Source organism: Reyranella sp. (genome assembly GCF_017305915.1).
Classification (GTDB): Bacteria; Pseudomonadota; Alphaproteobacteria; order Reyranellales; family Reyranellaceae; genus Reyranella.
The window spans coordinates 112212-167907 of record NZ_JAFKJN010000020.1 but is presented as its reverse complement, the minus strand read 5'-3'; the positions used below and the strand labels follow the sequence as shown (position 1 = coordinate 167907).

57 protein-coding genes and 1 pseudogene (2 of these 58 only partly in view) are annotated in these 55696 nt (G+C 67.3%); 13 read left to right on the top strand and 45 right to left on the bottom strand.

The window, feature by feature from the left end; genetic code table 11:
* The 5 genes and pseudogenes from J0J01_RS20775 to J0J01_RS20755 all read right to left on the bottom strand — a co-directional run.
* Window positions 1–1442, bottom strand: the 5' portion of a protein-coding gene (locus J0J01_RS20775) for a response regulator (RefSeq protein ID WP_296384117.1). 1555 nt of this gene lie to the left of the window's left edge; the window shows 1442 of its 2997 coding nt (coding positions 1–1442); the start codon lies at window positions 1440–1442; its stop codon lies off the left edge, out of view.
* Window positions 1439–1810 carry a cache domain-containing protein gene (locus tag J0J01_RS20770; RefSeq protein WP_296384115.1) on the bottom strand — a complete coding sequence of 124 codons (372 nt, stop codon included), beginning with the start codon at window positions 1808–1810 and terminating at the stop codon, window positions 1439–1441. The genes J0J01_RS20775 and J0J01_RS20770 overlap by 4 nt, the downstream gene beginning before the upstream one ends.
* Before the next feature lie 126 nt (window positions 1811–1936).
* Window positions 1937–2479 carry a hypothetical protein gene (locus J0J01_RS20765; protein ID WP_296384113.1) on the bottom strand — a complete coding sequence of 181 codons (543 nt, stop codon included), beginning with the start codon at window positions 2477–2479 and terminating at the stop codon, window positions 1937–1939.
* Window positions 2480–2654: 175 nt separating this feature from the next.
* Window positions 2655–2762, bottom strand: a pseudogene (locus J0J01_RS20760) (IS5/IS1182 family transposase); the annotation flags it as partial.
* Between the two features lie 154 nt (window positions 2763–2916).
* Complete coding sequence (locus J0J01_RS20755; RefSeq protein WP_296384111.1) at window positions 2917–3633, bottom strand: glutathione S-transferase N-terminal domain-containing protein; 717 nt, start codon at window positions 3631–3633, stop codon at window positions 2917–2919.
* Between the two features lie 94 nt (window positions 3634–3727).
* Between J0J01_RS20755 and J0J01_RS20750 the strand changes: the two genes are divergently transcribed.
* Entirely contained in the window at window positions 3728–4246 is a 519-nt protein-coding gene (locus tag J0J01_RS20750; protein ID WP_296384109.1) for a DUF1993 domain-containing protein, read from the top strand.
* Between the two features lie 57 nt (window positions 4247–4303).
* Here the strand turns inward: J0J01_RS20750 and J0J01_RS20745 are convergent, their stop codons facing one another.
* Window positions 4304–4765 (bottom strand): PH domain-containing protein, encoded by a 462-nt coding sequence (locus J0J01_RS20745; RefSeq protein WP_296384106.1) that lies wholly within the window; start codon window positions 4763–4765, stop codon window positions 4304–4306.
* Window positions 4766–4834: 69 nt separating this feature from the next.
* Between J0J01_RS20745 and J0J01_RS20740 the strand changes: the two genes are divergently transcribed.
* Both J0J01_RS20740 and J0J01_RS20735 read left to right on the top strand, forming a co-directional pair.
* On the top strand, window positions 4835–5650 hold the full coding sequence (locus tag J0J01_RS20740; RefSeq protein ID WP_296384104.1) for a polysaccharide deacetylase family protein: 816 nt from the start codon (window positions 4835–4837) through the stop codon (window positions 5648–5650).
* A 41-nt stretch (window positions 5651–5691) separates the two neighbouring features.
* Entirely contained in the window at window positions 5692–6948 is a 1257-nt protein-coding gene (locus J0J01_RS20735; RefSeq protein WP_296384103.1) for an amino acid ABC transporter substrate-binding protein, read from the top strand.
* Window positions 6949–6980: 32 nt separating this feature from the next.
* Here the strand turns inward: J0J01_RS20735 and J0J01_RS20730 are convergent, their stop codons facing one another.
* The 21 genes from J0J01_RS20730 to J0J01_RS20630 form a co-directional block, all read right to left on the bottom strand.
* On the bottom strand, window positions 6981–7712 hold the full coding sequence (locus J0J01_RS20730; protein ID WP_296384100.1) for an ABC transporter ATP-binding protein: 732 nt from the start codon (window positions 7710–7712) through the stop codon (window positions 6981–6983).
* A complete protein-coding gene (locus J0J01_RS20725; RefSeq protein ID WP_296384098.1) occupies window positions 7702–8436 on the bottom strand; it encodes an ABC transporter ATP-binding protein in 735 nt (244 codons plus the stop codon). Before J0J01_RS20725 ends, J0J01_RS20730 begins: the two co-directional genes overlap by 11 nt.
* Window positions 8433–9410, bottom strand: a complete 978-nt coding sequence (locus J0J01_RS20720) for a branched-chain amino acid ABC transporter permease (RefSeq protein ID WP_296384096.1) — start codon at window positions 9408–9410, stop codon at window positions 8433–8435. The genes J0J01_RS20725 and J0J01_RS20720 overlap by 4 nt, the downstream gene beginning before the upstream one ends.
* Complete coding sequence (locus tag J0J01_RS20715) at window positions 9400–10275, bottom strand: branched-chain amino acid ABC transporter permease (RefSeq protein ID WP_296384093.1); 876 nt, start codon at window positions 10273–10275, stop codon at window positions 9400–9402. Before J0J01_RS20715 ends, J0J01_RS20720 begins: the two co-directional genes overlap by 11 nt.
* 89 nt (window positions 10276–10364) lie before the next feature.
* A complete protein-coding gene (gene lon, locus J0J01_RS20710) occupies window positions 10365–12731 on the bottom strand; it encodes an endopeptidase La (protein WP_296384091.1) in 2367 nt (788 codons plus the stop codon).
* Window positions 12728–13153 carry an Hsp20/alpha crystallin family protein gene (locus J0J01_RS20705; protein ID WP_296384127.1) on the bottom strand — a complete coding sequence of 142 codons (426 nt, stop codon included), beginning with the start codon at window positions 13151–13153 and terminating at the stop codon, window positions 12728–12730. The genes lon and J0J01_RS20705 overlap by 4 nt, the downstream gene beginning before the upstream one ends.
* 54 nt (window positions 13154–13207) lie before the next feature.
* Window positions 13208–14494, bottom strand: a complete 1287-nt coding sequence (locus tag J0J01_RS20700; RefSeq protein ID WP_296384090.1) for a serine hydrolase domain-containing protein — start codon at window positions 14492–14494, stop codon at window positions 13208–13210.
* A 392-nt stretch (window positions 14495–14886) separates the two neighbouring features.
* On the bottom strand, window positions 14887–15636 hold the full coding sequence (gene cobF, locus J0J01_RS20695) for a precorrin-6A synthase (deacetylating) (RefSeq protein WP_296384089.1): 750 nt from the start codon (window positions 15634–15636) through the stop codon (window positions 14887–14889).
* 60 nt (window positions 15637–15696) lie between these two features.
* On the bottom strand, window positions 15697–16749 hold the full coding sequence (locus tag J0J01_RS20690; RefSeq protein WP_296384087.1) for an ABC transporter ATP-binding protein: 1053 nt from the start codon (window positions 16747–16749) through the stop codon (window positions 15697–15699).
* Complete coding sequence (locus J0J01_RS20685) at window positions 16746–18938, bottom strand: iron ABC transporter permease (protein ID WP_365737743.1); 2193 nt, start codon at window positions 18936–18938, stop codon at window positions 16746–16748. The genes J0J01_RS20690 and J0J01_RS20685 overlap by 4 nt, the downstream gene beginning before the upstream one ends.
* 2 nt (window positions 18939–18940) lie before the next feature.
* Window positions 18941–19966, bottom strand: a complete 1026-nt coding sequence (locus tag J0J01_RS20680; RefSeq protein WP_296384085.1) for an ABC transporter substrate-binding protein — start codon at window positions 19964–19966, stop codon at window positions 18941–18943.
* A gap of 11 nt (window positions 19967–19977) precedes the next feature.
* Window positions 19978–20169 carry a hypothetical protein gene (locus tag J0J01_RS20675; protein ID WP_296384083.1) on the bottom strand — a complete coding sequence of 64 codons (192 nt, stop codon included), beginning with the start codon at window positions 20167–20169 and terminating at the stop codon, window positions 19978–19980.
* 14 nt (window positions 20170–20183) lie between these two features.
* The gene (locus J0J01_RS20670; RefSeq protein WP_296384081.1) at window positions 20184–21236 is read right to left on the bottom strand and encodes an ABC transporter ATP-binding protein; all 1053 of its coding nucleotides are present in this window, start codon (window positions 21234–21236) and stop codon (window positions 20184–20186) included.
* A 2-nt stretch (window positions 21237–21238) separates the two neighbouring features.
* On the bottom strand, window positions 21239–22942 hold the full coding sequence (locus J0J01_RS20665) for an iron ABC transporter permease (protein ID WP_296384079.1): 1704 nt from the start codon (window positions 22940–22942) through the stop codon (window positions 21239–21241).
* A complete protein-coding gene (locus J0J01_RS20660; protein WP_296384077.1) occupies window positions 22942–23955 on the bottom strand; it encodes an ABC transporter substrate-binding protein in 1014 nt (337 codons plus the stop codon). The genes J0J01_RS20665 and J0J01_RS20660 overlap by 1 nt, the downstream gene beginning before the upstream one ends.
* Before the next feature lie 106 nt (window positions 23956–24061).
* Window positions 24062–25099, bottom strand: coding sequence for a HupE/UreJ family protein (locus J0J01_RS20655; RefSeq protein WP_296384075.1), 1038 nt, complete (start codon window positions 25097–25099; stop codon window positions 24062–24064).
* The gene (locus tag J0J01_RS20650) at window positions 25096–25590 is read right to left on the bottom strand and encodes a hypothetical protein (RefSeq protein WP_296384074.1); all 495 of its coding nucleotides are present in this window, start codon (window positions 25588–25590) and stop codon (window positions 25096–25098) included. Before J0J01_RS20650 ends, J0J01_RS20655 begins: the two co-directional genes overlap by 4 nt.
* Complete coding sequence (locus J0J01_RS20645) at window positions 25587–27059, bottom strand: Gldg family protein (RefSeq protein ID WP_296384072.1); 1473 nt, start codon at window positions 27057–27059, stop codon at window positions 25587–25589. Before J0J01_RS20645 ends, J0J01_RS20650 begins: the two co-directional genes overlap by 4 nt.
* A complete protein-coding gene (locus tag J0J01_RS20640; protein WP_296384069.1) occupies window positions 27056–27757 on the bottom strand; it encodes an ABC transporter permease subunit in 702 nt (233 codons plus the stop codon). The genes J0J01_RS20645 and J0J01_RS20640 overlap by 4 nt, the downstream gene beginning before the upstream one ends.
* On the bottom strand, window positions 27754–28425 hold the full coding sequence (locus J0J01_RS20635) for an ABC transporter ATP-binding protein (protein ID WP_296384067.1): 672 nt from the start codon (window positions 28423–28425) through the stop codon (window positions 27754–27756). The genes J0J01_RS20640 and J0J01_RS20635 overlap by 4 nt, the downstream gene beginning before the upstream one ends.
* 56 nt (window positions 28426–28481) lie before the next feature.
* The gene (locus J0J01_RS20630) at window positions 28482–29354 is read right to left on the bottom strand and encodes an N-acyl homoserine lactonase family protein (RefSeq protein ID WP_296384066.1); all 873 of its coding nucleotides are present in this window, start codon (window positions 29352–29354) and stop codon (window positions 28482–28484) included.
* Window positions 29355–29729: 375 nt separating this feature from the next.
* Here J0J01_RS20630 and J0J01_RS20625 point away from each other — a divergent pair, with 375 nt between their 5' ends.
* Both J0J01_RS20625 and J0J01_RS20620 read left to right on the top strand, forming a co-directional pair.
* A complete protein-coding gene (locus J0J01_RS20625) occupies window positions 29730–30122 on the top strand; it encodes an SRPBCC family protein (RefSeq protein ID WP_296384064.1) in 393 nt (130 codons plus the stop codon).
* Window positions 30123–30190: 68 nt separating this feature from the next.
* Window positions 30191–30940 (top strand): VOC family protein, encoded by a 750-nt coding sequence (locus J0J01_RS20620; RefSeq protein ID WP_296384062.1) that lies wholly within the window; start codon window positions 30191–30193, stop codon window positions 30938–30940.
* Between the two features lie 25 nt (window positions 30941–30965).
* Here J0J01_RS20620 and J0J01_RS20615 read toward each other — a convergent pair whose 3' ends face one another.
* The 9 genes from J0J01_RS20615 to J0J01_RS20575 form a co-directional block, all read right to left on the bottom strand.
* A complete protein-coding gene (locus J0J01_RS20615) occupies window positions 30966–31736 on the bottom strand; it encodes a glycerophosphodiester phosphodiesterase family protein (protein WP_296384061.1) in 771 nt (256 codons plus the stop codon).
* The gene (locus J0J01_RS20610) at window positions 31736–32578 is read right to left on the bottom strand and encodes an ABC transporter permease (protein WP_296384058.1); all 843 of its coding nucleotides are present in this window, start codon (window positions 32576–32578) and stop codon (window positions 31736–31738) included. The genes J0J01_RS20615 and J0J01_RS20610 overlap by 1 nt, the downstream gene beginning before the upstream one ends.
* Window positions 32568–33500, bottom strand: a complete 933-nt coding sequence (locus J0J01_RS20605) for an ABC transporter permease (protein ID WP_296384056.1) — start codon at window positions 33498–33500, stop codon at window positions 32568–32570. The genes J0J01_RS20610 and J0J01_RS20605 overlap by 11 nt, the downstream gene beginning before the upstream one ends.
* Window positions 33500–34474 carry an oligopeptide/dipeptide ABC transporter ATP-binding protein gene (locus J0J01_RS20600; protein ID WP_296384054.1) on the bottom strand — a complete coding sequence of 325 codons (975 nt, stop codon included), beginning with the start codon at window positions 34472–34474 and terminating at the stop codon, window positions 33500–33502. Before J0J01_RS20600 ends, J0J01_RS20605 begins: the two co-directional genes overlap by 1 nt.
* Window positions 34471–35427: an ABC transporter ATP-binding protein gene (locus J0J01_RS20595; RefSeq protein WP_296384125.1), complete on the bottom strand. Its 957-nt coding sequence runs from the start codon at window positions 35425–35427 to the stop codon at window positions 34471–34473. Before J0J01_RS20595 ends, J0J01_RS20600 begins: the two co-directional genes overlap by 4 nt.
* Entirely contained in the window at window positions 35424–37064 is a 1641-nt protein-coding gene (locus J0J01_RS20590; RefSeq protein ID WP_296384052.1) for an ABC transporter substrate-binding protein, read from the bottom strand. The genes J0J01_RS20595 and J0J01_RS20590 overlap by 4 nt, the downstream gene beginning before the upstream one ends.
* A 61-nt stretch (window positions 37065–37125) precedes the next feature.
* Complete coding sequence (locus tag J0J01_RS20585; protein ID WP_296384050.1) at window positions 37126–37893, bottom strand: N-acyl homoserine lactonase family protein; 768 nt, start codon at window positions 37891–37893, stop codon at window positions 37126–37128.
* 301 nt (window positions 37894–38194) lie between these two features.
* Window positions 38195–39643 carry an Asp-tRNA(Asn)/Glu-tRNA(Gln) amidotransferase subunit GatB gene (gene gatB / locus J0J01_RS20580; RefSeq protein WP_296384035.1) on the bottom strand — a complete coding sequence of 483 codons (1449 nt, stop codon included), beginning with the start codon at window positions 39641–39643 and terminating at the stop codon, window positions 38195–38197.
* 17 nt (window positions 39644–39660) lie between these two features.
* Window positions 39661–40572 carry a 5'-methylthioadenosine/S-adenosylhomocysteine nucleosidase gene (locus tag J0J01_RS20575; RefSeq protein WP_296384034.1) on the bottom strand — a complete coding sequence of 304 codons (912 nt, stop codon included), beginning with the start codon at window positions 40570–40572 and terminating at the stop codon, window positions 39661–39663.
* Window positions 40573–40748: 176 nt separating this feature from the next.
* Here J0J01_RS20575 and J0J01_RS20570 point away from each other — a divergent pair, with 176 nt between their 5' ends.
* From J0J01_RS20570 to J0J01_RS20560, 3 genes are all read left to right on the top strand, one after another.
* Window positions 40749–41729 (top strand): tripartite tricarboxylate transporter substrate-binding protein, encoded by a 981-nt coding sequence (locus J0J01_RS20570; RefSeq protein ID WP_296384031.1) that lies wholly within the window; start codon window positions 40749–40751, stop codon window positions 41727–41729.
* A 123-nt stretch (window positions 41730–41852) separates the two neighbouring features.
* Entirely contained in the window at window positions 41853–42275 is a 423-nt protein-coding gene (locus J0J01_RS20565; RefSeq protein ID WP_296384029.1) for a DUF4168 domain-containing protein, read from the top strand.
* A gap of 61 nt (window positions 42276–42336) precedes the next feature.
* The gene (locus J0J01_RS20560; RefSeq protein WP_296384027.1) at window positions 42337–43332 is read left to right on the top strand and encodes a tripartite tricarboxylate transporter substrate-binding protein; all 996 of its coding nucleotides are present in this window, start codon (window positions 42337–42339) and stop codon (window positions 43330–43332) included.
* On the opposite strand, the gene J0J01_RS20555 is transcribed toward J0J01_RS20560, so the two are convergent.
* Window positions 43319–43900 (bottom strand): TetR family transcriptional regulator, encoded by a 582-nt coding sequence (locus J0J01_RS20555; protein ID WP_296384025.1) that lies wholly within the window; start codon window positions 43898–43900, stop codon window positions 43319–43321. The genes J0J01_RS20560 and J0J01_RS20555 overlap by 14 nt on opposite strands.
* A gap of 65 nt (window positions 43901–43965) precedes the next feature.
* On the opposite strand from J0J01_RS20555, the gene J0J01_RS20550 reads away from it, so the two are divergent.
* Window positions 43966–45189, top strand: coding sequence for a cytochrome P450 (locus J0J01_RS20550; protein ID WP_296384023.1), 1224 nt, complete (start codon window positions 43966–43968; stop codon window positions 45187–45189).
* 86 nt (window positions 45190–45275) lie between these two features.
* Entirely contained in the window at window positions 45276–45572 is a 297-nt protein-coding gene (locus J0J01_RS20545) for a hypothetical protein (RefSeq protein ID WP_296384022.1), read from the top strand.
* On the opposite strand, the gene J0J01_RS20540 is transcribed toward J0J01_RS20545, so the two are convergent.
* Window positions 45569–46075 carry a pyridoxamine 5'-phosphate oxidase family protein gene (locus tag J0J01_RS20540; protein ID WP_296384021.1) on the bottom strand — a complete coding sequence of 169 codons (507 nt, stop codon included), beginning with the start codon at window positions 46073–46075 and terminating at the stop codon, window positions 45569–45571. The two genes, J0J01_RS20545 and J0J01_RS20540, sit on opposite strands and share 4 nt — an antisense overlap.
* A gap of 76 nt (window positions 46076–46151) precedes the next feature.
* On the opposite strand from J0J01_RS20540, the gene J0J01_RS20535 reads away from it, so the two are divergent.
* Both J0J01_RS20535 and J0J01_RS20530 read left to right on the top strand, forming a co-directional pair.
* A complete protein-coding gene (locus J0J01_RS20535) occupies window positions 46152–46727 on the top strand; it encodes a TetR/AcrR family transcriptional regulator (RefSeq protein ID WP_296384019.1) in 576 nt (191 codons plus the stop codon).
* Between the two features lie 25 nt (window positions 46728–46752).
* Window positions 46753–47793, top strand: a complete 1041-nt coding sequence (locus J0J01_RS20530) for an LLM class flavin-dependent oxidoreductase (RefSeq protein ID WP_296384017.1) — start codon at window positions 46753–46755, stop codon at window positions 47791–47793.
* A 9-nt stretch (window positions 47794–47802) separates the two neighbouring features.
* Here the strand turns inward: J0J01_RS20530 and J0J01_RS20525 are convergent, their stop codons facing one another.
* Complete coding sequence (locus J0J01_RS20525) at window positions 47803–49524, bottom strand: amidohydrolase family protein (protein ID WP_296384015.1); 1722 nt, start codon at window positions 49522–49524, stop codon at window positions 47803–47805.
* Between the two features lie 27 nt (window positions 49525–49551).
* Window positions 49552–50064 (bottom strand): hypothetical protein, encoded by a 513-nt coding sequence (locus tag J0J01_RS20520; RefSeq protein WP_296384013.1) that lies wholly within the window; start codon window positions 50062–50064, stop codon window positions 49552–49554.
* Between the two features lie 41 nt (window positions 50065–50105).
* Between J0J01_RS20520 and J0J01_RS20515 the strand changes: the two genes are divergently transcribed.
* Window positions 50106–51077: a ferritin-like domain-containing protein gene (locus J0J01_RS20515; protein WP_296384011.1), complete on the top strand. Its 972-nt coding sequence runs from the start codon at window positions 50106–50108 to the stop codon at window positions 51075–51077.
* 330 nt (window positions 51078–51407) lie between these two features.
* Here the strand turns inward: J0J01_RS20515 and J0J01_RS20510 are convergent, their stop codons facing one another.
* From J0J01_RS20510 to J0J01_RS20490, 5 genes are all read right to left on the bottom strand, one after another.
* Window positions 51408–52019, bottom strand: a complete 612-nt coding sequence (locus tag J0J01_RS20510; protein WP_296384010.1) for a LysE family translocator — start codon at window positions 52017–52019, stop codon at window positions 51408–51410.
* A 353-nt stretch (window positions 52020–52372) separates the two neighbouring features.
* Window positions 52373–53845 (bottom strand): Asp-tRNA(Asn)/Glu-tRNA(Gln) amidotransferase subunit GatA, encoded by a 1473-nt coding sequence (gene gatA, locus J0J01_RS20505; RefSeq protein WP_296384008.1) that lies wholly within the window; start codon window positions 53843–53845, stop codon window positions 52373–52375.
* A 3-nt stretch (window positions 53846–53848) separates the two neighbouring features.
* Window positions 53849–54166, bottom strand: a complete 318-nt coding sequence (gene gatC, locus J0J01_RS20500) for an Asp-tRNA(Asn)/Glu-tRNA(Gln) amidotransferase subunit GatC (RefSeq protein WP_296384006.1) — start codon at window positions 54164–54166, stop codon at window positions 53849–53851.
* Window positions 54167–54297: 131 nt separating this feature from the next.
* Window positions 54298–54720 (bottom strand): GNAT family N-acetyltransferase, encoded by a 423-nt coding sequence (locus tag J0J01_RS20495; RefSeq protein ID WP_296384004.1) that lies wholly within the window; start codon window positions 54718–54720, stop codon window positions 54298–54300.
* Window positions 54721–55696 carry the 3' portion of an LLM class flavin-dependent oxidoreductase gene (locus J0J01_RS20490; RefSeq protein WP_296384002.1) on the bottom strand. Its footprint extends 341 nt past the window's final position, so the window shows 976 of its 1317 coding nt (coding positions 342–1317); its start codon lies beyond the right edge, outside the window; the stop codon is at window positions 54721–54723.

Sequence of the window (55696 nt, the reverse complement as noted above, 5' to 3'; positions counted from 1 at the left end):
TTCTCCTCGATCTCGCTGAACAGGCGGGCGTTCTGGATGGCGAGTACCGATTGAGCGGCGAAAGTCTGCAGCAGCGCAATGGTATTCTTCGGAAATTCTCCGGGCGCTTGCCGCCGCACCACGAGGGCGCCCACGACGCGGTCGGCGGCGAGCAGCGGCACGATGAGGCGCGCGAGAAAACCGGCCTGCAGCATGATATCGCGAACCACCGACGGCGGATCGGCACGCAGGTCAGTCGTTTGCAGCGGCTGACCCTGCTCTATGGCGAGCGCGATCGCCTTGGAGATTTCGGCGTGCTGACCCTTGATCGCACCGATCAACAAGTCGTTCATGCCGTAGGTGGTATGCAGCTGATGTTCACCCGCGTCCTCGCTGAACACATAGACGGCGCCCGCTTCAGTTGCCGAAAGCTGGGTCGCCTTGTTGACAATCGTACTTAGCACCGCTTCCAGATCGAGCGTCGAATTGACGATCCGGCCGACCTCGGCGAGCGCCCGCATTTCCTCGACGGATCGCGTGAGCTCGGCGGTCAGCGTCTGCTCCATCGCCTGCTTGTCGATGATGTTCTTTCGGAATACCTCGATCGCGCCGACCATGCGGCCGATTTCGTCGCGGCGATCACGCTGGCCGATTGCAACATCGACTTCGCCGCTGGAGAGACGCTGCATCACGTCGGTGACCGCCTCGATCGGCTTGACGATCGACCGGCCCACCACGAAGGCGACCAATGTGCTTATCAACAAGGCGGCGACCGCAACCAGAATAATGACGTTCTTGGTCCGCGCCGCCTCGAAATAGAGCTGATTGCTCAAATCATTTACGGCGGCCGTGACTGCCAGAGAGAGCTTTTGCAAATCTGCGTTGACGGCCTCGAAGCTGTCGTCTGTTTGGCCAAGCATCATCGTCGCCATCGGGGCGGCCAAGGCAGAGCCGTTCTGGCCGACATCGATCGTATCCTTGGCGTGGCTTTTGCAAATTGCCCACTTGGGCAAAAGCTGCTGCATGGTCGTGCGTTCTTCGCTCGACAAATCCGGCCTCTCGGCGAGAGCCGAAATGCGGGCGGACAAGGACTCGAGGTCGCTGTTGATTTCGCCGAATAGCGGCTTGAGCAGCTTGTCGCTGACGCCATTGCTTTCCCACGACACATAACGGAATATTTTCAGGTGCGTCGCGAAGACTTCGTTGCTCACTTGCGAGAAGGCCCGCTGCTTCGGTGTGAGCTCGTTGGTGAGGACGCGCAATTCTGCCGCCGACCGGGTCGACGTCAAATAAGCGTTTGCGCCCAAGCCCAGCAGACAGAGCAGCAGCAAGACCGACGCCGCCGACGCCTTGACATGAATAGACAGGCTATTGAAGAAGTCGATGATGGAGCGGACGCTGAAATAGGCCTTCGAGCGCCTGACGCGCCCGGCCGCGGTGACAGGGCCTTTCACATCGGTCATTGCTTGGAAAGATAGACTCCGACGCCGACGAAATAGTCGTCGCCCAGCTTTTCAATGTAGGCGGATTTATCTTGGATCTTGGTGGTCAGCGGATTCGGCCACTTGTAGTCGACCCAGCCGGCGCCCGGACCCTTGGCGATGTCGATCATTTCCTTGAAGAAATATTTGCCGTCCTGATCCTTCATCGCCATGAGGTTCTTGCCGATCAGCGCCGGGATGGCGCCGTGCGCGACGCAGATTCCCGATAGATCATAGATGAAGGGATAAAGGTCGCGGTCGTGGAATTGCTTGGTCGAAAGGTCCGAGACAGCCTTGAAGGTAGCGTCAGCGCCATCTTTCTTGAACATGTCTTGGACGCGTTTGACCATTGCGACCGCCTCCTCCTTGCTGCCGTACTCGGATGCCTCAGCGCACAACGAGGGCATCAAGAGCGATACAAAAATCAGAAGAGCGAATAATCGCATGGCATCCCCCGCGGAGTTTTGAATATCGGTCTAGCTCGGCTCCACGGTCGCGCGCGACCCGTTCACCGAGCGCCTGAACATCATATTCCAGAGTCGCCCCCCGTCCAAGAGGCGACCGATTTCGCGAAGAGCAAAGAACGGCAGCAGAGAAATGGACATGATCGCCCAAACGATGACCACGCCCTGCCAGGTACCACCCCCGATGTGAGGCAGGCTGTCGGCTATCGTCTTGCCGGCGAATGCGCCGAGCAGCACCTCCTCTAGCGCATGGAAGGCGATGAACACCGCGGCGAGCAGCCCCGACTTGTAGGAGACAGGAACGATCAGCGGCAGATGGTCAAAGGCTCGCCCGAGCTTCAGGTCCTCGGCGATCAACATGACTTTCGCCAGGACCGCCGCGTTGATCAAGGCAAAGCCTTGCGCCGTGAAGCCAATGTGCCGTTGCCCCAGGACGACGGTTTCGTTCAGTACAAACAGGCCGAACACCACCCAGAGGTAGACGAACATCACCGCGAAGCGGCGAAACTCTTCGATCCCTCTTTCCGCAAGCTTGTGCAGGCGATCGTCGTTCATACGGGCCACCCCGTTGCGCCCGCCATTAGGGAAGGTCTGACCAAGTCACGCAATGACGGCGTCGCCCGGTCGTTGCCGTCGTAGTCGGCTGATTTTGCTTCGGAGACGTCACCCATTGCCGCTGAAGGCCCTGTAGTTGTGGTGGCGTGGCGGCGTTCTCGCTGTCTCGCCGCTTTTTCGGGAGCCCGCGGTAGCGGACCTTCACATAGCCGAACTGGCGCTTGATCACCCGGAAGGCGTGCTCGCCTCGGGCCCGCACCTGCGCCTTGAGACGTTCGATCCTGTCGCGCAGCCGACCCGCCGCCGTATCGCGCAGCGCCCGGCGCTTGCCGCCGTACGCCGCGTCCGAAAAACTCAGCTGCTTCATCGCCACATCTCCACCGGAGATACCAATCTAGCAAAACCGCGGCGCGATCGACGACTTGTTCAGAGAGTCCTTAACGCACCACCTGCGCTGTTTGCCCAAACAGGATCTTGCGCTGCTCGTCAGTGTTGATGCCGGGCGTCTTGCGCAGCTCGGCGCCGATCGCCTTGCCCTTCACCACCGCCGGCCGCTCGCCGACCGACTTCTCGAACCAGCGCTGCAGGTTGGGGAAGTCCTCGAGCTTCTGGTTGAAATTCTTGAAGCCCACCACCCACGGCCAGCTCGCCATGTCGGCGATCGAGAAGTCGCCGGCGATGAACGCGCGGTCGGCCAGCCGCTTGTTGAGCACGCCGAACAGGCGGTTGACCTCGTTGCTGTAGCGCGCCTGGCCGTACGCGAGCTTGTCGACCGGATTGAACTGCGGCGCATAGACGTTGAAGTGGTTGGCCTGCCCCGCCATCGGGCCGAGGCCGCCCATCTGCCAGTTCACCCATTGCAGCGTCTCGTACTTGCCGCGCAGGTCCTTCGGCAGGAACTTGCCGGTCTTCTCGGCGAGGTACTGCAGGATCGCGCCCGATTCGAACACCGACACCGGTGCGCCACCGCCCGGCGGATCGCGGTCGACGATCGCCGGCATGCGGTTGTTGGGGCTGATCTCGAGGAAGTCCGGCTTGAACTGCTCGCCGGTGCCGATATTCACCGCGACGAGGTTGTAGGGCAGCCCGCATTCCTCGAGCATGATGGAGATCTTCCAGCCATTCGGCGTCGGCCAGTAATACAGGTCGATCATGATGAGCTCCCGCAAGAGTGAGACACGTTTGGCGGGACTTTAATCCGAATTCGGCGTACGGCTAGACCCTGGTCAACTTCGAGGGGAAACGACCATGGCCGTCACACTCTATGATTCATCTGTCGGCTGCTTCCTGCAGACGCTCGGCGCCGTCGAGGGCTTCCTCGCCAAAGGCCTTGCCCATTGCAAGGAGAAGAACGTCGATCCCAACGAGATCGTCGAGACGCGGCTGTTCTCCGACATGCTGCCGTTCCGCTTCCAGGTGGTGGCCGTGGCGCATCATTCGGCCGGCGCGCTGGCCGGCGCCAAGGCGGGCGCCTTCGCCCCGCCCGGCCCGTCGACCGCCGACTATGCCGGCCTGCAGAAGATGGTGAGCGACGCCAAGGCCTCGCTCGAGCAGCTCAAGCCCGCCGACGTCAACGCGCTCGAAGGCAAGGACGTGGTGTTCTCGGTGCGCGACCTCAAGCTGCCGTTCAAGGCGGAAGGCTTCCTGATGACCTTCTCGCTGCCCAACTTCCATTTCCATGCGACGACCGCCTACGACATCCTGCGCTCGAAGGGCGTGCCGATCGGCAAGCGGGATTACATGGGCAGGATGAAGCTCGCGAACTAGATGTCATCCTGAGGCGAAGCCGAAGGATCCTTCGCTACGCTCAGGATGACAGTGCCCTCAGCGCGCCGTTATCGCGTTGCGCAGGTTGATCGGCTCCGCGATGCGGCTCAGGCCTTCGATGCCCTGGCCGGTGCCGAGCACGTGGATGGTGCCGTAGCCCAGGATGCGGCCGAGGATGGACTGGTCGACGTTCACCGTCTCGACCTTGTCCATGTTCATCTCGACCGTGTGGTGGCGGATGAAACCGGTCTTGTAGATCACGCGATAGTTGGTGACCGAGAGCTCGGTCATCTGTCGCGTGAACCAGGCGCCGAGAAGCAGCACAACTGCGAGCACCAGCAGCAGCCAGCCGACATAGGTGGCGACGCGCCCGATCCTGGTCGCCTCCTGCTGGCCGTACAACAGGCAGACCCCAGCGATCGCCAACAGCAGGAATGCCTTGAGGTAGTTGATCCAGTGCAGCCGGCCGATCGCCTTGAGGGTCTCGCCGGGCTGCAGGACGGAGTTCACATAGGCCACGGCGCCCCAACGCGAGGCCGGCGAAAAAGGTTGCGCAGGGCGCGTTCTGTCGCGCAGCATGACGTTCGAATGAAAGGCTTTCCCAAGCCCCTCGCGCTCTCCGTCAGCGTCATGCTCGAAGGCTGGACCGACGATTCGGCACCCGGCATCGGCCCGATGGGCAATCCGCTCAAGGCGGGCGTGCTCGATCTGCAGGCGCGCTCGTGGGCCGAGTACGGCCCCAAGGTCGGCGCCTGGCGATTGCTCGACATCCTGCAGCGACTCGAGGTGCGCTCGGTATTCTATGTCAGCGGCCTGCTCGCCGAGCGCTATCCCGAGCTGATGACGGCGATCGTCGCGGGCGGGCACACCGTCGCGGCGCACGGCTGGGGCCAGAACATCATCCCGTCGTATCAGACTGCCGAGGAGGAAGCGCACGACCTCGAGCGCTGCATCAAGGCGATCGCCGCGGCCACCGGCCGGCCGCCGCCGGGCTGGCTCAGCCCACGCTGCACGCCGAGCGCCCGCACGTCGTCGCTGCTGGCGAAAGCCGGTTTCGACTGGCACGCCGACTTCTTCGATTCCGACCTGCCCTCCCTTCACCGGACGCCCGAGGGCGCGATCGTCGCGGTGCCGTTCACCATGGAGGTGAACGACATGCCGCTCTATGTCCGCTACGGCGCCGAGCCCGAGGCCTTCACCCGAGTCCTCGAGCGCATCGTCGCCAACTGGCCGCGGCTCGGCCGGCCGGCGGGCTGTCTCGACATCACCGTCCACGCCCATGTCTTCGGCCGCCCGTTCGGCGCCATCGAGTTCATGAACTGCCTGGAAACGGCGCGGCGCTACGAGGAATGGGCCTGGCTGACCGATCATCGGACCTTGGCGGGGCTCTGCAAGACAAGCTAGGATCGATCCCAACGACATAAATGTTGGGAGGATCCACTCAAATGCGCATCCAACGTCGTACCTTTGCCAAGCTTGCGGCCGGTGCCGCTGCGGGCATCGCCGCTCCGGCGATCGCCCAGAACAAGCCGTTCACCATCGGCTTCAGCATGAACCTGACCGGCCCGCTGGCGCCCAACGGCAAGGCGGCGCTGCTGGCTTCGCAAATCTGGGAAGAGGACATCAACGCCAAGGGCGGCCTGCTCGGCCGGCCGGTGAAGCTGGTCTATTACGACGACCAGTCGAATCCCTCGACCATCCCCGGCCTCTACACCAAGCTGATGGACGTCGACAAAGTCGACATCATCGGCTCGAGCTACGCCACCAACATGATCGCGCCGGCGATGCCGATCGTGATGCAGCACGACCGCACGTTCTTCTCGCTGCTCGGCCTCGCGGTGAACAGCGAGTTCAACTACAAGCGCTACTTCTCGATGACGCCGACCGGCGGCCCGCGGCCGAAGGAGTCGTTCGCCGAGGGCTTCTTCGAGATCGCGGCCGAGCAGAGCCCCAAGCCGATGACGGTGGCGATGTGCGGCGCCGATGCCGAGTTCCCGCGCAACGCCATGGACGGCGCGCGCAACGTCATCAAGCGGCTCGGGCTGAAGCTGGTCTACGACAAGACCTACCCGCCCAACACCGCCGACTACACGCCGGTCGTGCGCGCCATGGCGGCGACCAATCCCGACATCTTCCTGGCCTGCTCCTATCCGGCCGACACGGTCGGCCTGATCCGCGCCAGCCACGAGGTCGGCTTCAAGCCCAAGATCTACGGCGGCGGCATGGTCGGCCTGCAGGCGACCGCCATCAAGACGCAGCTCGGACCGCTCCTGAACGGCATCGTGGTCTACGACTTCTGGCTGCCGTGGGCGGGCTTCGCCTCCGACGAGGGCCGCGAGTTCGTGAAGAAGTACCAGACCAAGTCCGAGGCGGCCGGCGTCGACATCCTCGGCTACTACCTGCCGCCCTTCGCCTACGCCCGCATGCAGGTGATCGAGCAGGCGGTCAAGGCGACCGGCGGCACCAACGACGACAAGCTCGCCGACCATCTGCGCAAGACCACCTACAAGACCGTGGTCGGCGACGTCGCCTTCAACGAGCAGGGCGAATGGGCGACGGCGCAGGTCATGGCCGTGCAGTTCCAGGGCATCCAGGGCAACGGGGTCGACCAGTTCAAGGACCCCAAGAGCGAAGTGATCCTGTGGCCCAAGAAGTACGCCACCGGCAAGATCCAGTACCCGTACGACCCGAAGAAGTCGTAAGCAGCGCGAGGGGCGCGTCGCCGACGCGCCCCCTACGCGCCGAGGTAGAATTCGCGAATCAGGTCGTTGTTGTTGAGCGCCTCGGCGGAATCGCCGGTGAAGGCGATCTTGCCGTGCACGATGACGTAGCCGCGGTCGGCGATGCGGACGGCCTGAGTGAAGTTCTGCTCGGCCATCAGCACGGTGAGATTGAAGCCGTCTTTCAGCTCCTTGATCTTGTCGATGGTGCGCTGGACCAGGAGCGGCGCCAGGCCGACCGACGGCTCGTCGATCAAGAGGATGCGCGGCGCCGACATCAGGGCGCGGGCGAGCGCCAGCATCTGCTGCTCGCCGCCCGACATCGAGCCGGCGAGCTGCTTGGCGCGCTCCTGGAGTCGCGGGAAGGTCTCGAAGCAGAAATCGAGGTTCTTGGCGATCGCCGAGCGCGCGGTCGGCCGGAAGGCGCCGAGCAGCAGGTTCTCGGTCACCGTGAGCTTGGGGAACAGCCGGCGGCCCTCGGGCACGAAGCCGATGCCGAGATCGACGATCTCCTCGGTCGAGCGCCCGACCAGCTCGTAACGCGTGCCGTCGATGATGGCGGTGATGCTGCCGGAGGTCGGCCGCACCATGCCCATGATCGACTTCATCAGGGTCGACTTGCCGTTGCCGTTGGTGCCGAGCAGCGCCACGGTCTCGCCGGCGCCGACCGACAGCGACACGTCGTCGAGCACGCGCACGGCGCCGTAGCCGGCGACGATGTTGGAGACGGAGAGGCTACTCGCCAAGGTACGCCCTCACGACTTCGGGTTCGCGGACCACAGCCTTGGGATCGCCGTCGGCGATCTTGCGGCCGGCGACCAGCACGGCGAGGCGCTGCGAGAACGCCATCACGGCGCGCATGATGTGCTCGATCATGATCACGGTCACGCCCTGCCCGTTCAGCCGGATCAGCAGCGCCAGGATCTCGTCGACCTCGGCGTGGCTGAGGCCCGCCATCGCCTCGTCGGAGATCAGCAGCTTGGGATCGGCCGCCATGGCGCGGGCGAGCTCGAGCTTGCGCATCTCGATCTGGGTGAGATCGCGCGGCATCTGGCGCGCCTTGTCGGCGAGGCCGACCTGGCCGAGCAGCTCGAGGCAGCGCGCGTCGATCGCCGCGCCCGACAGCGTGCGCTCGCCGCGGGCGTTGACCGCATAGAGGATCGGGATGCGCAGGTTCTCGGCCAGGGTCAGGCTGCCGAACGGCCGCGGCAGCTGGAAGCTGCGCGCGAGGCCGAGCCGCGTGCGCTGGTGCGCCGTCAGCCCGTCCATCGCCGCGCCGCCGAAGCTGACGCTGCCCTGCTCGTTGCGCAGGGTGCCGCAGATGCAGTTGACCAGCGTCGACTTGCCCGAGCCGTTGGGCCCGATCAGGCCCAGCCGCTCGCCCGGCTGGACCTCGAGGTCGATGTCCTGCAGCGCCACGAAGCCGCCGAAGCGCTTGCCGACCTTCTCGACATGCAGCAGCGCGGTCATCGCTTCTTCCTCTGGAACAGGCCGACGATGCCCTGCGGCGCCAGGATCACGAAGGCGACCATCAGCACGCCCGCGACCAGCACGTTGACCGCCGAGGAGATGGTGACGCGGATGTATTCCTGCAGGCCGCCGACCAGGATGGCGCCGACGATCGGCCCCAGCCAGCTCGAGGTACCGCCGATCAGCGGCATGGCGATGGCGTTGACGGCGTAGTTGAGGCTGAAGCCCGAGGACGGATCGAGATAGGTGACGTAATAGGGCAGCGGCGCGCCGGCCATGCCCATGAAGCCGCCGCTCAGCGCGGTGGCGATCAGCTTGAGCCCGAGCGTCGGCACGCCCGAGGCCTCGGCCGCCGCCTCGTCGTCGCGGATCGCGGCGAAGCCGTAGCCCAGCGCCGAGCGCTCGATCGCCCGCGCCGTCGCGAGCGCGATCACGCAGAGGCCGAGCATGACCAGGAACAGGTACTGGATGTAGTCGCCGCCGATCAGCGGCGCGATCCGCGGCCGCATCACATAGGCGCCGCGGGCGCCACCGACGAAGTCCCAGTTGGTGATCAGGGTCTGCACCACGACCGCCAGCGCCAGCGTGGCGATCGAGAAGAACACGCCGCGCAGCCTGAGCGTGAGATAGCCGGTGCCCAGCCCGACCAGCGCCGCCATCACGCCGCCGATCAGGATCATCGCCGGCAACGGCATCCAGGGCGTCAGCTTGTGCAGCACGACGGTCGAATAGGCGCCGATGGCGAAGAAGGCGGTGACGCCGAAGTTCACGTAGCCGGTGTAGCCGCCGAGGATGTTCCAGGCCGTGCCGAGCACCATGTACTGCACGACCACGTAGGCGGCGAAGAAGGCGTAGCTGTTGCCGATCGACCGCGTGATCATGAAGACCACGGCCGCCACCGCGACCATCACCAGGATGAAGGCGACGTGGCCCAGGCCGCGCGGCGCCTCGCGCTCGGCGTCTTTAGCGACCAAGGATGCCACTGGGCCTCACCGCGAGGGTCACGAGCAACACGCCGAACGCCACCGCCGGCGCCCACGACGGGCCGAAGAAGGTCGCGGTCAGGTTCTCGACGATGCCGAGCGTCACCGCGGCGATCATCATGCCGGGGAAGCTGCCCAGCCCGCCGAGCACGCAGATCGCGAAGACGCGGCCGATATATTCGCGGCCGATCGACGGCTCGACCGGCTGGATGATGATCAGGGCGGCGCCGCCCAGCGCCGCCGTGGCGAAGCTGAGGCCGAAGGCGATGCGCTTGATCTTGGTCGGGTTGGCGGCCATCAGCCTGAGCGCCTGCTGGTCCTGCGCCACCGCCTGGATGGCGCGACCGATGAAGGTGCGCGACAGGTAGAGCTGCAGGCCGACCACCATGGCCATGCCGAGGAGGAACGGCACCAGCAACCGCCACGGCAACTCGATGATGCCGAGGTTGAGGTTGCCGCTGACGTACCAGGCTTGCACCGAGCGGTAGTCGACGCCAAAGGACAGGATCAAGCCGACCTCGGCGATGAACAGGATGCCGAAGAAGAACGACAGGCCGCGCAGCGACTGGTCGTCCCGCCGCTCGAAGGCGACGTAGTAGACCTGATAGGCCACCATGCCGAGCAGGTAGAAGACCGGCAGGGTGATGACGGTCGCCAGGATCGGATCGATGCCGAACACCGTGTTGCCGATGAAGGCGACGTAGGAGCCGAGCAGGATGACCGCCGGATGGGCGATGTTCACGATGTCGAGCATGCCGAAGGAGATCGCCACGCCGACCGACACCGCCGCATAGAAGCCGCCGAGCAGCAGCCCCGAGATCAGGGCGTTGATCAGCAGATCGGCAGAGGCATCCATGACATCGTCTTCCTCCCGCACGCGCGGCGATTATTCTTTCGCCGTCGCCCATCAGTCTGCCGGGAGGAAGCGATATTGCCTAGCGTTTTCTAGGCAGCCTCGGTTTGCAGCGCGGCAGAGACGGCGTCGTCGACACGCTCGAGCCAGACGAACTCCAGCGACTTGCGGACCTCCTCGGGGATGTCCTCGTAGTCGCGCCGGTTGCGCGCCGGCAGCATCACCCGCTTGATGCCCGCGGCGGCGGCGGCCACGACCTTCTCCTTGATGCCGCCGACCGGCAGCACCAGGCCGCGCAGGCTGATCTCGCCGGTCATCGCGGTGTCGTTGCGGATCACCTTGCCGGTGAGCAGCGAGGTCAGCGCCATGAACATCGCGACGCCGGCGCTCGGCCCGTCCTTGGGCGTGGCGCCCGCCGGCACGTGGACATGGATGTCGCTCTTCTCCAGCACGCCGGCCTCGATCTTGAGCGAGGTCGCCATGCTCTTGACCAGGCTGAAAGCGGCCTGCGCGCTCTCCTTCATCACCTCGCCGAGCTGGCCGGTGAGCTGCAGCCGGCCTGAACCCGGCGTGCGGGTCGCCTCGATGAACAGGATGTCGCCGCCGACCGGCGTCCAGGCAAGGCCCGTCGCCACGCCCGGCACGCTGGAGCGCATCGCCACCTCGTTCTCGAAGCGCACGGGTCCGAGGATCTTCTCGACGTCCTCGACGCCGATGTGGCGCTTGTCGCTCTTGCCCTCGGCGAACTCGACCGCGATCGACCGCAGCACGCGGCCGACCTCGCGCTCGAGGTTGCGCACGCCCGCCTCGCGGGTGTAGCCGTCGATGATCCGCCGCAGGGCCGCATCCTCGATCTCGACCTGCTCGGGCTTGAGGCCGTTGGCCTCTAGCTGGCGGCGCACCAGGTAGCGCTTGGCGATCTCCATCTTCTCGCCGGTCGTGTAGCCGGTGAGCGGGATGATCTCCATGCGGTCGCGCAGCGGCCCCGGGATGGTGTCGAGCATATTAGCCGTGGTGATGAACACCACGCGGCTGAGATCGAACGGCACGTCGAGATAGTTGTCGCGGAACGTGCCGTTCTGCTCCGGATCGAGCACCTCGAGCAGCGCCGCCGACGGATCGCCGTGGATGCCGGCGCCCATCTTGTCGATCTCGTCCAGCATCATGACGCAGTCGCGCGACCCGGCCTTGCGGATCGCCTGGATGATGGTGCCCGGCAGCGCGCCGATATAGGTGCGCCGATGGCCGCGGATCTCGGCCTCGTCGTGCACGCCGCCCAGGCTGACCCGCGAGAACTTGCGGCCCATCGCCTTGGCGATCGACTGGCCGAGCGAGGTCTTGCCGACGCCCGGCGGCCCGACGAAGCACAGGATCGGCGCCTTGCCTTCCGGCGCGAGCTTGCGCACGGCGAGGAACTCGACGATCCGCTGCTTGATCTTGTCGAGGCCGAAATGGTCGGCGTCGAGCACCTTGCGCGCCTCGGCGATGTCGATGTCCTTCGGCGCCGGCGGCGCCCAGGGCAGCTCGAGCAGCGTGTCGAGGTAGGTGCGGATCATGCTGTACTCGCCCGCCGCCTCCGGCGTGCGCTGCAGCCGCCGCAGCTCCTTGCGGGCCGCCTGCTCGACGTCGGCCGGCATCTTGGCTTCGCCGATCGCCTTCTCGAGGTCGGCCAGCTCCTGCTTGTTGGAGCCCTCGCCCTCGCCCAGCTCGCGCTGGATCGCGGCCATCTGCTCGCGCAGCAGCACCTCGCGCTGGCGGGTGTCCAGCGACGCCTTGGTCTTGCTGCCGATCTCGGCCGACAGCTTCAGCACCTCGAGCCGGTGCGCCAGCAGCCGCGACACCTTGTCGAGGCGCTGCAGCAGGTCGACGGTCTCGAGCAGCTCCTGCTTCTCGGCCGGCGTGATGTCGAGATAGGTCGCCGCGAGGTCGGCCAGCATGCTGGGCGAGGTCGTCGCCTCGACGGTCTGGCGGAACTCGGCCGGCACCTGCGGCAGCAGGTCGAAGACCTGCTGCACCTGGGCCTTCAGGACGAGGAAGCGCGCCTCGAGCTCCGAGCTGGTGGCGTTGGGCTCGGCGATGTGCAGGCCGCGCGCGACCAGGAAGGGCTGGCCTTCGATGAAGTCGGTGACGCGGAAGCGCTGCACGCCCTGGAGCACCAGGTGATGGCCGCCCTCGGGGCTGGTCACGTAGCGCAGGATGTTGGCGACGGTGCCGATGCGATAGAGGTCGCCCGGCTTGGGATCGCTGTTCTCCGCGTCGCGCTGCAGGAGCAGGACGATCTGGCGCTGCTCGCGCACGGCCTGCTGCACGGCGGCAACCGAGGACGGCCGGCCGACGGCGAACGGCTGCACCATCTCGGGATACAGCACCATGTTGCGCGTCGGCACGACGATCATGGCGTCGGGCTGCGTCGGCTGGGCCGGGCTCTGCTGGGTGGTGGTGTTGATGTCGGGGCTCATGACGTCCCCTTTCTGCCGATCTTCGGCAGCCTGACGATCAGGCAGCCGTCGGCGACGGCGCTGGCCGGCGGCTCGTAGGTGCCGGCCGGCAGCCGGATCTGGCGCTCGAAGCGGCCCTGCGGCAGCTCGATGCGATGGATGACGGCGGTCCGGAGCTCGCGCGGCAGCACGCGCTCGCCGGCGATCAGCAGGACGCCGTTATGGATGATGAGCTGTACCTGCTCGGGGTCGACGCCCGGCAGGGCAACCAGGACAAGGACGGCGTCCTCGGTCTCCAGGACGTCGGCCGGCGGCTCCCACGACACGACAGCATTGCGGCTGTGGCCGGGAGCGTTGAAGACTTCGCGATGCAGCCGCTCGGCGCGGGCCAGCATCTGCAGCGCCTCCGACCACATCCAGTTACGGGGATCTCCACTCATGATGGCCCCTATATGGGATGTCGTTTCGGATTTGCACGATCCCGTCAGGGACTGGGCTCAGTTACCGATCAGTGCCTGGTAGACGAGGTCGCGCATCAGGTAGCGGTAGGACAGCCGCGACATCGGCGACTGCATCATGAGCACGACGTACAGGTGCTCCCGCGGATCGTGCCAGAAATAGGTGCCCCAGGCACCGCCCCAATAATAGTCGTTGGGCGAGCCGGGCAGCGGGTTGCGGCCCTGCTCGTTGCGCACCGCGAAGCCGAGCCCGAAGCCCTGGCCCATGCGCGCGCTCGGCTCCAGCGCCTCGAATCTGTTCATGTCGTCGCCCATCTTGATGTCGGGCGGCAAGTGATCGGCGGTCATCAGGTCGATGGTCTTGCGCGAGAGGATGCGGGCGCCGTCGAGCTGGCCGCCGTTGGCGAACATCTGCAGGAAGCGGGCGTAGTCGGCGGCGGTCGAGACCATGCCGCCGCCGCCCGACTTCCAGGTCGTCTTCAGCGTGATCTCGGGAATGATGGGCACCTCGTTCTTGGCGCCCTCCTTCTGGGGCTTGGCGCCGCGGTCCTTCTTGTCGGGCGCAGCCTCGAAGCCGGTGTCGCCCATCTTCAAGGGCTTGGTGATGCGCTCCTCGATGAACTTGTCGAGCGTCATGCCCGAGGCGACCTCGACCACGCGCCCGAGCACGTCGGTCGACATCGAATATTCCCAGCGGGTGCCCGGCTGGTAGAGCAACGCGAGCTTGGCGAGCTTCTCGACCATCTGGGCATTGGTCTGGTTGGCGTCCATCACCTTCATGTCGACGTAGGACTGCTTGACCGGGTCGCTGCCGGCCGCGCCGTAGGTCAGGCCCGAGGTGTGGCGCATCAGGTCATGGACGGTCATCGGTCGGAACTGCGGCTCGAGCGCCATCTCGACCGTGCCGTCGGCAGTCTTCTTCGGCACCGAGACCTTGGTCTCGGCGAAGGCCGGGATGTACTTCGACACCGGATCGGCCAGCGTGAGCTTGCCCTCCTCGACCAGGATCATGGCGGCGACCGAGACGATCGGCTTGGTCATCGAGGCGATGCGGAAGATCGTGTCGGTCTTCATCGGCGCCTTGGCTTCCTTGTCGCGGAAGCCGAAGGCGTCGAACATCGCGATCTTGCCGTTGCGCGCGATCAGCACCACCGCGCCCGGGATCTCGTTGTTTTTGATGCCTTCCTCGAACCGGTCGCTGAGCCGCTTCAGACGGCTGGAGACGAAGCCCACCTCCTCCGGCGACTGCGCCTTGGGGATGCCCTGCGCTGCAGCAGGCAGCGCGAGGCTCAACGCCAACAGGGCGCCAATCGTCCGAACCAGCATGTATTTCCTCCCGAACTCGATGGCCGGCATCAAAGCATGCCTTGGCTCCCCGAGTCCCACGAGCATCCGTTCGCTAACGGCGCCAACTCGGCGTCGCCATTTTTCGCCTTTCCCTCCATTTTCCTCCATTTTCTCCATTTCTCGCCGGCCGCGAAAATGGGGGGCTAATGCCTCGTTCCTCGCGCGACGCGCGCACGCGTCTGATTCGCTCGGCGTGTTGTGGCGGTGCTCTCCTCCGGTGCAAGACACGTGTCCTCATGGAGGCCACACTGCACCCGCGCGCGCCAGACTCCTATTATGGGCAATGGCCACTCGCGTTCCCTAAGGAATCAGGGGCAAGAATCAGGGTCCATTGCCCATAATGAGGCGCGCCGCAGAGGCTTATCCACAGCCTATCGGCGGCGCATCAAATAGGTATCCATGATCCAGCCGTGACGCTCTCGCGCCGCAACGCGGACACGATGAATCTCATCCGACACATCTTTCAGATGGCCCGAGAGCAAGATCTCGTCGGGCGTGCCGAGATAGGCGCCCCACCAGATATCGATGTCCTGATCGGCGAAGCGGCGCCAGGTGTCCTCGCCGTCGAGCATCACCACCACGCTGTCGACGCCGGCCGGCCAGCCCTCGCTGAGCCGGCGCCCGGTAGTGATCTCGACCGGCTGCGCCACGGTGTTGAGCGGGATGCGATGCCGCGCCGCCAGCACCTGCACCGCGCTGATGCCGGGAATGACTTCCCAGGCGAGGCCGAGCCGCGCAGCAATCGCCTCGACGTTGCGGATGGTGCTGTCGTAGAGCGAGGGATCGCCCCACGCCAGGATCGCGCCGACCTGACCGTCCGCCAGGTTGTCGGCGATCATGCGCTCGAAGGTCTCCTGCTTGGCGCGATTGAGGTCGTCGACGCAAGACGCGTAGTCGGCCGGCCGACGCTCGCGCGGCGGGCTCGGCGCTTCGACGACCCGGTATGCACGGTCGCCGGCATGGCGCCGGCAGGCCTCGCGACGCAGTTCGACCATGGCATCTTTGGCCGCGCCCTTCTCCAGCATGAAAAAGACGTCGACCGTGGCCAGCGCCTTGGCTGCCTGCAGGGTGATGAAATCGGGGTCGCCCGCGCCGATGCCGATGATGAGCAGCTTCTTCACGGGCCGGTTAAAGCAAAATCCGCGCGATAAGCCAAAGACCTTTAGGCATCCGGCAAGCGATCAGCGACTCTCGACCACGATGACGCCACGCGGCGCCAGCACCAGTGCAACGGCGGCGCCGGGCGCCAGCGGCCGGTCGACCTGCGGGCAGGTCGCGAACAGGGTGCCGGCCTCGGTCTCGATCGAATACTCGATATGCGTGCCGACATAGCTTGCCTTGACGACGGTGCCCGGCAGGGCATTGGCAGGTCCCGGTGCTGCCTCGACCGTGATCGCTTCCGGGCGCACGGCGACCGTCGCCTCGCCGTCGCTGGCGGTCCCATTGTCGATGTCGATCGTGGCCGGGCCGAGCTGCACCCGTAGACGCTGCGGATCGAGCCGGTGCAAGTGCGCTCGGGCGGGATTCGACTCTCCCATGAAACGCGCCAGGAAAGGCGTCGCCGGGCGTTCGTAGAGGTCGCGTGGCGTCCCTTCCTGCTCGATGCGGCCGACGTTCATGACGATGATCCGATCGGATACGGCCATCGCTTCCTGCTGATCGTGGGTGACGTAGACGACGGTAAGGCCGAGCGCCTGCTGCAGCTCGCGAATATCCTCGCGCATCTGCCGGCGCAGCCGCGCATCGAGGTTGCTCAGCGGCTCGTCGAACAGCAGCACCGAAGGCTTCAGCACCAGGGCTCGGGCCACCGCAACCCGCTGCTGCTGGCCGCCGGACAGTTCGGAAGGCTGGCGCCCCTCGTAACCGGCCAGGCCGACCTGGGCCAAGCCCGCGCGGGCTTGCTGAGCGGCCGCCTCTTTCGAATGGCCGGAACGGCGCAGGCCGTAGCAGACATTGTCCAGGACGCTCATGTGAGGGAACAGGGCGTAGGACTGGAACACCATGCTGACGTCACGCTCCGTGGCGCTCAGGCGAGTGACGTCGCGGCCCGCGATCAGGATGCGGCCTTCACTCGGCAGCTCGAGGCCTGCAATCATCCGCAAGGTCGTGGTCTTGCCGCAGCCGGAGGGCCCGAGCAGCGTCACCAGACTGCCGGTCTCGACCGTGAAGCTGATGCCGGACACGGCGGTCGTCGTGCCATAGCGCTTCACGACATCGCGGAATTCGACGCTCATGCTCGGCTCCCCTGGAGTTGGGCAGCGCGCCGACCGAGGCGGCGATCGCCGACCGCGAGCTGGATCAGCAGGATGGCAGCCAGCATCAAGGCGATCAGGGCGGAGCTGTAGGCGATGGCAAGGCCGTAGTCGCCGTTGATGACGCGCAGGATGATATACGTCGTGGCGAGCTCGTACTCGGCCGTGACCAGGAACACCACGGCGCTCACCGTGGTGACGGCCCGCACGAAGCCGTAGACCAGGGCACCGACCATGGCCGGCCGCAGCAGCGGCAGCACGACATGGATCAACGTCTGCGGGGCGCGGCCGCGCAAGGTGGCCGAGGCCTCGTCCAGGCTGCGGTCGATCTGGCTCATCGCCGCGATGCCGGCGCGCACGCCGACCGGCATGTTCCGGAACACGAAGCAGATGACGATGATCAGCGCGGTGCCCGTGATCTCGATCGGCGGGATGTTGAACGCAAAGACATAGGCGACGCCGATCACGGTGCCCGGCACCGCGAAGGACAGCATGGTGGCGAACTCGAGAGCGGCCCGCCCAACGAAGCGCTGGCGCACCAGCAACCAGGCCGCCAGCAGCCCGAGCAACGCGGTGAGCGGCGCCGCGATTGCGGCCAGCGTCACCGTCGTCCAGAACGAGTTCCACGCAGCGCCGGACCAGATCAGCCCGGACGCCGAGCGCTCGATGGCGAAGGCCTTGATGTAGTGGTCGAGCGTCGGCGTGTAGTCGCGGCCCCACACCTTGACCAGCCCGCCCATGAAGGCGAAGCCGTAGAGCAGCACGGTGAAGGTCGCCCACGGCAGTGCCACCGAGAGCGCCCACCGGCGGGCGCCCTTGGGCAATGGCACCGGCAGGCCGGCATCGCCTTTGCCCGAAATCGTCGCGTAGGATCGGCCGCCGACCACGCGGCGCTGCAGGAAGAAGGCACCCAGCGCCAGCACCAGAAGCAGGAGAGCGAGCGCGGCAGCGTGGCCGTAGTCGAGCTGCGCGCCGACCACGGCGAAGTAGATCTCTGTCGAGAGCACGCCGTAGTCGCCGCCCAGCACGATCGGATTGCCGAAGTCGGCGATACTCTCGATGAAGCCGACCAGAAAGGCGTTGGCCAATCCCGGCCGCATCAACGGCAGCGATACCGTCGCGAAGGTCGTCCAGGCATCGGCGCGCAGGGTTTGCGAGGCTTCCTCGAGGGTCGGGCTGACGCCCTCGACGACCCCGATCAGCACCAGGAAGGCGACAGGCGTGAAGGCGAAGAGCTGCGCCAGCAGCACACCCTGGAAGCCGTAGATCCAGCGCGTCGGCGGCACGCCCAAGGACCATTCCAGAAGCTGGTTGACGAGACCCGACCGGCCGAAGATCAGGATCAGCGCCAGGCCGATCACGAACGGCGGCGTGACGATCGGCAGGACGGTCAGCACGCGCAGCGTCTTCTTGAAGCGGAACGAGGTCCGCGTGACGATCAGCGCAAAGGCGAGGCCGAGCGCCGTCGTGCCGGCGCCGCAGGCGACTGCGAGGAACAGCGTGTTCCACGCGACCCCGCAGCGGCCGCTGCCGCTGAGGCAGCGCAGGCTCCAGATTTTCGCGGCCGACAGCCGCTCGATGACCAATGCCGGCTCGAACGCGCCGTCGCCGTTCTGGAAGGCCTGCAGCAGGATGCGCAGGATCGGCCAGGCGGTGAACAGCAGGATCGAGGTCGCTACGGCGGTCACGGCTCCGGCCACGAAGGCGTCGCCGCCGAACGCTCCTCTCAGGGCCAGGCCAATCGAGAGCAGCGACAGGAGAGCGATCAGCGCCACCGCCGCGCCGGCGCCGATGCCGACCTGGCGGCTTTCCATCTCCCCGAACAGCGCGGTGAGCCAGCCGGCGGTCCAGCCGCGCAACCCGATGCCCCAGGCCTGGGCTGCAAACAGCACGACGCCGGCGCCGGCGACGAAGGCAAGGCAGGTGCCGCGCCGCTCTCGCGGGATCGGCAGCAGGCTCAGCCCGAAACAGCCCATCAGCGCCAGCAGAGCCGGCGACAGCCACCACTTGCCCTGGGCCAGCACCTCGGCGAAGCCCGAGCCGTAATCCTCGGATGACCACAGGCCGCCCAGCCAGGCGCCCGAGTCGAGCCCCTCCTGCAGGGCGTACCAGGGCAGCAGCATGGCCGCGAGCAGACCGGCGACCGACCAGGCAAGGGCTGTGCGCGACACGGTCAGGGCTTGGGCAGGCTGCCGACCTCGCTGTCCCAACGGGCGATCAGCCGCTTGCGCTCCGACGACTTGCCGTACCTGGCCTGGTCGTAGTCGATCATCTTCATGTCGGCGAACTTCGGCGCCTCGGCGGGCACCGGCGTGTTCTTGTTCGACGGCACCTGGAACTGCTTGGCCTGTGCCTCGAGCTTCTGCGCCTCGGGCGTCAGGGCCCAGTCGTAGAACTTCTTGGCGTTGGCGAGATTGCGCGCGCCCTTCACGATGCTCATCGAGCCGATCTCGTAGCCCGTCCCCTCGCACGGCGTCGCGGTCTTCACCGGGAAGCCGGCCAGCGCCTCAGTGACCCCGTCATGCACGAAGGAGATGCTGACGCCGGTCTCTCCGCGCGCCACCGCCTTCATCGGCGCCGTGCCCGAGCGGGTATAGGCGTTGATGTTGGCGTGGAGCTTCTTCAAGTAGTCGAACGCCTTGTCCTCGCCCATGAGCTGAACCAGCGTGGCGATCGCCACGTAGGCGGTGCCCGAGGAGTTGGGGTTGGCCATCTGGATCTCGCCCTTGAAGTCGGGCTTCAACAGGTCGGCCCAGCAGGCCGGCGCCTTGACGTTCTTCTTGGCCAGCAATTCGGTGTTGAAGCCGTAACCCAGCGCGCCGGCGTAGATGCCGACCGTCTTGCCGCCGGAATCGCTGTTCTGCTTGACCGCCCAGGGATGCAGCTCGGCGAGCTTCGGCGACTTGTAGACCTCGGTCAGCCCCTCCTCCGCCGCCTGCAGGTGCGGATCGCCGGTGCCGCCGAACCAGACGTCGCCCTTGGGATTCTGCGCCTCGGCCTTGAGCTGGGCGATGGTTTCACCCGATCCCTTCTGGGTCATCGAGACCTTGATTCCCGTCGCCTTCTGGAACTCGTTGGCGGCAAGGGTGCACCACTCGACCTGCACCGAGCAGTAGACATTGAGGACACCCTGGGCGGACGCGGACGTGGACGCCAGCACGCCCATGCCGGCGGTGAGTGCGAGTGCCGTGATCTTCATGTTTCCTCCAGTCATTCCGAAGTGCGGCGAACGACGAACTTGGCAAGGGCGACGTCGAAGCTCGAATCCCGCTCGCGCATCCGCTGCTTCATCTTGTCGATGAAGTCCTCCGACGACACGTTCGTCCGACCGTCTTCGATCACGATGGGATAGGAAGCGATCAGCCTGTCCTGAAGGAATACGTCGACGATTCTCCGGTTCATCCTTGCCGTCTCACTCAACTCAAGATGTGCACGTTCTCGGACGCGATCCGAACCGCCACCCGGCTGCCGGGGGCCAGGAGCCTCGCTATCGGCTCGCCGCCGGCGGTGACCTGCAGAACGGCGCCGCCAAGCGCCACCTGGTAGTCCGTCTTCTCGCCGAGGAAGGTGCGTTGCACGATGCGCCCGGCGCCCTGCGCATCCGGCAGGAGCGCGATCATCTCGGGTCGCACCACCAGCGTCACGCGCTCGCCGGCGGGCTTGCGAGCCGCCAGGGCGAGCCGCACGCCTTCGACCTCGACCTCCCCTGCCGAGACCACGCGCGCAGTGAGGAGGTTGGTGCGGCCGATGAAGCGGGCAACGAACTCGGTGCGTGGGCGGTAGTAGAGATCCTCCGCCGTGCCGTCCTGCACCACCTCGCCGCGCTCCATGACGGCGATGCGGTCGGAGATCGCCATCGCTTCTTCCTGGTCGTGGGTCACATACACGGTCGTGATGCCGATGCGTTTCTGCAGGGCACGAATCTGCTCGCGCATCTCGACCCTGAGCTTGGCGTCGAGGTTGCTGAGCGGCTCGTCGAACAGCAGCACCTTGGGATGGAAGACGACGGCGCGCGCCAGCGCCACGCGCTGCTGCTCGCCGCCGGAAAGCTGGTGCGGCTGCTGGCGCTCGTACTTGGCGAGCCCCACCAGCTCCAGCACCTCGCCGACGGCGCGCACGATCTCGGCTGCCGGCTTGCCCTGCACGCGCAAGCCATAGGCCACGTTCTCGAAGATCGAGAGGTGCGGGAACAGCGCGTAGTTCTGGAACACGAACCCGATGCCGCGCTGGTTGGGCAGCATGTGGGTGACGTCGCGGCCGTCGATCGAGATGGCGCCCTCGTCCGGCTCCTCGAAGCCCGCGATCATGCGGAGCGTCGTCGACTTGCCGCAGCCCGAGGGACCGAGCAGGGTCAGCAGCTCGCCGGTCGCCACCGACAGGCTGACCTGGCGCACGGCATAGACCTCGCCCTTCACCGTGTGGTCGAAGCGCTTGGAGACGCCGTCGAGCCGGATGCTGACCGAGGCCACCCCTACCCTCCCAACAGGCTGCGCGCAGCCGCTCCCGCCATCGGCGTGCGTAGCCGCAGCAGCAGCGCGCTCAGCCCCGAAACGACGGCGAACACCACGACGATCACGAACACCGAGAAGGCCGCCGCCGGCCCTAGCGCCAGCTCGGTCATGTTCTCCAGGATCCGTACCGTGATCAGCGTCCAGCTCAGCGATACCAGGAAGATGGTGGCGCTGATCGCCGTCATCGAGCGGATGAAGACGACGCCCAGCCCGGCGAAGAAGGCGGGCGCGATCAGCGGCAGGGTCACGCGGCGGAAGGTCTGGCCGCTGCCGGCGCCGAGGCTCGCGGAGGCCTCCTCGAGGCTGCGGTCGATTTGCTGCAGCAGCGCGACGGTGGCGCGGATGCCGGTCGGGCTGTAGCGGAAGACGTAGCAGGCGACGATGATCAGAGCGCCGCCGGTCAGCGCCACAGGCGGATCGTTGAACGCGATCAGGTAGGCGATGCCGACGATGGTGCCGGGCAGCGCGTAGTTGATCATCGACACGATCTCCATCGCCTGACGGCCGGGAAAGCGCCGCCGCGCGATCAGGTACCCGACCAGCACGCCGTACAGGCCGCCGAGCGGCATGCCGATCAGGGCGATGATCAGCGTGTCGCGGATCGCCGGCAGCCCTTCGGTGAAGATCACGTGGTAGTGCTGCCAGGTGAAGCTGTTGTTGGCGCCGAACGCCACCACGACCGAGGCGTAGAGCAGCAGGGCATAGAAATAGAGAATGGCGACCGCGACCAGCGCGGTCGCGACCGCCAGCAGCACTGCCGCCCACGGCGCGATCGCGCGGCTGCGCGAGCGCTGGCCGACCTTGCCGGTGACCGTGACGTAGACCCGGCGGCCGACCCAGTAGCGCTGCAGCAGGTAGACCGCGGCGGCCGGCACCAGCAGCATCAACGACAGCACGGCGCCGCCCTTGAAGTCGAACATGCCGGTGATCTGGAGATAGGCCTGGGTCGGCAGCACCGAGAAGCTGTTGCCGGCCAGGATCAGCGGCGTCGCGAAATCGGCCAGCGAGGCGGCGAACAGCAGCAGGAAGGCATTGGCGAAGCCCGGCACGGCGAGCGGCACGGTGACGGTGCGGAAGATCCGCCAGCGCGAGCCGCCGAGGCTGAAAGCCATCTCCTCGAGATTGGAATCGATCGCGGCGATGATCGGCCGCAGAGTGAGGTACGCGATCGGAAAATAGGTCAGCGTCTCGGCCAGCGCCGTGCTCCAGAAGCCGTAGGCGCTGATGTCGTCGAGGCCGAGAAGGTCGTGGCTGATGAAGCCCTTCGGCCCGAACGAGAAGACGATCGCGATCGAGATGGTGAAGGGCGGCGACACCAGCGGCAGCAAGGTCGCCGCATCGAGTGCCGTCAACCAGCGTCGACCGAGCCCGGCGCGCGTCGCCGTCATTGCAAACAGGAAGCCCAGGAGCGTGCCCAGCACGCCCACCGTGCCGGCCAGGATCAGGCTGTTCACGAAGGCCGCGCGGTGATGCGAATCGGCGAGGCTGCCGAGCAGCGGCTCCAGCGTGAAGCGGCCCTCGTCGCTGAAGGCGCGCACCAGCAGCTCGGCCACGGGATAGAGCACGAAGAACGCCAGCAGCAGCCACAGGACGGCCACGGCGCCGAGCAGCGCCGGGTCGCGCAGCAGCCGGCGCGTCTCGGACGCGAGACCGCGCGTGGCCATTATTGCGGGCCGAGCACTTCCTTCACCCAGCGATCGACGATGCGCTTGCGGTTGGCGCCGGCGTACTCGTCGTCGATCGGGAAGATGTTGGCGCCCTTCAGCACCTCGGCGAGCGCCGGGTCGGTCTTCACGTCCGGACTGGCCGGCACGAAGTTGACCTTGTGCTCCGAGAGCTTGGATTGCATCGCCGCGCTGGTGGCGAAGTCGATCAGCTTCTTGCCGCCCTCGGGGTTCTTGGCGCCCTTGATCAGCGCGATCGCCTCGGCCGACGAGCCGATGCCCTCCTTCGGGAAGCTGATGACGACGTCGTAGCCCTTGGCCTTGGTCTCGAGCGCGTCGACGATGAAGAAGATGCCGCCGCCTGCCTGGCCGAGGCCCACCGGCAAGGTGCCGCCGCCGCCGCTCTTGGTATAGAGCTGCACGTTCTGGCGCAGCTTCTTCAGGTAGGCGAAGGTCTTCTCCTCGTCGCGCTTGTTGACCTCGAGCACCGAGAAGATGCGGGTCACCGCCGTGCCCGAGGTGCGGGCGTCGGCCATCTGGAGCTGGTTCTTGTAGGCCGGATCCAGCAAGTCGTCCCACGACGCGGGGGCCTTGAGGCTCTTGCCTTTGAGGAAGGCGGCGTTGGTCATGAAGACCAGCGGGTCATCGGCGATCGCGGTCCATTGGCCGTCGGCATGCTTGAAGCGCGTCGGCAGCTTGTCGAACGACGGCGACTTGTAGGGCTGGAAGATGCCCTCCTTGATGCCGGCGGCGAAGGTCTCGACGGGGCCACCGAACAGCACGTCGATGCGCGGGTTGTTCTTCTCCGCGATCACACGGGCCAGCGCCTCGCCCGAGGAGAAACGGATGAAGTTGACCTTGATGCCGGTCGCCTTCTCGAACTCCTGGAACATCGGCCGGGCATAGTTCTCCGGCCAGATCGAGTAGACGTTCACCGGGTCGGCAGCCTGGGCAGACGCTAGCCCGGCCAGCCAGATCGCAATCGCCAGGAGCGAAAAAGGCCGTCTTTTCATTGGTTTCCCCAGAATGTGACTATTTTGTTACTTGGGACGATATTGGCCCGGCTCGCGGCACACGTCCATGTCGATGGTCACGTCGACGGGGATGACGCGCGCGGCGCTACGCCAGGACGCGCTCGACCAGCCAGACTGCGCCCATGACGGCGACCAGGACCGACAGGACCTGCGGCAGCCACGCGAGACGGCCCGGCCGGGCGAGCCAGACCAGCGGCGGCATGACGACCGCCACGAAGGCGAGCTGACCGAGCTCGACGCCGACATTGAAGCCGACCAGCGCCCGCACCATCGCCTCGCGCGGCAGGCCGAGCTCGGTCAGGCCCGATGCGAAGCCCAGGCCATGGACCAGCCCGAACACCGCCGCGATCAGCCAGCGCCAGCGCGTCTGCGCCGGCGCCAGGAGGTTCTCGAGCGCGACCCAGATGATGGTCGCTGCGATCAGCGGCTCGACGATCCGGCCAGAGACGTCGACGACGCCGAGCGCGGCGAGGCTCAGCGTGATGCTATGGGCGATGGTGAAGCCCGTGACGATGCGCACGATCGGCCAGAAACCCTTCGCCAATGCCAGCAGCGCCAGCAGGAACAGCAGATGATCGGGACCGCTCAGGATGTGCGCGGCGCCCATCACGATGAAATCGACCCAGCCGGTCCGGCCGGCGCCGAGATCGATCGCCGCCTCGCGCCGCTCGGCGTTGAAGACCAGCTCGACCGACGGCCGCTCGACCGGACGCACGCTCATCACGGTCTGGAAGTGGCTGCCGAGCACGTCGCTCCAGTCGTCGCGGATCAGCAGCGCGCCGGCGGCCTTCGGGCATGCCAGCGCCATCTCCATCACCACCTTGCCGTCGCCGGTGCGCGAACCCTGGAAGCGAATGCGGCCCGGCGCGCAGGCCTCGCCGCCCAGCGCGAAGCGCGCGGCCTGCCGCATCGCTGCCGCCATGCGCTCGGCGGCCATCGTGTCGCCGTCGACCGCGGCTTCGAGCAGGCGAACGTTCTCGCCCTCCTGCTCCGCCGCCACGAGCGTCAGGCGGTAGGCCAGCCGGCCGCCGTCGACCTCGACCACGGCGAGGCCGGTGCTGGTGACATGCGCGCTCGCGGGAACCGCCAGCAGCACGAGCAGCGCCGTCAGCAGCCACCTCACCGCACCTGCTCCCACGCCTCGGCGACGTACGTCGCCAACAGCGCGACGCCCGTCTCGCCCTCGACCTTGGCATAGCGCGCCGCGCCCAGCGGATTGCGCCCGCCGAAGACGATGACGAACGCCGCTCCGCTGACCGGCCGCACGGTGACGCGCGGGCTGTCGGGGCCGAGCGCGTATTCCGACGGCGGCACGCGGGCGATCTCTTCCGCCGAGAGCACGCGCATGGGGGCCGAATTGCGCAGCAGGCGCAGGCCGGCCTCGATCCGCTCCCCCGTCTCGGCCGGCGCGTCCCAGCGTTCGCCTTTGCGCACGAAGCGCTTGCGGTCCTCGCCCCTGGCGATCTCGATCTCGCGCGCCTGCTCCGGGCCGAACGGCAACACGCCCGCCGGCTTGAAATCGACAAGGATGTCGGGCCGCTGGCCGTGCAGCGCCAGCCCGACCAGGAAAGCGAAGGCCAGCACTGCCGCCGCCGGCCAGGTCCATCGCGTCATCGCCGCCGCCACAGCCACACGCCGAGGCCGCAGAGCGCCACCGCGCCGGGCAGCAGGATCACCGTGAGGATGAAGATCCAGCGCACCTGGGCGTTGGTCAGCGTCACGGTCGGCAGCACCTCGACCGGCGGCTTGAGGCTCGGCCGCCGCTCCTCGTGCAGCAGCCAGGAGACGCCGGCGAGCACGATGTCGGCATTGGCGAGGTACGGGAAGAACGAGTTGCTGGCGAAGTCGGCGTCGCCGAACACGATCAACCGAAACGGCCGCGCGTCGGCGGCCAGCCTGCCTTCGGCGGCGACGGCGAGCGGATAGGGGCGCCGTGCGGCAACTGCCGCCTCCTCGCGATAGCGCGCGCGGTCGTGCACGACGTAGCTCTGCGGGCTGCTGGCGAACAGCGCGCCGGCCCGCACGCCGTCGCGGGGGACGGGCTCGACCGGCCGCGCCCCCGGATAGAAGGACAGCGCCTGCGAGCGAGTCACCGGATGGTTGGCGTACCTGGTGATCGCGATCATCTGCTCGTCGGTGAAATAATGATCGACCGGGTCGACGACGATGCCGCTGCCGATGCGCGCTCCGGCCTCGACGATCACCTGGGCCAACCGCTCGTCGAGGACGAAGTCGGGCTCGACCAGCAGCATGTAGCTGCCGCCGCCCATCAGGTAGGCGCGCAGCAGGTCGGCCTCGACCGGCAGGTGCGGCGTGCGCGGGTTGGCGTCGATCAGCGCGGCGCAATCCTGCGGCAGCGGCCGGCCGGGCCGCAGCTCGACCTTGCGCGGCTCCAGCCCCAGCTTCTCCAGCGCGCGGCGCAGGCGGCCGAGGCCATGTTGCTCCATCTTCACCAGCGCCATGCCCTCGGCATCGTGGTTGTGGCTGGGACTGCCTTCGAAGTGGGTGTGGAACTCGAAATTGTCGATGTCGTACTCGCCGTGGCCGGTCGCGAAGCACACCACCGGCTGACGCTGGCGCAGCGCACGCAGGATGCCGAGCGCGATCTCGCGGTCGTCGGTCGTCAGCACCTGCAGGCGATGGCTGCGGGTGACGATCACCGCCGTGTTGTAGAGCTGCACGCCGAGCGCCGAGGCGCGCGCCGGATTGCGGTCGACGTCGACCAGCTCGACGGCGAGCCGCGGATTGAGCCGGCCGAGCAGCTCCAGCATGGTCGCCATGCCGCGGCCCGCCGCGTTCTCCTTCTGGAAGAAGTAGACGAGCTGCACCGGCTCGGTGAGGCCGCGCACGATGTCGCTCGCCTCCCGCGACGGCGTGAAGGCCATCTCGTGGGTGAAGTCGAGATGCGCGTCGTGGCGAAAGACCGCAACGTTGGCGGCAAGCGTCGCCGCCAGCGCCGCCCCGATCACGCCGAGCCGCAGCGCCCAGCGCCGCCAACCCGCGCCGTACACCCGAAGCCGCAGGCCGGCGGCAAACAGGACCAGCAGCGCCGCGAGGCAGGCGAGCGACCACAGCGCGCTCATCGCTCGGCCAGGCGCCGCGTGGTCAGGAACAGCGCCAGCAGCGTGCCGCTCACGAAGTAGCCGATGTCGGAGACGAACACCGAGCCGGTGACCATCGGCCGGAAGTGTCCGATCAGCGAGAGGTTGAGCACGACGCTGTCGACCGGCGCCGGCAGCAGGTAGGCGACAGAGTCGGCGAACCACAGCATCAGGCTGGCGCCGAGCGTCAGCGCCGCCGCCACCACCTGGTTCTCGGTCAGGCTCGACATCAGGAGCCCGATCGCAACGATCAGCGCGGCGTGGCAGATCAGCGCCAGATAGCCGCTGCCGATCGGGCCCCAGTCGGGCGTGCCGTAAGTCTCGAGCACCCCGACATAGACGAAGGCGCCGCAGTACATCGCCAGCACCAGGCCGTAGACCGCGAGGAACTTGGCGACGACGATCCAGATCTCGCCGACCGGCGCGGTCAGCAGCAGCTCCAGCGTGTCGTTGCGCCGCTCCTCGGCGAAGGCGCGCATGGTGAGCGCCGGCACCAGCAGGATGGTGAGCACATACATCTGGTGAAGGATGTAGATCAGGTTCGCGACCTTGGTGGCGAACAGGGTCAGGCTGAAGGTGTAGCCCAGCACCAGCAGGAACACCGCCGCCACGGTGTAGCCGATCGGCGAGCCGAAGGTCGCCAGCAGCTCCTTGCGCAGCAGGACCCCCAACATCCTCATGCCAGCGACAGGAACCACTCTTCGAGGTCGGGCGTGTCAGCCATGGCGCGCACGCCACGCAGCCGGCCGTCGAGCAGGATGCCGACGCGGTCGGCGGTGCGCGCGACCTCGCCCAGCACGTGGCTGCTCATCAGCACGGTATGGCGGCCGGCGAGGCCACGGATCAGGGCACGGATCTCGATGATCTGGCGCGGGTCGAGGCCGTTCGCCGGCTCGTCGAGGATCAGCAACTCCGGGTCGTGCACCAGCGCCTGGGCGATCGCGGTGCGCTGGCGGAAGCCGCGCGACAGGGTGCGGGTCGGCCTGTCGGCGACCGGCTCAAGCGCCAGCGCCGCGATCACGCGGTCGACCGCCTCGCGCACGGCCCGCTCGCCCAGGCCGCGCAAGCGCGCCATGAAGGCCAGGAACTCCCTCACCCGCATGTAGCCATAGACCGGCGCCGCCTCGGGGACGTAGCCGATGCGCCGCCGCGCCTCGAGCGACTGCTCGACCGCGTCGCAGCCGCAGATCTCCAGCCGGCCGTCGGTCGGCAGCAGGTAGCCGCTCAGCAAACGGATGAACGTGGTCTTGCCCGAGCCGTTGGGCCCGAGCAGGCCGAACACCTCGCCGCGCTCGATCTCGAGGTCAAGCGAAGCAAGCGCCACAGTGGACCCGTAGCGCTTGCTCAAGCCGCGCGCGATGACTGCCGCGGTCAGGATGCCCCCTTACGTGGTCAGGAGCCCACTCAGTCGTAGAACTCGGGCGCCTTCTTGGCCGCCTTGAACAGCTCCGGATCGTGGCCGATGAACAGCTTGGCGTTGTTCACGTCGCGGATCAGGCGGATCTTGGCATAGCTCTCGTAGGCATCGCGCGGGCTGTGCGTGCCCGGGATCGGCGGGATCAGGTTCTTCTCCAGGCTCTCGGTCAGGTAGACCACGTCGCTGGTCAGGATCGCCATGCCGGTCTTGGGCAGCTTGACGGTCATGAACTGGCTGCCGGGCGTATGGCCGGGCGCGCGATGGATCTTGATCGAGCCGTCCTCGAACAGGTCGAGATCGCCGCTGAGGCGGACCGTCTTCATGTTCTTGGTCTCGGCGAAGTCGCCGGGAATGTAGTAGAGCGAGTAGCCGATCTCCGGCCACCACGCCGCCTTGAACTCATCGTCCTGCGCGATCAGCGTCGAGTTCTTGAACTGCCCGACATTGCCGCCGTGATCGAGATGGAGATGGCCGACGACGAGGTACTTAACGTCGTCCGGCTTCAGCCCGATCTTGGCGAGCTGCGCGGGGATCGCATCGTCCTTGGTCATCTTGAGGCCGAAGCCCTTGGCCAGCGGACCCCACCAGCCGTCGGCGTCGGTGATGGTCTTGTCGTTGTTGCCGCAATCGAACATCACCACACCCTTGGGGTGCTTGATGACGTAGAAGCTCACCGGCGCCCAATCGATGTTGCCGGTGCCGCCGATCTGCAGCGCCGCTTTCGGGAAGCCGCCGAGCGAGCCGGAGGTGAAGACGTAGAGCTTGGGCCCTTCCTGGGCCGCGGCGGGCAGCGCGAATGCCCCGAACAAAGCCGCCACGCACGCGAGACTACGCAGGGGACGCAGGAAGCGGATGTCCATGGACTCTCCTCCTTGCTTCGTTATGCGACAAATGGTCCCGCGGCCCGCGCGCTTCGTCAAGCCTGCCGAGTGCATAGCTGGCGGAGCTACGCCCTTCCAGGTCTGCATACTCCGGCGGCCGCACCAGGGTGAGGCGCTCGAACACCGCCGGCATCGACTCATTGAAGGTGAATCCTTGGGCAGCCGCGCGGTCGCGCGCGGCCGGTCGCTGCTTGGGACCGGCGAGGATCAGGTCGAGCCGCTCATTGCCCATCGCCACGCTGCTGCCGACGCGGCAGACGTGCGCGGTTTGTCCATTGGGCGACGATGTCCGAAAACCGCCAGACCGACGCTGCATATGCCATCTAGATGCCCGTTCAACTCAGGGAGCATTCGATGGCTACTCTTCGCCGGCAGATCGCCTTGAACGCCAATGCTGCGACGGTGTGGTCCGCGCTCAAGGACTTCGGTGCGGTGCATACGCGCGTGGCGCCAGGCTTCCTCACCAAGCTCGAGATGGACAAGGGCGACCGTATCGTCACGTTCTTCAACGGCATGGTCGCACGCGAGCGGCTGGTCACTTCGGACGACGAGGACTGCCGTCTGGTCTATTCGGTCGTCGAAGGGCGAGCGAGCCACTACAACGCGACGGTCCAGGTCTTCCCGGAAGGCGACGGCAGCCGGCTGGTCTGGACGATCGATCTGCTGCCGAACGATCTCGCTCCCGCGCTCGGCGGCATGATGGATCATGCCGCAGGCTTCATGAAGAAGGCCCTCGAAGCGGTCTGAACCGCTCCAAGCGGTCTGACCGCTCCAAGCCGCTTGAGCCTGTAACCGCGGGGCCGTAAGACCCCGCCATGAAAATCCAAGCCCGCGACATCGATCACCTCAGCCTCGCGGTCGGTTCGCCCGACGCGCTGGCAGCCAAGCTGCTGCAGCTCGGATTCACCCTGACGCCCGAGGGCGTCGAGCCGCGCTGTCTCTGTTTCCAGCCGGCCGAGGACGACGTGCCGAACTACATCGAGCTGGTCGAAGGCGAGCCGGCGAGCGAGCTCGCGATCAATGTCACCGAGCTCAAGGGCGAGACCCGTTCGCACAGCTGGGAGACCGACGACGGCTTCGAGGTCGAGGCCGAGACGGTGGTCGGCGAGGCCGACGGTCCCCTGCCCTGGCGGCCGGTGCAGCAGGCCATGCCCGATGCCTTCATGGAGCCGGAATGGATCGTCCATCCCAACGGCGCGCTGGGCATGATGGCGGTGCACGCGGTGTCGGACGATCCTCGGGAAACGGCCAAGGCGCTCGGCGAGGCGTGGGGCGCGATCACCGAGGATCTCTTCGACGGCTGCGTCATGGTGCAGACCGGCGCGGTCGAGCTGATGATCTGGTCGCCCAGCGCCTACCAGGCCGAATACAAGGACGTCGAGGCGATGGCGCCGGAGCACAAGCCGGCGGTCGTCGGCGTCGCCATCGCGATCGAGCGCGCGCGTCCCCTTCAGGCGCTGCTGCGTGCCAACAACGTACCCTTCGCCCTGACCGAGGGCGACCGCGTGATCGTGCCCGCCGAGCAGATCGACGGGCTGATGATCGAGTTCCTGCCGCAGAACTAACCGAAGGCCGGCAGCACCACCTCGATCACGATCCTGAGGCCGACCGAGGACTGGTCCTCGTCAACGGGCGGCGCCGCTGGGCGATCGCGAGGTCCGGCCGGTCGGTCGTGAAGACGTCGACCTGCTGCGCGAGCAGCCGCGCGATCGCCTCGGCGTCGTTGCAGGCCCAGCCGCCGATGCCGAGGCCAGCCGCACGCACGCTGGCCACGATCTCGGCCGTCAGCATGTTCTGGCGGATGCCGAGCATGGGCACGCCCGCACCCCTGGCGGCGGCGATCACGTTGGCGAGGCCGATGTCGATCTGGGTCTGCGGCGTCACCAGCCAGACGTGCTTCATTGGCCGCGCCGCGGCGACCGCCTCGCCCACCGTGCCGAGCTGGAAGCTGGTGATGACGCTGCGGTCGAGCACGCCCGCCTGCTTCAAGGCTTCGGCGATTCGCGCAGCATGCCCGGGATACGGCACGCGATCGGGGCCGCACTTGATCTCGAGGCGCAGCACGATCGGCGTCGGCCGGAAGATCTCGATCACCTCGTCGAGCAGCAGCATGCGCTGGCCGCCGGTGCCCTTGAGCACGAGCTTCGACAAGGCCGCCCAATCCTGCGCCGCGACGGGGCCGCGGCCGTCGGTCGTGCGGTCGAGCGTGTCGTCGTGGATGACCACCAGCTTGCCGTCGCGGGTCGGATGGACGTCGAACTCGACCTGCTCAACATCAAGCCTGGTGGTGTTCTCGAAGGCGATGCGGCTGTTCTCCGGCCACAGGAGCGCGCCGCCGCGGTGGGAAGCTATGTCGGTCATCAGCGCAGCGTAGGGTCGAGCCGGTCGCGCAGCCAGTCCCCGACGATGCTGATCGACAGGGTCGACAGCACGATCACCGCGGCCGGAGTCAGCATGATCCAGGGCGCGCGGGTCAAATACTCGCGGCCGTAGCCCACCATGTTGCCCAGCGAGGTGAGCGGCGGCTGCACGCCGAGGCCGAGGAACGACAGACCCGATTCCAGCAGAATTGTTTCGGGGAACGTGATGGTCATCGACACGATGAGCGTCGAAGCGATGTTGGGCAGGACGTGCAGGCCGTAGACCCGGAGGTTCGAGGCGCCGAGCTGGCGCACCGCGGCGGCATAGCCCTGCTCGTTGGCGGACAAGGTGAGGCCGCGGGCGATGCGGGCGTAGCGCTCCCACGAATTGAGGCCCATCAGCATCACGAACAGCACCAGGCTGTTGCCGAAGAAGGCAAGCACGGCGAGCGCCACGATGAGGAATGGCACGCTCGCCTGGAAATCGATCAGCATCAGGATCAGGGCCTCGACCTTGCCGCGGAAGTGCGCGGCGACAAAGCCCATGGCGGTGCCGAACGCGGCCGCGATCAGGGTGCCGAAGAAAGCGATCAGCAGGCTGAGACGGATCGACATGATGAGGCGCGAGAGCACGTCGCGGCCGAGCTCGTCGCTGCCCAGTGGATGGGCCCACTTGCCGTCCATGAACACCGGCGGTGACAGGCGCGCCCTGAGGTCGAGCGCGGTGAAGGAGTACGGCGCCAGCAGGTCGGCGCCGACCGCCACGATCACCATGGTCGCGATCCAGGCCAGCGCCAGCAGCGTGAGCGGCGGCCAGGCTTCGAAGAAGCGCCTAACGCCCACGCGTGCCTCCCCGGCGCAGCCGCGGATCGAGCCAGCCATAGACGAAGTCGACGATGATGTTGGCGGTCACCATGGTGGTTGCGACCAGCAGCAGGATCGCCTGCACGACGGCCAGGTCGCGGTTGGATACCGCCGAGACCAGCAGCCGGCCGATGCCCGGCCAGGCGAAGACGCTTTCGACCACCACGGCGCCCGCAATCAGCGTGCCGACCATGAAGCCGACGATGGTCGTGGTCGGGATCGCGGCATTGGGTAGCGCATGCTCGACCACGACTTTGCGCCATTGCAGGCCCTTGGCCGAGGCGGCGCGAATATAGGGCTGGCCCAGCACCTCGAGCATCGCCGATCGGGTGAAGCGCGCCAGGATCGCCGCACCGGCGACACCCAGGGTGACGATCGGCAGGATGGCGCTGGTCGGCTTGTCGCTGCCGGCCGAGGGCAGCCAGCCGAGCTGCACCGAGAAGACCAACACCAGGACCAGCGCCAGCACGAAGCTCGGCACGGTGAAGCCAGCGACCGAGATCATCATCGTGAGGCGGTCGGCCAGCGAATTGCGGTGCAGGGCGGCGTAGATGCCGGCCGGGATGCCGATCAAGAGCTTGAGCGCGAAGGCCGGAACGGTGATCGCGAGCGTCGACGGCACGCGCTCAAGCACGAGCTGCATCGCCGGACGCCCGTCCCGCATCGAGTTGCCGAAATCGCCCTGCAAAGCATGGAAGAGATAGGCGAGGAACTGCTCCCACACCGGCCGGTCGAGGCCCCAGGCTTCGCGGAACGCCTTGATCGCCTCGGGCGGCGCGTCGGCCGACAGGATCATCATCGCCGGATCGCCCGACAGATGCAGGACGAAGAACACGAACGCGATGACCAGGAAGATCGTCAGGATGGCGCGCAGCAGGCGGCCGGCGAGATAGCGCAGCATCAGGCGATCTGCTCGGCGTTGTGGCAGGCGGCGCGCCGGCCGTCGGCCAGGATGCGCAGGGCCGGCGCCTCCACCCGGCAGCGCGTCGTAGCGTGGCGGCAGCGCGGATGGAAGGCGCAGCCGGCCGGCCGGTCGACCGGGTTGGGCGGCTCGCCCGGCAGCACGACACGCTGGCGCTTGGCGCGCGCATGCGTCGGGATCGCCGACACGAGAGCCTGCGTGTAGGGATGCGCCGGCGTGGCGAACAGGCGGTCGGGATCGCCCTGCTCGACGATGCGGCCGAGATACATCACCGCCACCTCGTGGCTCACCTGGCGCACCATGCGCAGGTCGTGGCTGATGAAGAGATAGGCCAGCCCGAGCTTCTGCTGCAGCGCCAGCAGCAGGTTCACCACCTGCGCCTGGATCGAGACGTCGAGCGCCGAGATCGGCTCGTCGCACACCAGAAGTTGCGGATCGAGCATCAGGGCGCGCGCCAGCACGATGCGCTGGCGCTGGCCGCCCGACAGCTCGTGCGGGAAGCGGTCGAAATGATGTTGAGCGAGACCGACGGCATCGAGCATCGCCAACGCCTTGTCGAGGCGCTCGGCCGGCTTGCCGATGTCGTGGATGGCGAGCGGCTCCATGACCTGCCGGCCGACGCTCAGCCGCCGGTCGAGCGCGCCCAGCGGATCCTGGTAGACCATCTGCATGCGCCGGCGCAGCGCGCGCCACGACGGCGTACCCGCTGCCGGCAGGCTTTCGCCGCCGATCCGCACCTCACCGCCGGTCACCGGCACGAGGCCCAACACCAGCTTGGCCGTCGTGGTCTTGCCGCAGCCCGATTCGCCGACCAGCCCGAGCGTGCGGCCGGCGGGCAACTCGAACGACACGCCGTCGACGGCATGCAAGGTCGCCTGCCGCCCGAACGGCCAGGCGCCGCGCCGGACCTCGTAGACGCGCGACAGGTTCGAGACTTCGAGCAAGGCGGTCATGCGCGGATGCAGGCCACCCGGTGATCGGCCTCGCGCAACGTCGGCAGCGGCGGCGCCGCTTCGCAGGCGTCGACCCGGCGGTCGCAGCGCGGCGCGAAGCTGCAGCCCTTGGGCAGGTTCCACGGCTCGGGCACGACGCCGGCGATCGGCGTCAACACGCGGCGCGCGCCGTCGAGCTCGGGCAGCGCCGCCAGCAGACCTTTCGTGTACGGATGCGCCGGCGCCTCGAACACCGTGTCGATCGGCGCATCCTCGACGATGCGGCCGGCATACATCACGCACACCCGGTCGGTGTTCTCGGCGACCACGCCGAGATCATGGCTGATCAGCACCAGCGCCATGCCGCTGTCACGCCGGATCTCGCCCAGCAGCTCGAGGATCTGCGCCTGCACGGTGGCGTCGAGCGCTGTCGTCGGCTCGTCGGCGACCAGCAGGTCGGGTTGGCCGGCCAGCGCCATGGCGATCATCACCCGCTGGTTCATGCCGCCCGACAGCTCGTGCGGATAGTCGCCCAGCCGGCGCTGCGCATCGGCGATGTGCACGCGGTCGAGCAGCCGGCGCGCCTCGGCCTCCGCCGCGCCGCCGTCGAGGCCGCGATGCAGCTTCAGCGCCTCGCCGAGCTGGCGGCCGATGCGATGCACCGGGTTGAGGCTGCTCGACGGGTCCTGGAAGATCATGGCGATGTGCCGTCCGCGCACCCGCTCCAGCTCCGCGACCGGCGTACCGACCAGGTCGCGGCCCTCGAGCCGCACCGCACCGCCGACGCGCGCGCGACTGCCGAGCAGGCCGAGCGCCGCCAGCCACGTCACGCTCTTGCCGCAGCCCGATTCGCCCACCAGGCCGAGCGCCTCCCCGCGCCGCACCTCCAGGTCGATGCCGTGGAGGGCGCGCACGATGCGCTTGCCGGTGTCGAAGTCGACCGTCAGGCCGCTCAGGGAGACGAGTGCGGTCAGGTCTTGCGATCCCAGCGGAAGTTGTCGGCGCGGAAGTCCATGGCGAAGGCCGGAGCCGACTGCCACTGGATGTCCTTGCGCTTGGCGGTGAAGGTCGCGTTCTGGTGCAGCACCGTGTAGGCGGGATCCTCGCGCTCGCAGATCTCGAGCATGCGCTTGAACATCGCCCTGCGCTTGGCCATGTCGGTCTCGACCTCCAGGGTCTCGCAAAGCTTGTTCATCTCGGCGTTGGTCCACTCCTTGGCCTGCTGTTGCTGGCCCTGGGGCCCGTGCTGGCCGACCATCGAGCTCATCGGGTCGGAGAACGGCGCGCTGTTGGACCAGTCGCGCATCGCCCGTTTGCCGTCGTTCTCGAAGATCTGCTGCCAATTCTCGCGCATCTCGATCTGGATGTTGAGGCCGGCGGCGCGCCACATCTCGACCTCGATCTGCGCCGTCGCGGTCTGGTTGGTGTAGTAGTTGTTGAGCACGCGGAACGGAATCGGCTCGCCCTTGTAGCCGGCCTCCTTGAGCAGCGCCTGCGTCTTCTTGGGATCGTATTCAGGCACCGTCCAGCCCTCGACGAACATCGGGCCGTAGAACTCCCATTGCAGGCCGGGCGGCACGCGCGTCTTGCCGGCCCACAGGCTGTCGACGATCGCCTGCCGGTCGATCGAATGGGTGATCGCCTGGCGGATGCGCGGATCGGCGAGCCGCGGATGGTTCTTGTCGAACACCAGGATGCGGTGGTTGGTGATCAGCCCGCCCTGGACCTCGAACTTGGCATTCTGCGCCAGCGCGCCGATCTGGTCGGGCGGCACGTCGCAAATGAACTCGTACTGGCCGCTCAGCAGGCCGTTGATGCGGCTCGACACCTCGGGCACCACGACGAAGCGGATGGTCTTGATCGGCGGCTTGCCGCCCCAGTACTCGTCGTGCGCGTCGAGGATCAGGCTCTCGTCGGGCTTCAGCTCGCGCACCTTGTAGGGCCCGGTGGCGATCGGCTTGCGCGCCCAGTCGATCCAGGTCTTGGCCTCCATGAAGCCACGCTTGCTGATGATCGAGCAACCCGAGCTGCCGATGCGCGCCTCCAGCGTGACGTCGGGCACGCGGTTGACGAAGCGAACGGTGTACTTGTCGACCGCCACGACCTGCTCGAGCGACGGGAAGGTGCGCTTGGCGATGCCGACCACCTCGGCCGGCAGCTTCTTGCCCTCGATGCTGTCGCGCGCCAGCACGGTGGTGAACAGGGTCTTGTTGGAGCCCGAATCGTAGTCGTAGCCGAACATGCGTTCGGGGCCGAAGGTGAAGACCACGTCGTCGGCGGTCATCTCCTCGCCGTTGTGGAACTTCACGCCCTTGCGCAGGGCGAATTCGACGGTGCGCTCGTCGATCCGCTTCCAGCTCTCGGCGAGGCCCGGGATCGGCTCGAGCTTGGACTTGAGGTTGCGGTCGATCAGGGTCTCGAAGATCGACTGCTGCACGCGCTCGCCGACATTGGAGCGCTCGCGCACGACCTCGAGCGAAGCGCTGGTCGCCACCTGCTGGACCGCGATGTTGATGGTCGGCCGGGTATCGCTCTGGCCGATCGCGAAGCGCGGCAAGACGAGCCCGCCGACGGTCAGTCCGATGAAACGCCGACGATCAACAGGGCGCATGTTTCCTCCTGTCCCTCTGGCGGGGACTATGAGGAGGCAATGTTACAGCATCTCGTCGGAATCAGAAGGCCGGCACCGGCGCCTGTGGGACGTTCTTCCAAAAGTCAGGGTCATGACCGAAGAACAGGGTCGCCCCGCCCTTTTCCAACGCCTCCAGCCGGTCGAGCGAGGCGAGCATCTGCCCGCGATCGTAGACGAAGCGCGGCAGGCGCCGTTCGCGCAGCGTACGGCAGAAGTAGCAGGAGTCGCCGGTCAGGACGACGTCGCCCTTGTCGGTACGTATCTTGAGCGACTGATGGCCCGGCGTGTGGCCGTAAGTCGGGATGCAGACCACGCTGCCGTCGCCGAACAGGTCGTGCTCGCCCTCGACCTGCTTCACCGGATGGCCATGATCGAAGTCGGCCTTGAAGAAGCCGACCTTGGCCGCAGTCTCGGAGTCGTGGGCCGCCTGCCATTCGGCCTTCTGCACCACTACGGTGGCGTTGGGCAGGAACTGGTTGCCGCCGGCATGGTCGAAATGCAGGTGCGAATTGACGATGACGTCGACCTTGCCGGGATCGCGATCGATCGATTCCAGCTTCGACTTCACGTCGTCCTGCGGCCCGAAATGCTCGAAACCGAAGATGCGCGCCGCCCGCTCGCCGATACGGCCGGCGGCGTCGTTGCGCAATTGCGGATGCATGCCGGTGTCGAACAGTGCCCGGCCCTTCGGGTGCTCGATCAGGTAAGACGGGATCGGCAGGTCGACCTCGCCATCCTCGCCCTCGATCATGTCCTTGAGGCGGCCAACCAGGCGGCCGCAGGTCATGGTGTACAGCTTCACGGTCATGCCCCAGCCTATCACAGGCGCCGGCCGCAACCCCATGGCCGCCGCGTGCGTTCTCGACGGATTGTGACAGCCAGGACCGTCCTCCCATGAGCGCTCCGATCGAAAGCTGCGGCATGAACGGCGATTGCAAGACCGCGGCCAGAGCAACGGCTTCTGGCTGAAACAGCCCTATGAGGAGATCACGGCGACGCGCCGCTGCTACCGGCCCGACACGATGATCCTCGAGACCACCTTCGAGACCGCGAATGGCAAGGCGACCCCGATGAATATGAGCGGGCCTGGAGGCCCGCGGTCCGGAAGGCTAGGCGTCGAGCAGCTTCTTCAAGGTCTCGTTGACGGCCTTCGGGTTGGCCTTGCCGCCGGTCGCCTTCATCACCTGGCCGACGAACCAGCCGAACATGGTGGGCTTGGCCTTGTAGGCCGCGACCTTGTCCGGGTTGGCCTCGATCACCGCCCTGGCCGCCGTCTCGATGGCGCCGGTGTCGGTAACCTGGCGCAGGCCGCGCTCCTCGACCAGCACCGCCGGGTCCTTGCCCGTCTCCTCCATGGCGACGAACAGATCCTTGGCGATGCGGCCCGAGATCGTGCCGTCGGCCTGGAGGTCCAGCAGCTTGCCGAGGTTGGCGGCGCTGATCGGCGAATCGGCGATCGTGGCGCCGCGCCGGTTCAGCATGGCGAAGAAGTCGCCGGTGACGAGCTTCACCGCTTCCTTGGCGTCGCGGCCGTTGGCGACGGTCTCGAAGAATTCCGCCGTCTCCTTCTCGGCCACCAGCACGCCGGCATCGTACGGCGTGAGCTTATAGGCCGACACGAAGCGGTCCTTCTTGGTATCGGGCAGCTCGGGCAGGCTCTTCTTGATGCCGTCGACGAAGTCCTGGGTCAGGATCAGCGGCAGCAGGTCGGGATCGGGGAAGTAGCGGTAGTCGTGCGCGTCTTCCTTGGAGCGCATCGAGCGCGTCTCGCCGCGGCCGGGATCGAACCGCCGCGTCTCCTGATCGATCTTGCCGCCAGCCTCGATGATCTCGACCTGGCGGCGCGCCTCGTACTCGATCGCCTGCTTCACGAAGCGGATCGAGTTCACGTTCTTGATCTCGCAGCGCGTGCCGAGTGGCTCGCCCGGCTTGCGTACCGACACGTTGACGTCGCAGCGCATCGAGCCCTCGTCCATGTTGCCGTCGCAGGTGCCGAGATAGCGCACGATCGAGCGCAGCTTGGTGAGATAGGCCGCCGCCTCGTCGGCCGAGCGCATGTCGGGCTTGCTGACGATCTCCATCAGCGCCACGCCCGAGCGGTTGAGGTCAATGTAGGTCTGCGTCGCATGCTGGTCGTGCAGGCTCTTGCCCGCATCCTGCTCGAGATGCAGGCGCTCGATGCCGACCTTGCGGCTCTTGCCGCCCTCCAGGTCGATCTCGACCTCGCCCTCGCCGACGATCGGGTCCTTGTACTGCGAGATCTGGTAGCCGGCCGGCAGGTCGGGAAAGAAGTAGTTCTTGCGGTCGAACACCGAGCGCAGGTTGATCTTGGCGTTCAGCCCCAGGCCCGTGCGCACCGCCTGCTCGACACAATGCGCATTGATCACCGGCAGCATGCCCGGCATCGCGGCGTCGACCAGCGACACCTGGGTGTTGGGATCGGCGCCGAACGCGGTCGGAGCGCCGGAGAACAGCTTGGCCTCGGAGATCACCTGGGCATGGACTTCCAGCCCCAGCACGACCTCCCAGTCGCCGGTTTCGCCTTTGATCAGGGACATGGCGGGTAGATAGCCCTCTAGCGGGGTGGCGTCCACACCGTCAGGAAACGCCGCACGACGGCCGCCGAATTGTCCGACGCGAGCTGGAAAAAGACCCGCATCTCGTTGGGGCCATGGTCGCCGCCGGCGAGGTCCGACAGGCTGCGGAAGGCGATGAACGGCACCCCATTGGCGTAGGCGACCGTCGCGATGGCGGCAGTCTCCATGTCGAGCACCTGCGCCTTGAAGGTCTCGGAGACGTATTGCCGGAACGCGGCGTTATCGACGAAGGCCTGGCCCGACACGCCGTTGCCGCCGACGACCAGGCGCGGCGCGGCCTGCAGGCAGTCCTGTCCCGACATGCAGCGCTTCAACTCGATCGCGCCGATCTTGCCTGCCGCCGCCAGCATGCCGGCATCCGCCTCGAACCAGAAGCGCTTCTCCAGCCCGCCCTTGGCGCTGCGCACGCCGATCTCGATCGGAAAGATCATGCCGTAATTGGGATACGGCCTCTTGATGAAGGGCGGCGGCTGGAACTTGCCGTCGATCTCGCGCGCGAACACCGCTTCGAGGTACTGGCCCCATTGCTGCGCCACCACGACGTCGCCGACATGCAGGGACGGATCGACGCCGCCCGCGATGCCGCTCACCACGATGCCGGTGATGTCGAAGCGCTCGAGCGCGAGCTGGGTGGTCATGGCGGCATTGACCATGCTGATGCCGCTCAGGAACAGCACCACGGGGCGGCCGCCCAGCGTGCCGGTGACGAACTCCACGCCGTTGGCCTGATGGATCTTCGCCCCCTCGACCGCTGTCTTCAGCACCTTCCACTCGGGCTCGAAGGCGGAGATCACCGCCACGCGCGGCGTGGCATCGAGGCGGTCGGCGGCCCGCGACGGCGCCGTCACCAGGGCGGACACCACACACAGGACGGCAAGGAGGAAGCGCATGATCGGGCTCAAATAGCCGGCGCGGCCGGGCTTGGCAAAAAAATCAAGATCGTGGTCGGCGCCGGCTTGGCGCGCTGCGAGGACAACGCCCCCGACGGCCCCCCTCTCCCTCTCCGCTCTCGAGTGGTATAGGCTTCAGACAAAACTGAAATGTGTGTTGGGAGGAAGTAAGCGTCATGACCCGTCTTCACCGTCGCTCGCTGCTTGCGGGCGCGATCGCGGCCCTTGCCGCGCCGGCCATCGTGCGGGCGCAGAATGTCGGCGAATGGCCCAAGGGCCAGCTCAAGATCGTCGTGCCCTTCCCGCCCGGCGGCTCGACCGACCCGGTGGCGCGCATCATCCAGGCCAAGCTGATGGAGACGACGGGCTGGAACATCATCGTCGACAACAAGCCGGGCGGCACCGGCGCGGTCGGCTCGGCAGTCGCGGCCAAGTCGCCGCCCGACGGCCAGACCTGGATGGTCACCTTCGACAGCCACATCCTCAATCCGGCCTTCGCGCCCAGCCTGCCGTACAAGGACTCCGAGCTGTTCAACGTCATGCAGATCGGCCGCACGCCGCAGGCGATCGGCGCGCACCCCGACCGGCCCTACCAGACCTTCGCGGAGGTCGTGGCCGACGGCAAGAAACGCCCGGGCAAGATCAACATCGGCGTGCTGGGCGCCAGCCAGGCGCTGGTGCTGATGACGCTGATCAAGAAGGAGAACGGCGTCGACCTCAACCTGATTCCCTACAAGGGCGGCGGGCCGGTCAACCAGGACATCCTCGCCGGCGTCACCGACGTCGCCATCCAGAGCCTGACCTCGTTCAGCCCGCACTTTCTCGCCAAGAAGATCCGGCCGATCGGTGTCACCGGCGAGCAGCGCACGCCGGCGCTGCCCGACACGCCGACCTTGATCGAGCAGAGCGTGAAGGGCTTCCCGTCCTACTCGTGGTGGGGCGTCTACTGCCCGGCCGGCGTACCGCGGCCGATCGTCGACAAGATGCACGCCGAGATCACCAAGGCGGTGCGCTCCGAGGACGTCACCAAGAAGTTCATCGAGCAGTTCAACATGGAGATCCTGACCAACTCGCCCGAGGCGTTCGCCGCCTACCAGAAGAGCGAGCAGGAGCGCTGGTTCAAGGTCGTCAAGGAGAACGACATCAAGGGCGACTAAGCCCTCGATCGGGATTTCCTCCGTGGCGGTTCGATTGCGCACCGATCGACCGCCCGGGATGGACCGGCGTCGGTCCTCGGGCGTTAGTCAACGCCCTGCTGCCCCCCATGGAGGAGTTTCGACATGCACCCGACCAGCAGATTCATCGCGTTCGGTTTCACCGCGGCCAGCTTCCTGCTCATTCCCGTCGCGAATGCGCAGACCCAGCCGGCCTCGCCGCCATCGTCGACGACGACACCGGACACCACGATACCGGACACCACGACACCGGGCGCGACCGCGAAGGCCGCGGATCTCTCCGACAAGAAGCTCGACGCGGCCGCCAAGGCGGTGAAACAGGTCTCCGCCGTCAGCGACACCTACAAGAAGAAACTGGCCGCGACGCCGGACAAGGCGGAGAAAGAGCGGCTCCTCGACCAGGCCGACCAGGACGTGACGAAGGCCGTCACCGACCAGGGCCTGTCGGTCGACGAATACATGGCGATCATGAAAGTCGCCGAGAACGACTCGACCGTGCGCAACAAGCTGATCGATCGGCTGAAATAGGTCGGCTGAACAGGCATTCGTGATACGCTCCCAGGAACTGAAGGTGTCCTGGGAGGCTGCAATGAGGGGAGTGTCTCGCCGCACCGTGCTGGCCGGCAGCGCGGCGACGTTGGGCGTTCCCGCCATTGCCCGCGCACAAGCGGCAACCGCCCAGGGGACCGCCGATTGGCCGAAGGGCCCGATCCGCGTGGTCGTGCCCTTCCCGCCCGGCGGCACGACCGATCCGGTGGCGCGCATCCTCGCCGCCAAGGTCGCCGACAACACCGGCTGGAACATGGTGATCGACAACAAGCCGGGCGCCGCCGGCGCAATCGGCGCCGCGATCGCCGCCAAGGCGCCGCCCGACGGCCAGACCTGGATGGTCACTTTCGACAGCCACATCCTGATCCCGGCCTTCACGCCCAACCTGGCGTACAAGGACTCCGAGCTGATGAACGTCATGCTCGTCGGCCGCGCCCCGCTCGCCGCGGCCTGCCCGATGGACCGGCCGTACAAGACCTTCGCCGACGTCGTGGCGGACGCCAAGCAACGGCCGGGCAAGCCCAGCATCGGCCTCCTGTCGGCCAGCGGCGCGCTGCTGCTGGCCGTCTACCTGCAGAAGGCCAACGGCTTCGAGCTCAACCAGATCTACTACAAGGGCGGCGGCCCGACGGTGCAGGACCTGCTGGCCGGCGTGACCGATATGTCGATCACCACGCTCGGCGCGCTGCGGCCTCACTTCCAGGCCGGCAAGCTCAGGCCGCTCGCGACCACGGGCGACAGGCGCGCCGCCAGCCTGCCCGACGTCTCGACGCTCGGCGAGCAGGGGCTCAAGACGTACCCGACCTATTCGTGGTGGGGCGTCTATGCGCCCGCCGGCATGCCGCAGCCGATCGTCGAGCGCATGCACGCCGAGCTGGTAAAGGCGGTGAACGCTCCCGATGTCCGCCAGAAATTCGCCGAGCAGATCGACATGGAGATCCTCGGCAGCACACCGGCCGAGTTCGCTGCCTTCCAGAAGGCCGAGCAGGAACGCTGGTTCAAGGTCATTCAGGACAACAACATCAAGGCCGACTGAGCTTCAGGAGCTGCGTCAGCGCGCGCAGGAAGCTGTCGGCCGGGATCGACGCCGGATCGACCAGCCGGTGCAGCCTGAAACCGTCCTCCAGTGCCAGCAGCATGGCGCTGGTCCAAGCCGGGTTGCCGAATTTCTGCTCCGACAGGATCTCCGCCACCATCTCGCGCCGCGCCCTGAGGCGCTTGGCGAGCTCGGGCCGTCGCTTCTCGGAGCGGGCGGCGAACAGGATCAGCTCGATATGCAACAGCGGCGCGCGACCCAGCGGATCGTGCCGGCCGCGCTCGGCGGTGCGCAGCGCAGCGATGAAATCCTCCGGCTCGCGATGCCTCTCCAGCAGCTCGCGATGATGCCTGAGCGAGCGCTCCACGTGGTCCTCGAGCATGGCGATGATCAGGTCGTCCTTGCTCTCGAAGTTCGAATAGAACGCGCCGCGCGTCATGCCGGCGGCCGCGGCGATCGCCTCGATGCTGGCCGCACCGATACCCTGCGCCTCGAACACCTCGGCGGCCGCCTCGAACAGCTTTTCCCTCGTGTCGTCCCGGGTCGGGCGCGTGCGCACTCTTGACATGGGTGGGATTCTAGCTCAATGCAACTAGATACACTAATGTATCGAGTTGCATGTAGAGGTTTTCCATGCCCGATCACGCCCAGCCGAGCCTCGCCGACCGCTTCTTCCGCGGCGCCATGTCGCCCGAATTCCGCGACGATCCCTATGCCTTCTATGAGCGCTTCCGCGGCAACGCCCCGCTGTTGCAGGTCGCCGACACGATCTGGTTCGCGCTGGGCCATGCCGACGTCACGGCGCTGCTGCGCCATCCCAAGCTGTCGACCGACGAATCGCGTTCCACGGCCGAGAAGGCCAAGAGCGCGCCGAAGGCCAAGTCGCAGAGCATGCTGTTCATGGACCCGCCCGACCACACCCGCCTGCGCGGCCTGGTCGCCCGCGCCTTCACGCCGCGCCGCATCGAGGAGCTGCGCCACGCCACCGAGACCATCGCCACCGAGCTGGTCTACGGCCTCAAGGTTCGCGGGCCCGAAGCCGACCTGATCGAGGGCTTCGCCTATCCATTGCCGGTGCGTGTGATCTGCGCCCTGCTCGGCGTGCCCGCGGTCGACGAGGCGGTCTTCACCGAATGGTCGCGCGCGATCGCCCGCTCGCTCGATCCCAGCGTCCTGCGCTCGGCCGAGCTCGACGCCGCGATCGAGAAAGCGCGCGGCGAGCTGCGCGCCTATCTCGGCGACCTGCTGGCGGCGCGCCGCAAGCTGCCCGGCAACGACCTGCTGTCCGCCCTGGCGGCGGTCGATGTCGACGGCGACCGCATCACGTCGGGCGAGGTGATGGCGCTCGCCGTGTTGCTGCTGGTCGCCGGTCACGAGACCACGGTGAACCTGATCGGCAACGGCATGCTGGCGCTACTGCGCGCGCCCCATCAACTCGAGCGGCTGCGCCGGCAGCCCGAGCTGATCGGGCCGGCGGTCGACGAGCTGCTGCGCTTCGACGGCCCGGTTCAGATCACGCAACGCGTGGTGATCGAGGACATGGAGGCGGCCGGCTGCCCGGTGAAGGCGGGCGACGAGATCCTGCTGATCCTGGGCGCCGCCAACCGCGATCCGGCGGTGTTTGCCGAGCCGCACCGGCTCGACGTCACCCGCGATGCCCGCCGCCACGTCGCCTTCGGCGGCGGCATCCATCACTGCCTCGGCGCGGCGCTGGCCCGCATGGAGGGCGAGATCGCCTTCCAGGCGCTGCTCGATCATTTCGCGCGCATCGAGCTCAATGGCGCGCCGGTGCGACGGCCGACCTTCACCCTGCGCGGTCTGGAGGCGCTGCCTGTCGCGCTGACTGCGGCGTCTTGACTCGGACGAGGCACGCTTCCGCTCCCTACTTCGTATGGCAGAATGAGGCCTCCCTCTCGAAGGCCCGCGTAACAAGGAGCCGAGCGATGCCTGATATGTTCCTTCAGAGCCTCGACGCAGACACCCTGCATCCTGTGACCATCAAGAAGCGCGCGACCGCAGCGGTGATCCACGCCGATCTGAACGAACGCATCGCGCGGCTGGCGGCTCGCGAGCCCAAGTACGACGGCTGTGCCGCCGCGCTTCCCAAGCCGCTGCGTGTCTCGCGCGACGGCGCGCCGAACTGGACGGTCGACGGCTTCACCCAGCTGCAGCCCGGCTGCTTCATCGCGCTGGTCAAGATCGTCGATCAGGTGCGCCTCGAATACGACTTGGTGGGCTAACACTCTCCCTGCGGCATCTCCGGTCGGTCTGATCGGGCAGGCCGCCAGCCGTCTCCGTCGCGCTCGACCACCGTCGTCTTCATGCCGAAAGGCTCGGGCGTGACGCCGCGGATCCACAGCTCCAGCCGCTCGATCGCGACCTCGACGAAGGCCGCGTGAGCGCGGTCGTCGTCGCTCGGGAAGTAGACGTCGTAGCCGCGCTTCCAGCGCCGCCGCACCTCGCTGCGGTCCTCCTGCAGGGTCGCCCGGCCGGTCACCGCGACATAGGCGTCGCTGGCCTGGTTCTCGAAGATCGCCGTGACCGCGCCGTCGCGGCGGATCTCCGCCGCCTTGCGCGAGCGGTCGTCGGTCAGGAAGCGGACGGTCAGTGCGTCCTCCCCCGCCTCGGGCGGGATGCGCCCCATCGGCCGGGCATGGACGCCGTCGGATGCCGTCGTCACCAGCCAGCAATAGGGCACGCTGGCCATCGTCTTCGCCGCGCCGGCAAGCAGCTCGTGCAGCATCGGAAACCTCCATCTTCGATGCCTCCGACTCTGCATATGTTGACCATTGAGTCTAGACTAAATAGTCTACAAATCCATGGGACGCGCGCTGTTCGACAATGCCGATTTCCTGTCCGCGGCGCGGGCGCTCGCGGCCGAGCGCGGCCCGGCGGCGATCACGGTCGATCTGGTGGCCGAGCGCCTGAAGGCGCCGAAGGGCTCGTTCTACTATCGCTTCGCCTCGCGCGACGCGCTGCTGGGCGAGCTGTGGCTGACCACCGTGCTCGCCTACCAGCAGGGCTTCGTGGCTGCGATCGAGGCGGGCGACGGCCTCGCCGCCGCGCTTCACACCCCGGCCTGGGTACGCCGCAACCTCGACGATGCCCGGCTGCTGCTGCTCTACAGCCGCCACGACTTCGTGCCGGGCGACTGGCCGGCGAGCCTGCGAAAGGGCGTGCGCGAGCAGGCACAGCGCTTCGAGAGCTGTCTGAAAGCCTTCGCGCGTCAGGCCTTCGGCCGCAGCGGCGTATCGCAGACGCGGCGCGCCACCTTCGTGCTGGCGGAGGTGCCGATCGCCGCCGTCCGCCAGCATCTCGAGCGCCGCGAGCCGCCGCCGCCGCTGGTCGACGAGCTGATCGCCGAGACCTACCGCGCGATCACAAGCCGGCGCTAAGGTGGGGCACAGGGGGAGCGCGCCGATGATAAAGCCGTGGATCTTCGAGTTCTTCGGGGCACCGATCGAGTTTCACGAGCGGTTCGATGCGCCCCGCTCGGCGGACTATTTCGACGCCTATCTCGACCTGTGGGCGAGTGCCGAGCCGGCCGGCTTCGAGGGCATCTTCTTCAGCGAGCATCACTTCGGCGCCGCCTACTCGCCGGCGCCCAACCTGCTGATCGCCAATGTCGCCGCGCGGACCAGGACACTGCGGCTGGGCACGCTGGGCATGGTCGCGCCCTATCACACGCCGTGGCAACTGATCGAGGAGATCGGCATGCTGGACCATCTCACCGGCGGCCGGCTGGAGATCGGGACCGCAGCCGGCATCCCCAATGAAATGGCGAAGGTCGGCCTCGAGCCTGACGAGGCACGCGCGCGCAACGACGAAGTCCTCGACATCCTCGATGCCGCGCTGAAGAGCCCGGTGATCTCACACCACGGCAGGTTCTGGCAGTTCGACAATCTGCGCCTCACGCCGCGGCCCCTGCAGCAGCCGTCGCCACCGGTCTGGGTCACGGTGGTGAGCGCCTCATCGGCGCGCAAGGCGGCGCGCCGCGGCGCCAAGCTCTGCACCGGCTTCCATCCGTTGAGCAAGATCATCGAGATCTTCGATGCGTTCCGCGACGAGGCGCACAAGGCCGGGCGCAAGGTCGGCCCGGACGATCTCTGCATCCGCCGGCAGGTCACGATGCTCGGCGACGACGGCGAGGCCGCGGCGGTCGTCGACACCCAGCTCCGCAACATGCGCAAGTATCTCGAGGCCGACCCCCGCCTCGACACGCCGGACCGGCCGGCGGTCCTCGACACGCCGACGGCTCACGCCTTCTCGATCGGCGACGACGAAGTGATCGCCGGCACGCCTCAGTCCGTCGCGGAGCAGATCATCGAGCAGAGCCGCGCGGCCGGTGCCGGCCATTTCGCGGCCACCTTCAACCGGGCCCAGCCGCCGGCGAAATTGAAGGCGTGGTACGCCGAATTCGGCAGCCAGGTGATTCCGAAGCTGCGACACGCCAGCGTGTAGGCCTTTCCCCTAGGCCGCCTTCTGTGGCCCCCGCACCAGCCTGCCCGGCAGCGCGCCGGTCGCCTCGCCGTCGCGATAGGTAATGGCGCCGGCGACCACGGTGGCGCGATAGCCCCGCGCCTTCTGCAGCAGGCGCTTGCCGCCGGCCGGCAGGTCCCACTTCATCACCGGCGCCTCGACGCCGAGCTTGTCGAAGTCGATGACGTTGAGATCGGCCTTGTAGCCCGGCGCGATCACGCCGCGGTCGTGCAGGCCGACGGCGCGGGCATTGTCCTGGGTCTGGCGCTTGACCAGCCAGGCGACGTCGAGCCGGCCACGCGCGCGGTCGCGGCCCCAATGCGCCAGCAGGGTCGTCGGGAACGACCCGTCGGAGATCAGGCCGACATGCGCGCCGCCGTCGCCCAGCCCGATCAGCGTGTGCGGGCTCTGCATCATCTCGCTGCAGCAGTCGAGGTTGAACGCGGCGAAGTTGGCGAACGGCGCGAAGATGAAGTTCCTGCCCTCGCCTTCGATCAGGTAGTCGTACACGACCTCGCGGGGATCGCGGTTCTCGCGCCGCGCCCGGGCGCCGAGCGAGCTGTCCTGGTCGGGCTCGTAGTTCGGCGGATCGCCGAGCGGGAACATGCGGTCGTAGTCGGTGAGCCGCGCCGCCATGTCGGAGCGCAGCGGCTCGCGCGCCTCCTCCAGCAGCTTCGCGCGGAACGACGGATCGCGCATGATCGCCAGCCGTTCGGCGACGCCCTTCTTGGCGATCGCCTTGTAGGAGGCGCACATCGAGAACGGGATGCGGCTCGCCTGCAGGCCCTGCAGCACGCCGATCGGCCGCGGCGCCACTTGCGCCTTGACGGCGTGGCCCTTGCCGGCCAGTCCCTCGACCAGGCCGAGCAGCAGCCGCCAGCCCTCGGGCCGCCGGTGCGCCTGCGCCAGCGATACCGAGAACGGCCGGCCGCTGGCGCCGAGCAGCCGGTCGATCATCTCGAACTCGCTCTCGGGGTCGGGCGTGTTGAAGTCCGAGATGAACTCGATCACGCCGCTCCCGGCGTCCTTCATGCCCATCGCGATACCCAGCAGCTCGGCCTCGGAGGCGCGCAGCGACGGCGTCGGATCGCCCTTCACGGTGCGGTGGTTGAGCGTGCGCGAGGTCGAGAAGCCTAGCGCGCCGGCACGCATCGCCTCGGCAGTGAGCGTCCGCATCTGCGCGACCTCTTCGGGCGTCGCCTCCTCCAGCCGCGCCGCGCGCTCACCCATCACGAAGACGCGCAGCGCGCCGTGCGGCAGCTGGGCGCCGAGATCCATGTCGCGCGGCCGGGCATCCAGCGCATCGAGGTACTGGCCGAACGATTCCCACGACCAGTTCAGGCCCTCGTCGAGCGCGGCGCCGGGGATGTCCTCAACGCCTTCCATCAGCTCGATCAGGCGCTGGCGGTCCTCGATCTTCACCGGCGCGAAGCCGACGCCGCAATTGCCCATCACCGCGGTGGTGACGCCGTGCCAGCTCGAGGGCTGCAGCCGCGAATCCCAGGTCGCCTGGCCGTCGTAATGCGTGTGGATATCGACGAAGCCCGGCGTGACCAGCAGGCCCTTGGCGTCGATCTCTTCCTTGCCCTTGCCGGACACCGCGCAAACAGAGACGATCTTGCCGTCCTTGACCGCGACATCGGCCTCGCGCGTGGCCACGCCGGTGCCGTCCGCGATGGTGCCGCCGCGTACGACCAGATCGTAGTCCGCCATGGTTTCACTCCCGGATTTTGAGAGAGCTTACTGCAAAACCCCGCAGCGCGCCTCGATATCGCGGAGCGGAAAGACGACGAACGGCGCGACCGCGAGGACGGTCGCCGGCCAGGCCGACGCCGCGTCGAGATCCGGCACGGCCCGCTCGTAGAGCCGCATCACGGCCGCGAAGACCGGCACGCCGACGATCAGGTAGACCGCGCCCAGCGGCACGAAGAACAGCATCAGGAAGCCCACGACCAGCCAGATGCTGTAGGCGAAGCCGACCCAGACCATGCCCAGCCCGATCAGGACGAAGCTCGCCCATTGCAGCTCTTCGAGATAGGGCGGCGGGCGGCCCGAATTCACCAGGTTGTTGATGCCGATCTGGGCGCCGACGATGGCGTAGCCCAGCATGACGGAATAGGCGACCGGCAGCACCGCGGGCGTCGTGCAGTCGGCCAGCCGGTCGGCCACGAACATGGCGACGACGTAGGCCGACGCGAAGGCGCTGAGCGTGACCGCAGCGCCCAGCCAGAGCAGACTTGCCGAAGCCCTCATGCCCGCCCAGACTATCGGAAGAACGACATGGGAGGAACGCCGTGGCGAACGGGCACCAGGTCGAGACGCGTAACACTGCGCACTTCCGTCATGACTATGCGAGCGACCAGTCCGACCTGCGCCGGCTCTACGAGCAGGCCAAGATCGACCAATGGAACGCCGCCCGCGACATCGACTGGGCGGTGCCGCTCGAGGGCGACGGCGGCCTGATCTCCGACGACCTGGTCGACATCAACGGCACACGCTTCTGGGCCGCGATGTCGGAGGCCGACCGGGTCGAGCTCAACCGCCGCATCACGCGCTGGCGGCTGTCGACCCTGGTGCAGGGCGAGCACGGCGCCATGCTTTTGTGCAGCCAGCTCGTCGAGTGCGTGCAGGGCCAGGACGCCAAGCTCTTCCAGGCGACCCAGGTCGCCGACGAGGCACGGCACAACGAGGTGCTGCAGCGCTACGTCGACCTCCGGCTCGACGGCGAGATCTATCCCGTGGGCAGCAACGTGCGCGAGATCTTCGACACACTGCTCGGCACCTCCTCCTGGTATCTCAAGACGATCGGCCTGCAGCTCGTTGCCGAGACCTTCGCGGTGTCGCTGTTCCGCATGCTCGCGGAGTCCTCGAAGGACGCCGTGCTGCGCCAGGTCTGCCGCCGCATCCTGCAGGACGAGGCGCGCCACATGGGCTTCGCCATGCTCTCGCTGCCCGAGCTCGTGGCGCAGGCGACCGAGGCGGAGCACCGCGAGATGGAGGATTTCGCGGTGTGGGCGCTCGGCCGCACGCTCGCCGGCACCTTCCCGCTGCCGGTCTACCAGGAATTCGGCTTCGGCAAGACCGAGCTCGACGAGATCAAGCAGTTCCGCCGCGAGCGCGCGGCCGGCGGCGACGAGACTGCCTTCCGCAAGTACTTCCGCCGCGACCTGCACGACGGGCTGGTCCGCAACCTGCGCAAGGTCGGCCTGATCACCGAGCGCATCGCGCCGAGCCTCGAATCCTTCGGGCTCAAGCTCGCGGCCTAGAGCGATTTCCGAGCCGATGGAACCGCTCGCGGTTCCATCGGCTCGGAAATGCGCGCGCGGGTGATTCTGGTTTCACGCGGCACATTCCATCCGGCTAGCCAGATGGAATGTGCTTTAGGACGACCAACAAGGCGGCGCTTTTTTCACGCCCTATTCACGCGCGGTGATTCGGCGGCTGGGCTACTCAGGACAACGAGAGATCGGTGTCGTGTTGGGGAATTCGACACCGTGCCCTTGCCGCCGCCGCACGGTCGTCTCTACTTCCCTCCGGCGGCCCAGTCGATTTTCCGGCTGTCGCTGTGGTGGCGGCAAGGGAGTTTTCTCTCCGGGCTAGCGCCGAGACAGCGCCAGCCAGACCCCGCCGCCGATCAGGAATCCGCCGCTCATGCGGCTCAGCAGCCGGACCCGCCGGGCCGACAGCACGCGGCCGGCGCGGCCCGAGGCCAGCGCATAGGCACTGTCGGACACCGCAGCGAACAGCATCGCCGTCAGCCCCATGATCAGGATCTGCAGGCCGTGGCCGCGCGCCGGATCGATGAATTGCGGAAAGAAAGCGCCGAAGAACAGCAGGGTCTTGGGGTTGCTGAGCGCCACCAGCGCGCCTTGCATGACGAAGCCGCCGCGCGGCGTGCGCGCCGGCCGGCCGTCGACCGCCTCGCCCGACGCGCGGATCATCTTCCAGCCGAGCCATACCAGATAGGCCGCACCGGCAAGCCGCAGCCAATCGAACCAGTGGCCCATCGCCTCGATCAGCGACGTCAGGCCGATGCCGACGATGGCGATCATGATCGCGAGCCCGATCTGCGTGCCCAGCACGTTCATCAGCCCGGCGCGCATGCCGTGCCGCAGGCTGTTGGCCAGGATCAGGGTCACCGTCGGCCCCGGCACGATGATGACGATGAGGCAGGCGACCAGATAGGCAGCGTACAGCTCGAGCGACATGGCAATTTCCTCTCCCAACAGGGGGCCGCGGAAACCTCGCAAACCGCGCTAACTCTTCCCGGGCCCGGCAGGGGGTAGCGCAGTAGCGCCAACTGCCGCCAATTCACCGAGCGGGCGCGAGGTCATCGTCGACCTCACACTGCAGCATTCCGCGTCCAACACCTAATATGGGCAATGGCCGCGAAAATCTGCCAGGCGATTCAAGGGGCGCTTGCCGGTCCATTGCCCGGAATGAGCCGGTACCGCGAGCCCTTATCCACAGGCCGTTGCGCCGATTGACCGGCCTAAGCCGTCGAGCCGTTCGGCATCGGCGCGAGATCGCGGCTCGACCGCGAGCTCGACCAGCAACGGCATCAGTACCCTGCGGCGCGGCCCTTGAACGCGGCGGCCTGCTCGAGCGCCGCGGCCGCCTTCAGCATCGTCACCTCGTCGAAGGCGCGGCCGATCAGCTGCAGGCCGAGCGGCAGGCCGTCCTTGTCGACGCCCGCCGGCACCGAGATGCCGGGCAGGCCCGCCATTGAGGCCGGGATGGTGAACATGTCGTTGAGGTACATGGTCACCGGGTCGTCCATCTTCTCGCCGGCGGCGAAGGCTGCGGTCGGCGCGGTCGGCGTCAGCAGCACGTCGCACTTGGCAAAGGCGTCCTTGAAGTCGCGCGCGATCAGCGCCCGCACCTGCTGCGCCTTCTTGTAGTAGGCGTCGTAGTAGCCGGCCGACAGCACGTAGGTGCCGATCATCACGCGCCGGCGCACTTCCTTGCCGAAGCCCGCGGCGCGCGTGCTCTCGTACATCTCCGTGAGGTCCTTGCCCGGCACGCGCAGTCCGTAACGCACGCCGTCGTAGCGCGCGAGGTTCGACGAGCACTCCGCCGGCGCCACGATGTAATAGGCCGGCAGCGCGTACCTGGTGTGCGGCAGCGAGACCTCGACAATGCTGGCGCCCGCCGCCTTCATCATCTCGATACCCTTGTCCCACAGTGCCACGATCTCCGGCGCCGTGCCGTCGACCCGGTACTCCTTCGGGATGCCGACCCTGAGGCCCTTGATGTCGGGGCTGCGCGCGGCCGCAGCGAAGTCCGGCACGGCCAGCGGGGCCGAGGTCGAGTCCTTGGGATCGTGGCCGGCCATGCCCTGCAGCAGGATCGCCGAGTCCTCGACGGTGCGGGCGAACGGGCCCGGCTGGTCGAGCGAGCTCGCGAACGCCACCACGCCCCAGCGCGAGCAGCGGCCGTAGGTCGGCTTCAGCCCGACGATGCCGCAGAACGACGCCGGCTGGCGGATCGAGCCGCCGGTGTCCGTGCCGGTGCTGCCCGGCACCATGTAGGCCGCGACCGCCGCCGCCGAGCCGCCGGACGAGCCGCCCGGCACCAGCTTGCGGTTGTCGCCGCGCCGCTTCCACGGGTTCTCGACGCCGCCGAAATAGCTCGTCATGTTCGACGAGCCCATGGCGAACTCGTCGAGGTTGGTCTTGCCGACCATCACCGCGCCCGCCTTCCACAGGTTGGTGGTGACGGTGCTCTCGTACGGCGGCACGAAGCCTTCGAGGATGTGGGAGGCCGCCGTGGTCTGCACGTCCTCGGTGCAGAACAGGTCCTTGATCGCGAGCGGCACGCCTTCGAGCAGCCCGGCCTCGCCGCGCGCGCGGCGCTCGTCGGACGCCTTGGCCATCGCCCGCGCCTTGTCCGGCGTCTCGGTGATGAAGGCGTTGAGCGCGCGATGCTCGTCGAGCTTCTTCAGGTGCGCGTCGGCAACCTCGACGGCGCTGGCTTCTTTCTTCGCCATCGCCTTCGCCAGATCGGCGAGCGTCAGATCGGTGAGAGCAGCCATCGCCTACTCCACCACCTTCGGCACGGTGAAGAAGCCGCCGGCGTGTCGGTCGGTCGGCTCGATGTACACGGCACCGCCCGGCGCGTTGGCCAGCACCTTCTCGGCGATGCCGCCGTCAGTGACCTTGTCCTCGCGCATCGGCAGGGTGACGTCGGACACGCTGGCGAGCGGGGCCACGTCCTTGGTGTCGACCTCGTTCAGTTGCTCGATCCAGGCAAGAATCCCCGACAGCTCGCCGGCCAGCGGCTCGAGCTCCTCCTCGGGCACCTTCAGACGGGCCAGACGCGCAATGCGCGCCACCGTCTCCTTGTCGAGCGACATCCAACGACTCCAAACAGCGGAATGGGCGGGGTGGTAGCGGGTTTGTCGCCATCTGTCATCCCGAACGAAGTGAGGGATCTTTGGGGTTCCAGAGGTCCCTCGGCTTCCGCCTCGGGATGACGGCTACGCCGTCACAATTCCTTAGTCATGAAGATCCGGCTGGTCCCCGGCGGGTCGCAGGGAATTTCACCGAACACCCGCCAGCCATGCCTTTTATAGAAGTCCGGCGCCTGGAAGCTGATGGTGTAGAGCACCGCCCGCTTGCAGCCGCGCTTGCGGCCCTCCTCCTCCGCCATCGCCAGCAGCCGGCTGCCCAGCCCGCCGCCGCGCACGGTCTTGGGCAAATAGACGAGGTCGAGGAACAGCAGCCCGAGCGAGGAGCGGCCGCTGATGCCGCCGATCGTCTGGCCGGCCGCGCCCTTCACCAGCACCGCCAGCGGCTTGTAATCCCGGATGCCACTCTGCTCGACATTGTAGGCGCCGAGGCCCTGTGAAATGACCGCGACATCGCCCGCCTCGGGCGCGTCGGTCAGGATGACGGTCGGGTCGCTCACTCAATCCTCCTGCCGCAACAGATCGCGCGCGGTGCGGCCGCGATACTCGGTGCGCAGCAGGCCGCGGCGCTGCAATTCCGGCACCACCTGGTCGACGAACTCCTCGATCGCGCCGGGGCAGTAGATCGGCGACAGCATGAAGCCATCGCCTCCCGCCTCCGCGAGGAACGCCTCCATCTGGTCGGCGACCGATTTCACGGTGCCGACGAACTGCGGCAGGCCGACGCTCTGGCCGTGCCGCTGCGCCACCTCGCGCAAGGTCATCGATTCGCCCGAGGCCTTGCGGAAGCGGGTCTTGAGCCGTTGCAGCTCGGGCTCGGTGCGGTCGGCCATCGGCGCCTCGAGGTCGATCTTCGACAGGTCGTAATCCGCGTGCGCAGACAGGATGGTCATGCCGCCTTCGAGCGGCATCAGGGCGTTGTGCTCGTCCTGCTTCTCGCGGGCCTCCGCCTCGCTCGAGCCGACGATCGGCTGCATGCCGAACAGGATGCGGCAGTGCGACGGCGGCCGGCCGAATTCGGCCATCCGCCCCTTGATGGTGTCGAAGTAGCGCTTGGCATCTTGCGGCCTGGGCTGGATGGCGAAGATCGCGTCGGCGTATTTTGCGGCGAAGTCGATGCCCTTGGGCGAGGTGCCGGCCTGCAGGATCACCGGCCCGTCCTGCGGCGAACGCACGACGTTGAGCGGCCCGCGCGACTTGAAGAACGCACCCTCGTGCTCGATCCGCCGCACCTTGGTCGCGTCGGCGAACACCGCGGCGTCGCGGTCCATCACCACCGCGTCCTCGTCCCAGCTCGCCCACAGCTTGCGGCAGACCTCGATGAACTCGTGCGCGCGGTCGTAGCGGACGTCGGCCGGCGGCCGGTCGACGCCGAAATTGGCGTCCTGGTTGTGGTTGATCGAGGTCACGACGTTCCAGCCGGCGCGACCGTCGGTGAGATGGTCGAGCGTCGCCCACAGCCGCGCCGCATAGAAC

Excerpts from the sequence above, each read along its gene's own strand:
- J0J01_RS20740 (WP_296384104.1), top strand. The coding sequence starts at position 4,835 with ATGAAAGGCTTTCCCAAGCCCCTCGCGCTCTCCGTCAGCGTCATGCTC.
- J0J01_RS20620 (WP_296384062.1), top strand. The coding sequence starts at position 30,191 with ATGAAAATCCAAGCCCGCGACATCGATCACCTCAGCCTCGCGGTCGGT.
- J0J01_RS20625 (WP_296384064.1), top strand. The coding sequence starts at position 29,730 with ATGGCTACTCTTCGCCGGCAGATCGCCTTGAACGCCAATGCTGCGACG.
- J0J01_RS20550 (WP_296384023.1), top strand. The coding sequence starts at position 43,966 with ATGCCCGATCACGCCCAGCCGAGCCTCGCCGACCGCTTCTTCCGCGGC.
- J0J01_RS20750 (WP_296384109.1), top strand. The coding sequence starts at position 3,728 with ATGGCCGTCACACTCTATGATTCATCTGTCGGCTGCTTCCTGCAGACG.
- J0J01_RS20725 (WP_296384098.1), bottom strand. The coding sequence starts at position 8,436 with ATGACCGCGCTGCTGCATGTCGAGAAGGTCGGCAAGCGCTTCGGCGGC.
- J0J01_RS20540 (WP_296384021.1), bottom strand. The coding sequence starts at position 46,075 with ATGCTGCACGAGCTGCTTGCCGGCGCGGCGAAGACGATGGCCAGCGTG.
- J0J01_RS20640 (WP_296384069.1), bottom strand. The coding sequence starts at position 27,757 with ATGAGGATGTTGGGGGTCCTGCTGCGCAAGGAGCTGCTGGCGACCTTC.
- J0J01_RS20535 (WP_296384019.1), top strand. The coding sequence starts at position 46,152 with ATGGGACGCGCGCTGTTCGACAATGCCGATTTCCTGTCCGCGGCGCGG.
- J0J01_RS20650 (WP_296384074.1), bottom strand. The coding sequence starts at position 25,590 with ATGACGCGATGGACCTGGCCGGCGGCGGCAGTGCTGGCCTTCGCTTTC.
- J0J01_RS20660 (WP_296384077.1), bottom strand. The coding sequence starts at position 23,955 with ATGAAAAGACGGCCTTTTTCGCTCCTGGCGATTGCGATCTGGCTGGCC.
- gatC (WP_296384006.1), bottom strand. The coding sequence starts at position 54,166 with ATGTCGCTCGACAAGGAGACGGTGGCGCGCATTGCGCGTCTGGCCCGT.
- J0J01_RS20675 (WP_296384083.1), bottom strand. The coding sequence starts at position 20,169 with ATGAACCGGAGAATCGTCGACGTATTCCTTCAGGACAGGCTGATCGCT.
- J0J01_RS20570 (WP_296384031.1), top strand. The coding sequence starts at position 40,749 with ATGACCCGTCTTCACCGTCGCTCGCTGCTTGCGGGCGCGATCGCGGCC.
- J0J01_RS20770 (WP_296384115.1), bottom strand. The coding sequence starts at position 1,810 with ATGGTCAAACGCGTCCAAGACATGTTCAAGAAAGATGGCGCTGACGCT.
- J0J01_RS20520 (WP_296384013.1), bottom strand. The coding sequence starts at position 50,064 with ATGAGGGCTTCGGCAAGTCTGCTCTGGCTGGGCGCTGCGGTCACGCTC.
- J0J01_RS20665 (WP_296384079.1), bottom strand. The coding sequence starts at position 22,942 with ATGGCCACGCGCGGTCTCGCGTCCGAGACGCGCCGGCTGCTGCGCGAC.
- J0J01_RS20735 (WP_296384103.1), top strand. The coding sequence starts at position 5,692 with ATGCGCATCCAACGTCGTACCTTTGCCAAGCTTGCGGCCGGTGCCGCT.
- J0J01_RS20765 (WP_296384113.1), bottom strand. The coding sequence starts at position 2,479 with ATGAACGACGATCGCCTGCACAAGCTTGCGGAAAGAGGGATCGAAGAG.
- J0J01_RS20645 (WP_296384072.1), bottom strand. The coding sequence starts at position 27,059 with ATGAGCGCGCTGTGGTCGCTCGCCTGCCTCGCGGCGCTGCTGGTCCTG.
- J0J01_RS20615 (WP_296384061.1), bottom strand. The coding sequence starts at position 31,736 with ATGACCGACATAGCTTCCCACCGCGGCGGCGCGCTCCTGTGGCCGGAG.
- J0J01_RS20630 (WP_296384066.1), bottom strand. The coding sequence starts at position 29,354 with ATGGACATCCGCTTCCTGCGTCCCCTGCGTAGTCTCGCGTGCGTGGCG.
- J0J01_RS20575 (WP_296384034.1), bottom strand. The coding sequence starts at position 40,572 with ATGCGCTTCCTCCTTGCCGTCCTGTGTGTGGTGTCCGCCCTGGTGACG.
- J0J01_RS20715 (WP_296384093.1), bottom strand. The coding sequence starts at position 10,275 with ATGGATGCCTCTGCCGATCTGCTGATCAACGCCCTGATCTCGGGGCTG.
- J0J01_RS20530 (WP_296384017.1), top strand. The coding sequence starts at position 46,753 with ATGATAAAGCCGTGGATCTTCGAGTTCTTCGGGGCACCGATCGAGTTT.
- J0J01_RS20690 (WP_296384087.1), bottom strand. The coding sequence starts at position 16,749 with ATGAGCGTCGAATTCCGCGATGTCGTGAAGCGCTATGGCACGACGACC.
- J0J01_RS20605 (WP_296384056.1), bottom strand. The coding sequence starts at position 33,500 with ATGCTGCGCTATCTCGCCGGCCGCCTGCTGCGCGCCATCCTGACGATC.
- J0J01_RS20755 (WP_296384111.1), bottom strand. The coding sequence starts at position 3,633 with ATGATCGACCTGTATTACTGGCCGACGCCGAATGGCTGGAAGATCTCC.
- J0J01_RS20545 (WP_296384022.1), top strand. The coding sequence starts at position 45,276 with ATGCCTGATATGTTCCTTCAGAGCCTCGACGCAGACACCCTGCATCCT.
- J0J01_RS20680 (WP_296384085.1), bottom strand. The coding sequence starts at position 19,966 with ATGAAGATCACGGCACTCGCACTCACCGCCGGCATGGGCGTGCTGGCG.
- J0J01_RS20555 (WP_296384025.1), bottom strand. The coding sequence starts at position 43,900 with ATGTCAAGAGTGCGCACGCGCCCGACCCGGGACGACACGAGGGAAAAG.
- J0J01_RS20565 (WP_296384029.1), top strand. The coding sequence starts at position 41,853 with ATGCACCCGACCAGCAGATTCATCGCGTTCGGTTTCACCGCGGCCAGC.
- J0J01_RS20600 (WP_296384054.1), bottom strand. The coding sequence starts at position 34,474 with ATGACCGCCTTGCTCGAAGTCTCGAACCTGTCGCGCGTCTACGAGGTC.
- J0J01_RS20700 (WP_296384090.1), bottom strand. The coding sequence starts at position 14,494 with ATGCTGGTTCGGACGATTGGCGCCCTGTTGGCGTTGAGCCTCGCGCTG.
- J0J01_RS20560 (WP_296384027.1), top strand. The coding sequence starts at position 42,337 with ATGAGGGGAGTGTCTCGCCGCACCGTGCTGGCCGGCAGCGCGGCGACG.
- lon (WP_296384091.1), bottom strand. The coding sequence starts at position 12,731 with ATGAGCCCCGACATCAACACCACCACCCAGCAGAGCCCGGCCCAGCCG.
- J0J01_RS20525 (WP_296384015.1), bottom strand. The coding sequence starts at position 49,524 with ATGGCGGACTACGATCTGGTCGTACGCGGCGGCACCATCGCGGACGGC.
- J0J01_RS20510 (WP_296384010.1), bottom strand. The coding sequence starts at position 52,019 with ATGTCGCTCGAGCTGTACGCTGCCTATCTGGTCGCCTGCCTCATCGTC.
- gatA (WP_296384008.1), bottom strand. The coding sequence starts at position 53,845 with ATGGCTGCTCTCACCGATCTGACGCTCGCCGATCTGGCGAAGGCGATG.
- gatB (WP_296384035.1), bottom strand. The coding sequence starts at position 39,643 with ATGTCCCTGATCAAAGGCGAAACCGGCGACTGGGAGGTCGTGCTGGGG.
- J0J01_RS20585 (WP_296384050.1), bottom strand. The coding sequence starts at position 37,893 with ATGACCGTGAAGCTGTACACCATGACCTGCGGCCGCCTGGTTGGCCGC.
- J0J01_RS20590 (WP_296384052.1), bottom strand. The coding sequence starts at position 37,064 with ATGCGCCCTGTTGATCGTCGGCGTTTCATCGGACTGACCGTCGGCGGG.